Here is a 57,671-nt window from a genome sequence, read left to right as displayed (position 1 = left end):
ACCTAAACTGACAATTAAAACCGTAGCGAATAAAAGGTTGCTCATTATCTTACCTGAGAAAACAAATTTATCTTGAATACCACTTTGTACCAATTAGCAGCTAAATAAATTCATCTGCATGACATAAAAAATAAATAATTAAGACGACCAAAAAACTGACCACGAAAATTTTTAAAAAGTGAGAACCAAGAGCCTAAGTGGTCGAAATCGCAACCCAAGCCGACAGAAAATACCTATCGTTTAGTCCAATAAATTCCTGTAATACATAAGTGGTACATTTATGGTGTTTAACGCCAAAAATCAAAATCTAAATAGGAACAAGTACTGATGAAAGTACCAGTAGTAGGAATGCTGTACCCGATTTTATTAGGATTGGCGATACATTCTGCAAGTGCGCAGTCTTTTGATGAGAGCGCCTATCAAAATAGGCAACTGCAATATATTGAAGAGGGGGTTTCTTCCACCAATGATACCGCTGTAGTCCTGCAGGCATACACTGGCGATGAGCTCAACTGGGAGGCACTGAACAAAAACCTGGATGTCTTGCGCAATGGCGGACAAAAAAATTCAGATTTCACCCTCACCAGGCTGATCCGCATTCTGTTTTTCCGCCCGGAAATTAAAGACGAACTATTTGCCGCCCTGGATGGATACCATTTCTGGTTTAAGGAGGGCGGCACTGGGGATCATGTCTTTGCCTCTGAAAACCACATGATCATGTACACCTCTGCCCAGTACCTTTTGCAGGAAAAGTACGGTGCCTTTGCAGATGACAGAACTTATAAGCGCCTAAAGCGCTACCTGGAAGTCAAAAACCAGTACGGTTTCTACGAGTTTTACTCCCCGGTCTATTACCCCTACACCTTATCGGCGCTACTTAACCTCGTCGATTTCTCTGAAGATGCAGAAATTCGCGAGCTGGCCACAGGAGCTGCGCAACGCTTGCTACAGGACATCTTGCTGGTCACTAACGACCAGGGCATCCTTTTTTCAGCCGCAGGCCGCAGTAACGATGGCTATCGCAGGAACGGTTCCGGCGGTAACATCAACCGCATCATCTACCTGTTAACGGGCCTGGGCAAAGAGTCAGTAAGAACACCAAGCCCCGCAGGTGTAATGCTGGCTACCTCTGGCCTGGAGATCACCGATGAGGTCTTTGAGTATTTCGGTAAAAACCTGAATATGAATTACTCGGTAGGCCACTCTCTCGGCGATGCCAGAAACAGTCTCTATGCCGACTTCCCCCGCGAAGAACGTGTGCCCTTCTACTGGAGCCAGGGAGCCTACTTCCACCCCGACGTAGCCGCTGATACCGCCTGGTTCGCCAGTAGATATCAGCTTGAAGGGTATGAAGGGCTAAAGGCCTTTGACCAATTCCTGGGTCTTTCAGAAGCGGCTGCCCCCGCTGCCGCTAAGGCCGGAGCTGTTTTCAGCCGCAGCTCGGTGCTCTCCGGTGCCAACTTCTCCATGTATAAGGATGGTGGTGTGATGATGCACTCCATTCAGAACTACTGGGGTGGTCGTCAGGGCTACCAGCAGACCCCCTGGATCGCCACCACCGGCACCCAATCAGTCTGGGCGAAGGTTGGCGATGGCAATAGCACCATGCAAAACGACCACCTGCCCAAGATTAAGCAGGTAAACAATGTCGCCGTAATACAATACAACCCCTACCCGGAAATTGAGCTGTTCCACTCCGGCGGCTCCAACGTAGCCCTGCAGTGGCCGGAAGGGTTTGAAGAGGAAAAGCGCAGCGGCAACTGGAAGTTCGGCAAGGAAGACGACGGCTATATCGCTGTGCGTTATCCTTGTGGCAATGGTGACTCCAATACCGTTACCTGCGACTGGAACGAACAAACCTGGGTAGTGATCATGGGTAGCCAGGAGCGCTACGGTAGCTTTGAAGCCTTTAGCCAAAAGGTGATTAATGAAGTCAGCTACGATGCCGACTGGGAATGGCACGGCTCCTTCTGGAAAGGCACATTGAAATATGTGTACGACTCAGACGTAAAGTTTGATGGAACCGATATCAGCTTAACCTGGTAAACGCGATTCCTACTGTTACTGGGGAGGGGTTCCCCCTCCCCTTTATCCGATTTTAAGTTTGCAAATATTACTCCCTAAGGCTCGGGCTTGCTGCGAACTTCACCCCCTAATTTTGCCTTCTACGGAAAATCCTCTCTCGACTCTAACGCGATGCCATTCAGATTAGTTGACACTATCAACCATTTAAAATAAAGTTGACAAAGTCAATCAATCTAATGCGGTATCACTGTGAGCTACCCAGCCAATGAAATCCTGCACCAGCTGATCCACGCCTACAAAAGACAGCTGCGAGCCCGTATTCAGGAGCAAGAAATTGACCTCCCGGTAAATCATATTCGCGTGCTCAAGGGAATAGGCAAATATCCGCAGAGTACCGCGCGGTCAATCGCTCTGCGAATGAATCAGGACAAGGCCCAAATTACACGGGTACTCAATGAGTTGGTTCATTCCGCACTCATCAATAAAACCGATAACCCCGATGATCGCCGTAGTCAATTCCTTACCCCCACAGCAGCAGGAAAAAAAATTCTTGAAAAAGTGAATAACCTGGAAACAGAAGTTATCGCTGCAATGACCCACAACCTGAGCGAAAAAGAACTAAAAACTTTTGCCCATATCGCCAGCGTTATGATCGAGAACCTGACCGAACACTCTACTTCAGATTAAGGAGCCTAAATACTATGGCTGAAAAACGCACACGAGAGCTGGTCGTTTTGCGCTCCACAAAAATCTCAAAACATATGTTACGTATCACTCTGGGCGGCGATGGGTTTGAATCCTTTCCCAGTGACCAGGAAAGTGCCTATGTAAAACTGGTTTTCCCTAAGGGCGAAGGTAAACGCCCGCTAATGAGAAGCTATACCATCAGGCACCAACGGCAGACAGAAATCGATATCGACTTCGCTTTGCATGAAAATCAAGGACCGGCCTCAAATTGGGCGGCCAATGCACAACCTGGAGACTGTATTCAGATAGGAGGACCAGGCCCTAAGAAGCTGGTTAACCTTGAGGCCGACTGGTTTCTGCTTGTCGGAGATATGACCGCCCTACCCGCTATCAGCGTTAACCTGGCCCAATTACCTGATGAGGCCAGTGGATATGCGGTGATAGAGGTCCAAAGCGAATCTGATATTCAGCTACTCAAACACCCAAAAAACCTGCAACTGCACTGGGTGGTAAATCCCCTCCCCACCGGTGAGATGCTCCTACCTAAAATTCAGGCACTGCCTTGGCCCCAAGGTCAAGCCGCCGTCTGGGCCGCTTGCGAATTTAATAGCATGCGTCAGTTACGGAAATTCTTTAAGCAGGAAAAAGAAATCCCCAAAACCCATATTTATATCTCCAGCTATTGGAAACTTGGGGACTCCGATGAAGGCCATAAACTCGCAAAAAAACTGGATAACGAGTAGATCTAAGAGTGAAATTAGTGGGCTTGTTTCTTACTAAAAAAGCAGAGTGAAAAAACAGGAAGCGTTTAAAACATGAATACCGATTACGAGCGCACAGGGATGTATTCACAGCGTGCCCCGGGTCCAACGTTTTCTTTCTCCGATCCACTAGTAACAAATCCATTTTCAGGTAAGAAATGGGGTTAGTGGTTTTTTAAGGCCCCAAGAGCAGCGGGGAGTAACACCCCACTGTTGAAGCCTTATTGGGCACTGGCACCAATTATTTGAGCGCCAAAATAGTTTGGCCGCATTTCACAATGGCTTTGCATTTTTTCCACCTCGGTGGCAGTGGCTCTCAATTTGCATAAGACAAGCCACTCTATCGATGATATCTATTTATCACGGTCTATCCATCCGATACCAGTAATTCGCGATAAAGCCCCGCTTATCTACTTGCAGCGCCTGTCGGGTAATTTCTGGAACGCTATTCTCACAGTGCCATTCATAGATAGTCACCCGCCCAGTTACAACTGCCGGTATAGATTTAGATGCAGGGTTGCTCTTACAGTAAGCAGTAATCGCTTCACTCGGCTCCTTCGAAGTGTTCGCCTTTTCCTTGCAGGGAAGATTGGCACCGATAAAACACGCATAGACTCCGCCATCCATACAACGCCAAAAGGTGCCCCCCGCAACCCAATCCCTCGGGGCGCCCGCAGAAATACCAGCCGCCAGGTAAATACCCGTTAACACCATCTGCGGTTTTGCAGGTCCTATATAGGGTTCTTCCGGGTTATCTGCGTTGACCACAACTCGACAATAAGCCACCGGATCATTAAAGGCCCCAAGATACTTTCCTTTATTTTGCGCTTCATCAGCCAAGCCCACAGCAGTAGCCAATAAAGGAAATACACATGCGGCTAAATACATCACCCATCGAAACATTCAATGACCTCAAATATGACCTGAAAGTAACAATAAAACCGTCAAGTTGCATATCACCAATAAGTATTGTTTGAGATAACTTCTAGTCGCCAAGGGTTACGACCAGTTATCAGTCGCTATTTAGCCAAGGTAGCATAATTACCCTTGACGTCGACCAACGGCTGAATCACCATCACTAAAAACAACTTTCCAAAAAATTGCCCACAAATGAATCAAGTAGTGCCCCGGTGGGAAGGCACGAAAAACAAGCTGGATGCTATGGCGAATTTGATTCTAGGTGATACCCTGCCCCACTCTTTTAACCGATAATATTTTTAACTTTCGTATGGAATCGACCGCCACTTCAGGGAAAGATCAAATGAGTAAAACAGCGTGGGTGACCAGTGCTATCTCCCAAGCGGATACCCTTTGGCAAAATTCGCGGAAATCGATCGAAGGTAAATCCTTTAGCGATGTACAGGATGCCGATGGGCTCCAGTATGTGGATCTGGTAATGGAAGGCGGTGGCATGCTTGGCATTGCCCTGGTGGGCTACACCTATATCCTTGAGAAGGCTGGCATACGCTTTCGCAAGGTTGCGGGCACTTCTGCAGGTGCCATCAATGCGCTGTTTTTAGCCGCTGCCGGCACACCGGGCTCATGTAAGAGTGCAAAGTTACTGGATATTATGACTAAGGCGGACTTTGCCAGCTTTGAAGACGGCGAACGTTTTGCGCGCAAAACAGTACAACGCCTGCTTAAAGGCAAAGGGCTTTTTAGTAGCCTGGCCCTGCATCCGTTCGATTCTCTACGAACCTGCAAGCAACTGTTGCGAGAAAAAGGCCTCAATCCTGGCGATGCTTTTACCCAATGGCTACAAGAGGAACTGCGCCAGCTGGGCATTACCAATACGGCACAACTCAACCAGCGTATCAATCAGTTTCCCACCCTTCACTACCGGGGGGAGCCCGATCCTATAGTAGGCAATGCAGAAGTCGCTTTGGTTGCGGCGGATATTACCACTGAAACACGAGCCGTATTCCCAGCCAAGGCACCGCTCTATTTTAGTAACCCGGATGCGGTGAATCCCGCCGAGTTCGTCCGGGCTTCCATGTCTGTGCCGGGCTTTTTCAAACCTTACACTGTAAAGGATATTCCCCAGCTGGATGAATGCAGTTCAGTGGCCGAGAACTGGCGCAGTATAAAAGGGATTGGCGATCCCCGGCTGTTCTTTAAAAATGGTTTCCCTAAAGAGATTCAGTTTGTTGATGGCGGCCTGGTATCCAACTTCCCCTTTGATATCTTCCACAAGCCAGTCGGTACTCCCAAGCTACCCACTTTTGGTATCAAGCTGGAGGTGGACCACTACCAGCCCAAGTCTGACAAGGTGGGGCGCTTTGCCATGGGGCTAATCAATACCTGCCGTAATATGCTCGACAACCATGTGCGGGCAAGCCTGAATGCGGAGTACCACACACTGGTAAAAGAGATCGCTATAGAACCGATGACCAGCGGTGAGCACCCCCACTGGCTGGACTTCGCGATGCCAGGAAAACACTGTGAGCACTTGTTCTTATCGGGCGTTAGAGCTGCAATTGAGTTCTTAAGCAGCGGTTTCCAATGGGAGGATTATCTGGTTCTGCGCCAACCGGAAGTCTTCTTCTCGGGGGAGCAACTGGCTTAAAAGAAGAAAGCCGGGTAGAACTACCCGGCCAGGGCTGTTATTAAGTGGTCAGAAAGAACGACGGCGGTAACTGCGATAGTCGGCCTGCCAAAAGTTACGCTTGAGAGATTTCTCCAGATGCTCATGGCTCACTTTGGGCGCAACCCCATCGAGCTGTGCCTGGGCAGCCACAGCCCTGGCGATATCAATGCTCACCTCTCGAATATCATCCAAGTGTGGCAATAACGCGCCCTCCCCCTGCTTCACCACTGGCGCCTGCTCTGCCAGGGCATTGGAGGCTGCCATCAACATGCCGTCGGTAACCCGCGTGGCATTCGCGGCAATCACCCCAAGGCCAATACCCGGGAAAATATACACATTATTGCATTGGGCCACCGGGTGGTGATGCCCATCAATTTCCACTGCGGCAAATGGGCTGCCGGTAGCCACCAGCGCCTCTCCCTTGGTCCAGGTATATATTTCTGTAGGGGTCGCTTCAGCGCGGGAGGTGGGGTTTGACAGCGGCATCACCAGCGGGCGCTCATGGCCCTTCTGTAATGCCTCAATCACCTGCTGGCTAAATAAACCACCCTGTCCGGATACGCCAATAAGAATACTCGGCTTTACCTTGCTAATCAGGCTTTGCAGGTCTGATTCGGCTGCCCCATCCAAGATATCCGGAGACTGGGCCAGTGCAGCCTGGAAATCGTGTAGCCCCTTCATATCAGAGGTTACCAACCCATAGCGATCGAACATAAAAATGCGCGAGCGCGCATCTGCATCGCTAAGGCCAGCCTGCACCATGGCGGACACCACCTGCTCGGCAATTCCACAACCGGCGGAACCGGCACCCACAATCAGAACCCGCTGGGCCGTTAATGGCTCCTGCCAGGTTTTGCAGGCGGCCAGAATGGTCCCCAGAGTGACAGCGGCAGTGCCTTGGATATCGTCATTGAAACAGCAGATTTGATCCCTGTAGCGTTGCAACAGTGGCATGGCATTGGTCTGGGCAAAATCCTCAAACTGTACCAGCACCTTGGGCCAGCGACGCTTTACCGCCTCAATAAACTGCTCTAAGAACTCATCATATTCCTCTTGGGAAATGCGCTCATGACGCCAGCCCATATACATGGGGTCGCCGAGGAGGGTGCGATTATTGGTGCCAACATCCAGGGTGACGGGAAGTGTATAAGCCGGGCTGATACCACCACAGGCTGTGTACAGGGATAGTTTTCCGATAGGAATACCCATTCCACCAATACCCTGATCGCCAAGACCGAGGATACGCTCACCATCGGTCACTACGATAACCTTGACGTTTTCCTTGGTAGCGCTTCGCAAAATATCATCAATATATTCACGGTCTGGGTAAGAGACAAACAGACCGCGATGATTGCGGTAAATGTTAGAAAATTCCTCACAGGCTGCCCCTACGGTGGGCGTATAGATGATCGGCAGCATCTCATCAATATGATGCTCAATCAGGTAAAAGAACAGGGTTTCATTATCGTCCTGAATCCCTCGCAGATATATGTGCTTGTCCAGCCCCGTCTTACATTGCTGGTACTGTAGATAAGCGCGCCGAGCCTGCTCCTCAATCGTTTCGACATTATTTGGCAGAAGCCCGGCCAGGTTGAATTCAAGTCTCTCCTCTAAAGTGAAGGCACTACCTTTATTCAACAGTGGCATCTCCAACAGGGAGGGACCGGCGTGGGGGATATAGAGTGGACGCTTTTCGTTGTTGCTCATAAACCTGCTTTAAGTCTGATACGGCAGATGGAGTAAATTGCGCTCAGCTTTTGCAATCTGACTAAATTAACTAATGCGGGTCAGGATTGTGCGCAAACCTGCCAATCCAGTGGGGCATGGAAGACTATCCATTGTTCCGCGATATAACAAGACCCACCCTTCGGCCTACCCGCCCCTAAAAAAACGCCGCTCAACTATGCTAGCTGTATTTTCACCTAAGGAGGCGGTACCGAAATCAATATCGGCGCCACTCATTTTCTGCCCAGGCAATGGAGCGCCCGGCATGCAAATAAAAAAACTGCAAAGTATTCTGATCGCCCTGTCAGTCGCGTCAGGCCTATATAGCTGCGGAAAAAATAATGGTGAGGTTGAGGAGCAACCTAATAAAAAGAACGAACAAGTCTCACAAGAAAAAAATCAGCGTGAGGTGCTTACCGCCATGGCACCGGAGATCAAAGCAGAGATAGAGGCCCAGGAAAGTTCTGACAAACGTATCGCACGCAATGTCTATTTTGGCGATACACATGTCCATACTGGCTGGTCTGTCGACGCGGGGTTGGACGGCGCAATACTCACCCCGGACGATGCTTATCAGTTTGCGCTGGGAAAGGAAGTTACTTCCAACAGCGGACTCAAAGCAAAATTAAACCGACCTTATGATTGGTTTATGATCACCGATCACTCCGACGGCATGGGCGTTATTAGTGAGATAGTCGCTGGCAACCCGGAGATGATGTCCGACCCCACCCTTAAACGCTGGCACGATGCTCTCGCCTCCGGCAGCGAGGAAGCCACCAATGATGCCAAGAGCGAGGTCATTGTTCTCCAGTCCCAAGGCAAACTCCCCAAACAGGTAATGGACCCCAAGTGGATGCGTACCGCTTGGGAGAGAACCGTTGACGCCGCAGAGCGCTATTACAAACCCGGTGAGTTCACAACTTTTATTGCTTTCGAGTGGACGGTCAATGCCGATGGCGGTGATAACCTGCATCGCAACGTCATATTTCGCGATGGAGCCGATCGCACCAAATCACTGATGCTATTGACTACTTTCGACACCCAGAACCCGGTAAAACTCTGGGAATGGATGAAGGCTTATGAGGATAAAACTGGTGGGCGAGTATTAGCGATTCCACACAACGGCAATATGTCCAATGGGCGCATGTTTATCGAGAAGCAGTTTGACGGCTCTCCCCTAACTCCAGAGTGGGCTCGGCTTCGTGCGCGCTATGAGCCACTCTATGAACTTGTTCAGGTAAAAGGGCAGAGTGAGTCTCACCCTGCCCTTTCTCCCGAGGATGAATTCGCTAATTGGGACCTTTGGGACCGCGGTAACCTAATCCTGAAACCCAAACCTCCCGGTGCCTTACAGTACGAGTATTGGCGCGAGGCTCTCAAATCCGGACTGCGCTTGGAGAAAGCCCTGGGCACCAACCCTTTTCAATACGGTGCCAATGCAGGTACAGACACTCACACAGGCCTCTCCACTCCTGATCAGGATAATTTCTACGGTAAGTTCAAAACCCTGGAACCCAGCAATAAACAACGCTGGGCCTTTCCCTTATTGAAAGGGGTTGGTGGCGAGTACTTTGGATGGGAGCAAGCCGCTTCGGGCATCACTGGTGTATGGGCTAGAGAGAATACCCGCGAAGCCATCTGGGATGCAATGAACCGCAAGGAGACCTTCGCCACCACAGGTCCCCGGATTTCCGTGCGCTTCTTTGGCGGTTATGACTATACGGATGCAGATATCAAAGGAGACATAGTGGCGAATGGCTATAAAAAAGGGGTACCGATGGGGCAAAAGCTGCCTCCCGCCACCGAGGAGCAAAAAGCGACCTTTCTTGTAGCTGTATTGAAAGACCCTCAAGGAGCTAACTTAGACCGAGTGCAAATCATTAAAGGTTGGCTGGATGACAACGGGCTCACCAGGGAAAAGATCTTTAATGTAAAGTGGTCCGGTGGGCGCAAAATAGACAGTGCCGGTAAGATTCCACCTGTAGGCAACACCGTTGATCTGGACACAGCCAAATACTCGAACACTATTGGCGAACCCCAGCTGATTGGGCTTTTCAAAGACCCGGAGTTTAACCCCAAGCAAAGCGCTGTCTACTATCTGCGCGCCCTTGAAATACCGACACCTCGCTGGACGCTCTACGATAAGGTGCGTTTTGGCATTGATATGGACGAGAAGGTGCCCCTCATTCAGCAAGGGCGCGCCTTCAGCTCACCAATCTGGTACTCGCCGCAGTAAGCATCGAAAAGATTGCATTACTATTTGATAGAAATAGCAATCTTAACTTCGTTAGGGCTTGCATAGTGCTCAAAATCAGTAGTGTAAGCTCGCTCATGAGGGCAGTCCGGTGCTGAGAAATGACCCCACACTTCCCCCCAGAGATCGATAACTGCCTGGGGCATCTCACCCTGTGCGCCAAATACAAGGTACTTGCCTGGCTCTATATGAACTGTTTTAAAGTCTTCTGACATCTCCGTAGAAAGCATGTCGGAGCAGGCAAAGACATCAAACAAGCCCGTGTGGTCTGACTCATAGTTGGTATACACACCATACACCTTGGGAGTGCCACGCAATTTTGGTGCGGCTTCTGCGCCAAACTTATCCCAAAGGGGGGTAATCTTTGCAGTGCCCGGATCTGCCTCATTGGCATTCTTGGTTCTTGTACTAAGCCCCACAAGATCAAAACCTTCAATCTGCTCAACAACCATAGCCATTCCGGATTATCCTCATTATTAATATCGTTAGCATAACAACCTACCGTGAACCTTAGTAGATCGCAATCTTACTGGCTTCGAACATCTATATGTCGAATGATTCCCCTATCGACAATTACAAACTCTACGCCAGACATTTTGGCAGTTTCACCCTCTTGAGTAGTGCCCTCAAAGTCAAAATCAAAACGAATAATGCCGGGTTTAACCTCCTCCACTTTATTTACAATCCATTCTAACTTGCTATAAGAGCCATGATGGACCCTTTGCATCACCATAATATCTTTCACACCCAGATAGAGTGCGCCATCTCGCGCACAGAATGTGGAAGACTGATCAAATAGATTTTCTATCTCGACAAAATTACTCTGATTTGAAAGGTCAAAGTAATATTTTGCCAATTCTAATGCCTCTGACATAAACTCACCGTCTTACAAGAATGAAAACCAAGCTATAAATTAATCATCAGTAGGTGCATACTGCATTAAAAAATGTACCGCATCTGTGTGCTGGTTTGGAGAAAAGCACTTCATATCAATACCTCGAAACAGCTTATCCTCAACACCTACAACTTTCTTAAGCCACTCTTTATCAGTCAAAATCGCCACGGCGCATATATTTGAGATGCCAACCTCAAATAGGTACTTGAACTTCTCTACAACTGCCGAAAACTCCAGGCCATCGAATGACTCTATTTCTTCGTAAATTGTGATCTTTTCATATTTCTCCCCAAGGGCTTTCATCTGGTCAAATGCCTCAGAAATATCACTTTCAGTAATATCTCCAGATATTTTGAATGCAAGGGCATTAGGTATACCGATATCAATGGTTGTAATCATTTGTTTATTCCTAATTTGAGGTCAGCAATGTCCGAACCCTTAAACCGGGATAGATAGCGGCCAGCCTCTTAAACTTAAAGCTATCTACCACCTTTTCGTTAAAAAATAATTACTGAATAGACTGCCATTGTGCTTTCAGGGCATTGACAAATAGTTTATCCCTACCATCTACGCCAGAAACATAGAGGATGAAGTCACTACCATCCTTCCTAAGGATGGTGACCGTAGTATTATCCTCCAAGCCCCCCCATTCAACCTGGATATCTTCTACTTTGTCATAAGTCGCCACTTCTTTCTGTAATACCCCTTCCTCTTTCCAATAAGAAAATACATGACGTTGAGTGAAGCCGTTCCCATCATCTCTCACAAATAAAAGGGCATCACTATAAAAATATTCAACTTCATCTTTTGGTTTTATTATCCCCTGTCTTTGCATAAACTTAATGTTATCAGCCGAAATTTCGCTGCCATCTATTACCGCTTCGCTCGGAGTCAACCCAACTTCGCCTCCTATTTGAATCACATATAGAGGCAGGCCAAGTAAAATCAATAGAACATGCCTAATACCCCAACGGGAATTATTTATCTCTGCAGATGATTTGGCACCATTAACAAAAATCATATAATTTGCTAGAGGCAATATAGCTAATGCACTTATCAGCAAGGATAGCAAGACGTAATCTGTAATATGTCCTAAAATCGACGAGACTAGAAAGATTATAGCCAATAGGATTGCCAATTTTTTACCAGGCAAGTGAGAAACACCAAAACGGTCTACGCTATCCTCTTTTAGATTGTTCCAAAGGGGGAAATACCAAAATTCGTTAAATATCCCTCTGGCAACCGGCATGATTGCGCTGTTCTCCTGTACCCGAATATACTTAAAATTCCTATAGAACCAATAGACACCAAATAATCCAAAAGTAAAAATCCACATCGCTATCAACTTACCTAGAGAAACTGGGTAATAAATCGCGTCTTGTTTAACTGGATTTTTCCACCTTTCATAACGCCACATAAAAATAAGCAGCACATAGAAAGATGCATATATATAAATAAATGTGGCGACAGACAACTGAGACACCAACCCCCCTTCGCCCTCATTTACTATAGAAGAATTTGTATACCGTTTGTAGACACCATAGCTCAAGTGATTTTCTACCCTTTCAATTGCCTCAATGTAAGACTTGTAATCTTCAGCCTTAACATGATCAATCTTGCTTTGGTATGAATACTCTAACCTCAGTTGTTTAGTGGCTTCCTGATAATCAACGGTATTCTTGAAGTGGAAAAATTTGTTATCTTCCTCAAAAAACTCATTATCAAAGGACCAATCATCCCCTTCAAAGTTGACTTCGATGATCTGCTCGATTAGCTCCGGATACAATAATTCTAGAGGGTGCCGCCTATTCCTATCATCATATTTTGAAATCGCCGAACTGACAATATTTGCATAAAAATCAACTTCATACCGCTCTCTTTCAGGCTTATTCTCCCAGAACTCTTCAATCCTATATTGCTCGGCATAAGAAAATATATTCCTCTCAAGATCATCTTCAAATTCAACTATAGTTTCAACTTCAATACCAGGATAATAGCCTTCAAAAAATTCCAGATATCCATTCTGAATTGAGTCTCGCCCATTACTCGCCAAGCCTCGCCTTTGTCTTTCAGCATTCCATCCATAATTAACAGTCTTTGACTTAAATGCTACAGAGCCTTCAGTAGGAATATTGAACTCATCCTTTACAAACACACCAAATTTTGCAAAAGTCGGGTGCATTTCTGTTAAGTTATCGACGCCAGGTCTTAGTACGAGTGCTTTTCCATAGTCTGGTTGGTGGATTGTATCTAAAGCACCATGCTGATAGCTTCTAGTCGGGTCTACCCAGTACTCTTTACCCTCAAACTCAAAATAGGTAATGACATGATCAAAGGATCTGACACTAGGGATTTTATTCTTTAACTTTGACTCCGTATTAACTAACGCAGGATAACCTATAACTCCTAACTCTTTTAGTAGAGTAAGAAATAGTACGGTTTTATCTTTACAGTCACCATAGCGGTTTCTTAATGTCTCACTCGCCAATCTGGGCTTATGCGAATTTTCCCCCAACTCTATTCCTAAATAACGCACCTCATCCTGAACAAACTTTAGTGCAGCCGATATCTGGGAACCCTTATCTGATGAGTTTGATTTTATATTATCTGCTAGCTTCGAGATATCTTCATTAATATGATATACATCCTCATACAACCCTCTCCCCCAAATACCAACATCTTCCCATGTCTCAGACTCACTAAAGTAAACAGCCCCCCATGGACTAAACCAGGAGGGAGTATCATCATCAGACTTCAAAGGGTCAATTTTACTATCCTGTAAAATAAACTCATTGGCATCACCTAGATTCCGTCGTTTTAATTCTAAATCACTATTTACGATCGAGTACTGGAGAGGATTTGGCTTTTCCCAAAGTATGCGAAGAAAATGACTTTCTAATGGAACAGACCAGTTAAGATTGAAACTATAAGCAAATAGCCCTTGATAGACAGGGTTCATTCCCGAGCGAGTATAGCTATACTCTACAACATCCCCTACCCTAATGTCATCCAGAAGAATATTTAATGTTATTTGGCCACTATAAATCAATTCACTCATTTCTTCTTCACGCTGTATGTAATCCATACGCGCTGTATTGATTTTATTTAACACTTCTCCATTTCGTATAACATTAATAGAGTGCAGAACTACTTTTTGATAGACAGGATCATAGTTAATGCTAATCTGCGAACTCTCATCTACCCCCTCTTGATTAATAATGTTTTCAGCCATCCGGAAGAAATAATCCGGTGCCTTCTCTTCACCCACCTTAACTTGTGTATCTAACAGCAAGTAATGAACTCCATTCTGAATTTTGCCATTTGGAGTCTTACTTACTTCAGGAATAACTACATTTGTTACCCATTCTGGTACAGGTGAGGTTGCAACTTCCTCCTCAGCCCAAATTTTTCCAGCCCCACTCAACAAACAACCAATTAAAACCACTCTTACTAACAAAACAATTCTAATATTCATCTTTCTTTTTAAAGTGTAAAAATACTCATCAACAAAAACAACAAAAAATCTACTACCAACTCAAAGTTATTGTTCTCACTACCAATCAAAAGCAGCCTGAAATACTGCCCCACCTGGAACTGAAATACCAACTACCACCTATTTAAGTTGACATCTTCGATTAAAGTATTATCGATTTCCAATCGAATACGGAAAAAACGATAAACAACATGGTCGACCTCTTATGTTTGCAATAAAACAAATACCACGTAATTTATCATCTCTAAATTAAAAAATATACTTTTTAACTTCTCGAAACCATCCACAACTGTAATAATTATTCAAAAATTGAATATATCCAGATTATATATGCACACAAGCATCTCTATTAATAAGTAGCAACCCTAAACTGAAATGCCCAGACATATTTCTATCGGTAAAAACAGTTCAGCATTCTGAGGTGATGACTTTGAAAGTTGTATTTCTACCCGGCCTGGATGGCACTGACATCTTATTTAACGACCTGATAAAAGCACTTCCCAAGACACTAAATTACGAGGCAACTTACCTCCCAGAATTAGAAGGACAAGACTGCTCAGAACAAGCAGTATCACTAGAAAAAATGACAAAGGAAGAAATCCTTTTTCTGGTTGTGGAGTTCTATTCCGGCAGGTTAGCCTATGAGCTATGAAAATTAACAGAGAATAGAGTAAAAGAGATTGTCTTTATTGTCAGCTTTGTCTCACCACCATCAACCATATCCAGATTTTCTAAATGGCTGTCAGTTTGAATTATGAAACCCAACTTCGTAGGCCGATTGATAGTCAACTTCTCAGGCTTCAATGATTATGACACAGACGAAAAATCTCAGCAGCTTTTTCAGTCATTGAAGCAAACGAATACAGATATACTAAAACAACGATTTATAAATATTACAAAAATAGATACACCAATTCGAAAATTCAGCATAGCTTCGGTTTATATCCGCCCTGTGAATGACTATTTAGTAGTCAAAGAGACTAATTAAAACTTTGAGCTTTCTATTAGAGTCCCTGGAGGTTATTAGTTTGCCAGGCGGACATTTTATCTCGCAATCTAAGTCAGTTGAATGCGCAGGGATTATAGAACTTACTGCTTATTTAGCACTCAATACCAACAATCACTACTTGTCAGGGTGATAATTGGCACGGCTTCAAAAACTACTAATTTCGCCCATCTATTACTCACATGAGAGTGCTCCTAAATTTTATTAGCAATTAGCGCCAAAGCAATTGTATCGATCTGATTACCAATACACTTAGAGCCAACAAGAAAATATATGTACTTTTTGAAAAAAATTTTACAGGTATTTAGGCAGGCAATTCCTGCCTAAATAAAGTAGATAAGATTTAATAGAAAGGCCCCATTAGAAAAATGCTCTTAGGGGCCTTTCTATCCTACACTCCTCGACTCACCAATAAGGTGATACAAAAGAGGTCAACCTTATTAGGGCATGGCGCATTGACGATCTGGATATGGGAAGCTCTCATTCAGTGTTCTGTAAGAAGAGCCTGCATCAAGAATCCAATCAAAACCTATCACAGTAGGATTGGTTACTCCAGCGGTTAACGGTCCCTTAAACAAACCATCAAACAAATCATTTTTTGCACGCCAGTCTTTCCATAGCACAAAACCTGATGATGTAGAGAAGTTATCAAAGAAACGGTATTTGTCCTCACTCCCAATAGATCTTGGTAACGGTGGTGCACACAACATCCATTGATGATTACCGTCGATGCTTTTGAAGGCACCAGCAACAAGATTATCAGCGCTTAATCCATTAAAAATAGACTCGCTCAAACCTTGAGTCCTGGCTAATGCTTTCAGCCCCTCCGTATCCAGCAAGGCTAGTTTCGCCAAAGTAATGGCATTTGCTACTACTGGATACTCACTCACACTGTAGTCGCCATTACCATCCAGGCGCATCTCTGCTGTGACTCGATAAGCCATATCTGGGATTTTAACCAAATGCTGAGTATTGGATTCATTTTTCGAATACCAGGTATTCAGCGCAGTATCGGTCATGGGTGCATCAAGCAGGTCGAGTAACTCCTTGAATTCGGTGGGCAGCACATCTTCCACCTCTTCAATCGCATACTCCTTTACCTCCCCTTTTAACCCATCAATTGCCTTTCGGAGCTCTTCTCTGGCATTGCGTACCGTAAGAGGAATTGGCGCATTATCAAGAACCGTCAAAACATCAGACAGGGAATCGATCATACTATCGACATTTTGCCAAATATCACAAACTTGCGATGGTACCCCAATAAAAGTTGGGCCATAACAATATACCCAATCAGTTAAAGGATCTACACTACTAGCATTCTTATCCATGGTATTTACCATCATGGTAGCGGTAGTGCGTGTATATTCCAACATTGCAACATCAACCCCTGATTTCCACATCTCAAATTTGGACTGGATCGGGCTAACATTACTATTCAGAAGCTGCAAAAGATCGATGGCGGCATCTGCAATGGCATGCAGATTTTTCTGTGCTTTTTGCATTTCCGCATGAGCTTCTCTAGCATCCTCAATATTTTGTTTAGCCAAATCATTGGCTTCTTCTTCTAGATCATGAATAACTTTAAGCGCTGCATATTCGCTGGCGTGAACAGTCTTTGCAAGGCTCTCGCATACATCTACATCATCTGAGATGAGCTTATCAGCCTGCATACTGATGATCATTTTTTCTGATTCCGCCTCACGAACCCAAAAATGATCTACAACATTGTGATCTAAAGATACACGCATCTTCCAATCATATTTTTTGTCATTAATAAGAGGAATAAAAATATTACTTGATGCAATAGGAATAAATGGTGCCTGAGTGTTTTCTCGTGCTAAATTCAAAACATCTGTAACACCATCAATCATATATGTTAGATGTCTAGGGTATCTACTATTAAAGGGGACTTCGCTCTCTATTTTTCTATGCTGCTCATAGAGATATTGGTCTGAGAAAAGTTGATGTGCTGAAATATCAAAATCTCTCGCATACCAGTGCTCATCACCATCACCATCAAATAGACTCCCCGGGTTCAAAGCTAACTTTACCAGGTCCTCAACACCATCAACACCCAACATGTTAGCAATAGGATCAAGGTCAATTGACTTGTCAATCAGACCAGCGGGGTCAATTGTTTTAAGGGCAAACTCACAACCTTTTGCCGTTACTTCTGTGCGCCAGTCCAGCTGGGCCTTCTCTAACTCATGCTTTTTGTTGACTAGCTTGGTATGTGAGCTTTGCACCTTATCTAAGGCATCTGCTACCCCATCAAAGCCACGCCCCTCAAAATCAAGCCTGTACTTTAGTAAGTTATTACTTATTGATTGAGCTTTATCGATACCTATATTGACTTCATCAATAAAATCATTGGCAATGTTATTCAAATCACTAGCCATTGACTCTGGCATCTCATAACCAGTCCAATCTTTAATAAGGTATTGGGTTACCCATACATCAATGGTGTGCCAATAGCCATTTGCATCAATTGCCTGGTTATATAGCTGTTCCCTGAACTTTGAAATTGAAGCCAAGTGAGATGCCAGGGGGTTTTTTCCATACTGTTCTGTTGGAATATCAGCATAAATAAGCTTGTCTCGAAGAAACTCAAACAGCTCATCATCATTGAGATCAATTCTTTGGTGAGGCTCACCGAGGATCTTTCCGAGGTGATCACGCAGAATAGGTACCCTGGAATCAATATAAGATTCAAGAGCTATATGGCGCTTTTCATTTAAACTTTCACCATCAAAAATAGCAAAAATATCACCCGAGTACTGGTTTACATAGGTGTGAGCGAATACATCCGCTGAGGCATGCCCGAGGTATCCATAGATATAAGCTTTTCCTATATTAGAGGTGTCCTTCTGGGTCAGCAAGTACTTTAGCCAATCGTCTGTGTTATAACGCGTGCTATCCTCTTGAACTATCGCATCACCAGCCTCATTTTTATCCAGTGCGCCAGGGTGAACGCTGGTCTGCCCAACTACAAAATCGGGAGAAGCATCGGGCCCAATATTGCCAAGCAGATAAGCGGACTGATTCTTCAGAATCGCTGAAGAAACATCATCTGGAACATCGATATCATAGTAATTATTATTGATTTCAAAAGTCAGCTTGCCATCATCAGCAAGATCATTGATTACTTGTTGACCAACAAATACATGACTCTTTAACTTAAAAGCCCAGCTCTGATTAGTTGCCAACAACCCCAAAAGAAGGCAGGCAAACTGCCCCCCTATCCCCTTTTTTCTAGCAAACATCCGATATACTTCTTAATGATAAAAGAAGGATTGTATCAAGCTTAGGATCTTATATATAGTTAAAGATTAACTGTTCATCCTTTATCCATTGCCTACAAAATTTATAAGGCGAACAAATTTTACACAGACTTATAGGGTAGGTCTGTTTAATTAGACATTCAGCAATAATTTGGTTTAAATTTTCAACATTCTTAATATAATTTAAATACTAATCAAATTCGTGAATTAATTACTTGTTTGGATGATAATTAGCACTACTCCAGACATTATTAATTTCATCCGCCTGCTGTTGAGCATTAAAGTGCTCCCAAGTGATACCATTAACATCCTTTTCTTGGGTAAAAGCGGTTGCAGCCGGATCTTCCCATCCCAAGTGCCTAAGAGTCCCAGATCTGCACTTTGGGTCTTTGCGGACAGATAGGTTCAGTGAGTCGGTGCGCCATAAAGCATATTCACCGGCAACATAAGAGCACGGATCGCAGTTTAGGCGAGTACTATAATCTTGTACTGTTTCCTCAATTCTATCAGTGGACAGTGCTATATGTAGTTTTTTCATACTTTGCTCTTTAGCCAGAGTGTTTTCAGAAAAGTCAGTTACTTCCTGCAGCACCTGCTTCGAGTTGCTTTTGTACTTTATCCAGGTTAAAAGACCCCGGTACTTGACTGGGAGGGTACTCCTTCATCGTTTGTAAGAATTTGGCAGCGAGCTGCTGCATCGGCACCAGCACAAAAGCTCTGTCAATAAACCAATCGTTATAGGTATTGGAGTTATGCTGCGCTTTTTCGAAAGGGTCCTGACGCAGGTTAAATAGAAGAGGAACCCGCAATTCCGTAAAAGGTTCACGCCAGACTTCAAAACCCTTTCCGCGGTTTTCCAGGAAAATGGCCTTCCAGGGTTCATAACGCATGGCTACTATCTGTCCATCGTCGTTCACATAGATAAATTCCTTGCGAGGTGATAGCTTTGCCTTGCCGGTGAAGTAATCCATCATATTGTAACCATCGACATAGTTTCGATATTGCCGACCTTCCAGCTCCACCCCTGACTTTAATTGCTCTTTAATATTGGGATTTCCACCTGCAGCAGCCAGAGTAGGCAACCAGTCTTCATGTGAAACAATACCGGTTAATGTGGTTCCTGCCGGGAATTTACCCGGCCAGCGTACAAAGGCAGGGACCCGATAGGCCCCCTCCCAGTTTGAGTTCTTTTCACTGCGGAAGGGGGTAGTCGCTGCATCAGGCCATGTATTGAAATGAGGACCGTTATCGGTTGAATAGAACACGATGGTATTATCGGCAATTTGCAGGCGATCCAGCAGGCTGAGTAACTTCCCTACCAGGATATCGTGCTCCACCATACCGTCCATATATTCATTACTGTTCGGGCCCGCCAGATTTGTATGCTCCTCCCGTACATGAGTGCGAAAGTGCATTCGGGTGGCATTCCACCACACAAAGAATGGCTTTCCGTCCTGGTGAGCACGCTCGATAAAGTCTATGGCCGCAGCAAGAGTCTCATCATCAATGGTTTCCATCCGTTTCTTGGTCAGTGGGCCGGTATCTTCAATAGTGCCCCCAGCGAAGGACTTTATGACTCCACGGGGACCAAACTTTTTGCGGAACTCTGGATCTTTGGGATAGTCACGATTTTCCGGCTCTTCCTCCGCATTGAGGTGATAGAGATTTCCAAAAAATTCGTCAAAGCCGTGATTAGTCGGCAAGTGCTCATCCAGGTCACCTTGGTGATTCTTGCCAAACTGCCCTGTAACATATCCAAGGCTTTTCATCACCGTAGCGATTGTCACATCACTCTTTTGCCATCCCTCTTTGGCTCCCGGGAGTCCTACTTTGGTCATTCCAGTTCGCACCGGAACGTTGCCTGCCAGGAAAGCTGCACGCCCAGCAGTACAAGATTGCTGGCCGTAGTAATCGGTAAATGACAACCCTTCAACTGCCAACCGATCGATATTTGGGGTCGCGTACCCCATCATGCCGCGACTGTTAAAGCTGATATTCCAGATACCGATATCATCTCCCCAGATCACCAGGATATTTGGTTTTTCTGGCATTTGAGGTTGGGGTTTACCTTGCTGGGACTGAGCTTGAGCAGGGCTCTCCGGTTGTTTTTCAAGTTGCTTTTGTTCTCCGAGTTGAGGCTGAGGCTGAGGCTGAGGCTGAGGCTGAGGCTGAGGCTGAGGCTGAGGCTGAGGCTGAGGCTGAGGCTGAGGCTGAGGCTGAGCATTAACTTGCCACTGAAGACAGCAAAGTAAACCAATAGCCACTGCTACTCGTCGCGACAGCAGGAAAAGTGAATACATGACGGACCTCATCACTCGCTTTGTGGGCTCATATCAAAACAAAAGCACCTTGCCTGATATCCAGAATATGACCCCTGTTATTGGCGCCAGAGTTCAAATCTTGCACTTTCTTTGAGGGGTAATACAGCAAGATTAGACAAGTCTTTACCCATTGGTGCCTGCTATACCAACACTGCTCGATATGCTTCCCTGGCGAAAGATTTGATTAATTTGGCGCATGTACTTTTTCACCGTTTCTGTCCTCTTTTTCGGCGGTTTGTACGACGGGAAATATCACCTTCCAGTCCTTGGCCATATCTACAACCGTCCAGCCATTGGGTTTCGCAGCTTTTAGCGCTTTATCCAAGCGTCCCACCCTGGAATTGCGATCATAAGCCCACTCCCTTTTTGCATCGGTATGATGAATCAACATCCCAAAACGCGGCCCAGGGCCTGATGTTACCCACTCCAACATCTGCAGGTCCCCATCGGAGTTTCCAGCGGCAAAAATCGGACGGCGGCCAATCATCTGGCTAATACCGATAGGTTTGCCTTCTTTATCATTCACAAATTCGATATCATCAGTAGTGATAACACGCGGCTTGCCATCACCATCCTCATAGCGGGCTTTCAGTCGGCTACCAACAACCTGCTCTGGAGGAATACCGTATAGCTGTTCAGAAAACACACGGATAAAATCTGCGCCACCTCCAGAAACTATATAAGTTTTAAATCCTTTCGAGCGCAGGAAATTTAATAGCTCTCGCATTGGCTGGTAATACATAGCAATGTAGTGCTTTCCTGTGAGCGGATTTCTGGCTGTATTAAGCCAGGAAGTAACAACTTTATTAAATTCTTCTCTGGTCATATCCGCATGAGTCGCACCGATCATTTTCTCCAAACCGGTTCTTCCCTGTGCCAACAAGGTGATCATGTCATCGTTGAGAATCGCCGCAAAAGGCTGCTCCGACTTCCATTCAGGGTGTTCCGGTGCCAACCGCTTTACTTCATCCATAGCAAAGAGCAGCTGAAAGTAGGCTGGCTTTTCTGCCCATAAGGTTCCATCGTTATCAAATACGGCTATACGTTGTTCAGGAGGGATGAAATCTGCGCTACCTTCCTGAGTGACCTTATCGATGAATGTTACGATAGCGGACTTTGCAGCAGTACTATTCCATGAAGGAAGTGGCGCACTACCACGTTCGTTAGCAAAGCAGGCATATGCTGACACGAGTAAGCCATATGCAAACAGATACGCTTGAATCCTGACCATACCCACAAACCACCCTAATGGTTAAACGTTACTCTTTGGCGGCGAATGAACTAATCTTGCTTTAGCAATCCCAGAGCCGAACTGGGTTATTCAGGACTACGCAAGAATTATGATAAATATAGTCAGCGGTATTTCCCGACTTGTCGTGCTCTTGAGTCTTCAAGCTCTGATTGCTTGTGGGCCGAATGATCGCAGTATGTCCAAAGTAGATAAGGTTAAAAACCTCGATACCTCCACAACTCATAATCAGCAGATAGGTCAAGCTGCGCATAAAGAAACGACTTATGTAGGGTCTAAATTTTGCGCTCACTGCCATAAGGAAGAGACCAGCGCCTGGCAAAGTTCCCACCATGCTTTTGCAATGCAGGAAGCGAATGAAGGGAGTATCCTCGGCGATTTTAATCAGTCAACTTTTACCTATGAGGGTATTACTTCCACCTTCTATAAAAAGAAAGGGGACTATTACGTCAATACTGATGGGGCCAACGGCGAGCTAAAAGATTTTCCTATTGCCTATACATTTGGCGCAGTACCACTGCAACAATACTTGATTCAGTCTCCCGGCGGACGCCTCCAGGCACTCAGTATTGCGTGGGATAGTCGGTCCAAGGCAGAGGGGGGGCAGCGATGGTTCCACCTATATCCAGATGAGAAGATCTCACATAAGCACTCCCTACACTGGAGCGGCATCAATCAAAATTGGAATTTTATGTGTGCGGACTGCCACTCCACAAAACTACAAAAAAATTACGACCTAAATACCGATAGCTTTAAAACCAGCTGGTCCGAAATCAATGTTGCATGTGAGTCCTGCCACGGGTCAGCATCCAAACATCTAGAGTGGGCTGAGAACAAGCAGTTAAAGATCAAAAATTTTGGATTTCCTGTTGAACTGCATTCGGTCAGGGCGACCAATTGGGAAATGGACCATGAAAGTGGCATTGCCAAAAATAAGGTATCCCAAAAAAATCAAGAACTACAAATCTGTGCCCAGTGTCACTCCAGGCGCACTACTTTCTTTCCCGGCGCAAAAGCTGGCAGCCAATTTCTGGATCACTATAATCCCGCCCTGCTGCTACCGCCGCTCTATCATATAGATGGTCAAATTAACGAGGAAGTCTATGTTTACGGTTCATTCCTGCAGAGTAAAATGTATGCAGCAGGAGTTACCTGTAGCAATTGCCATGAACCACATAGCTTACAGCTGCGCAGTAGTAGCGATGGTGTCTGTTCCCAGTGCCACCTCCCGGAAAAATTTGCGCAAGTCGATCACCACCTTCACCCTGTTAATAGCTCCGGTGCAAGATGCGTCAATTGTCATATGCCATCAAAAAACTATATGCAGGTAGATAGCCGTCGGGATCATAGTTTTCGAATCCCAAGGCCAGACCTTTCTGATAAGTTAAACACACCCAATGCCTGCCTCAGCTGCCACCAGGAACAAACCAACCAATGGGCAACTGATGTACTGCGCAGAAAGTTCGGCGCCCCCGACAAGTCTCATTACGGCGAAGCGCTTCACGCAGGATTTTTCCAAGCAATCGATGGGGAGAAAAAACTAAGCCAGCTAATTACAGATTCCACACAGCCAGCAATTGCGAGGGCGACCGCAGTAACCCTACTCCCCCAGTATTTCACACGTCATTCCGCCCAGCTATTACAGGCAATAGCGCAAGGTAACGAACCGCTTCTCAGTTTGGCTCTAGCCCAATCACTGGATAGAGTACCAGCACAATTTCGCCCGGCACTGGGCATTCCCCTTCTCTTTGAGCGTGAACGCGTAACACGCTCGCTAGCCGCCAATGCACTGGGATCATTGCCCCTAAATAATTACCCAGGCCCCGTTCAGAAGCAGTTTTACACAGCACTTAAGGAGTACACCGCCTCAGAGTTATTTAATAGTGATCGCCCGGAATCCCTGGTCAATCTGGGCGAACTACACAGACAGAGAGGTAATTCCAGCCAGGCAGAAGTTTTTTTTCGGCGAGCAATTAAGAGTGCCCCCTATTATGTCCCTGCCTACGTGAATCTGGCGGACCTGTATCGAGTTGAGGAGCGTGAGGAGGAGGCTGAGAAACTACTGCGGCAAGGCCTGAAACGAGCCGAAAGCAAAGCGGCAGTTCAGCACTCCTTGGGGCTATCTTTGATACGGCAGAGCCGCCACTCAGAGGCAATTTACTTTTTGCAACAAGCTGCAGAAGCCCAGGAAACCAATAGTCGCTATATCTACGTATATGCTATTGCCTTACACTCGGCCAAAGAACCATTGCAGGCACTTTCAGTACTTGAAAAAGGATTGGATCAGTTCCCATCCTCACCAGATATATTGCAGGCAATAATCTCTATTCATCGTGAATCTGGCAATCTCGAAAAAGCAAAAAAATATGAAGTACTACTTACTGGAAACTATTAAATACTTTGGGCTAAATAGACCTGTTAATTCTATATAAGTATCAGAGAACACTTTGCTATTCCAGTTATACATCCTCTAGTATAAAAAAACTAGAAATCGTAATAGAAACTCAATCGCAGTAGATGCTCACTGGGAACCAGGCCAAATTCACAGCTATCACAGCCGGAAAATACTTGAGCCTGGAGCCTTGTACTGAAATGTTCCGTCCAATTCTGGATAAATTCCAGATTGTGGTATTGACTCTGATCATCAATATTGTATTGGATACTTTGACGATATTGGAATTTACGCTCTACACGCGTATTCCCCCACATAAAAAACAGATATTCCCGTCGTACCTGCCCCACAGATAACAAGCCAAAGCTATCAATCAGGAAATTAAAAGCTGTGTGCGCCTCTGTTGATTGTAGGCTTGTCAGGGAAAAGCCTGGCTGAGTGAGATTCAGCTTAGCTACATCTATTTGCTCAATTACCTGATCCCACTCTTCCGCTGTATAACCATGTTCGTTATACAGATATTCTGCCGTAATATCCCAACCATCATTTAAACTTACTTGGGTGCCGAGAACTGCTTTCAAGTAACCGCGATCCTGCAGGTCAGCGTATTGCATATCACCTGCCAGTGCTAGCTCCCGCTGGTGCTCCCAGGCGCCCTCAAACCTTAGAGTGATATTATCGTCAGCTAGTGCACTTAATCCAAGGGCAACATTAATATCCCCACCTTCTAGCTGGTGTAATACCAGACGAGTATCCAGGTCCCCCTCTCGGTTGAAAACCAACGCATACTGATAATCACTATCGCCAAATGGAAGGTCCAGATTTCGGTCCAAGGTATCTTCCACTTCAGCAAAGTAGAAACCCGTATTCCAATCCCCGTAGCGAAAATCCAGATGAACCATATCCCACCCTTGTTGTTGGGTCAGGTCATCGGTATCCAGGTTTGGGCGATCATAAACAGGCTTGAGTAAATTTGCGGGTGACCAGTTGTAGCCATTGCTCCACTGAGGCTTCATGCGCCCAACATTCACTCCAAATCGTCGATTAGAGGAATAGGAGGATAAATAGCCTTCTAATAAGTAGTGGCTGAACTCATCAGAAGCACCTCCTGATTCATCTACTCGATAGTCCCCTACGAGAGCTAAACGTGTATAAGCGGAAAAATAAGAACCGGTAGAAAACTGGCCACTTAAATCCAATGCCAGTTGGGACTCCCTTTCACGAAAAACCAACCCTCCAGGATTAAAGTATTGATTGTCCCTAACGCTATTTTGCTGGTGGTAGGCAATAGCAGAGACATCAAAGTTCCATGAAGCAGAATTTTCCAACATATCACTACCGAGCTCACCCGCCAGATTGGCTTCGGAAGATTCGGTTGAAAACGGATCTTCATACTCCTGTGCAATGACTAAGGGAGGTAGTGAAGCAATACACAAAAAAATAGCCAGCTTTTGCCGGACCAAGCTAGGATTTGCCATGATCTTTACTTCTTTTAATTCAGCCTACCCAGAGAAGCCTTTTGAAAAATAGCCGGATCTAGCGCTTCAAGCTGGTAATTATCAAACTTCATCCAGGTATAGTTATCCTGCATCAGTGCATCAACTAACAAAATCTTGTGTACTTTCAATTCGCCAGAGTACTTTTTATACTCTTTGTAAAATGCTGTTTTCAAGAGGCGGTCGGAGCGGGAATAAAACTCACTTTTTAACGGTTGATGGCCGTCGGCTTTTGCCATCCATACCTTTACTTTGGTATATGCTACGCCGGAAGCAGTCGAAGTTAACTCCAACAACCAATACTCCTGCGCTTCGACTGATTCCTCACCAACAATTTTTGCACGGTAGTCCCTGGAGAAGTTAGTGCCCACTACATCTCCATTACTGGTCTCCCCAATTAAACGCTGCGAAGGCGCTATTCGGATAATACGGCGGGTCCCCGGAATATAGAGCCACATATTGGAGTCTTCTTTCAACATTGTCCGGCCCCGTTCTCGGGCGGGTGACTCGAAACGAATCAGGGATTTATCATTGAAGACTTTAACACTGAGCGTATTTGTTCGGGGCTCTTTATCTTTTTTGTAGCTGATATTAGTGATATCGAATACAAATCCTTGATCCCTATAGCCCCTGACCTCATCCAGTCGATTTACCAGGTATTCCGCTGTCACTTCAGCTTTTGACGATAGACTGAAAGCAAGCAAAAACACAATCCAAAAACCAAAGCGATATTTTTCCATCACAATACTCTTTCTAAGCCTCACGTCACTGGATAGCTCGCATTAACATCAGGTAAACCTCAGAGCATTCACTACGGGTATTCTGGATGCTTTCACGGCAGGATAAATACTGGAAACCAAAGAGATGAAAAATCCCAAGACAAAGGTTTTGATTAAAATTTCAGAAACTACAAATACCCGTATAGGGTAATCTTGGGTACTACCCGGTGGGCGCGGCATCATCCACTCCGCATAGGTGATGCCTTTAGCAGCCAGAACGCCTACAAGTAGACCTAAAAGACTACCGATAATACCCAGGAATACGGATTCCAGAAGAATTAACCCGACCACTTGGGTGGGGGTTCCCCCCATGGCTCGAATAGTACCAATCTCGCGAGTGCGCTCCATCACTGCCATCAGCATGGTGTTGGAGATACTTAAAGCCACAATTACCAATACAATAACTGTAATAAAACCAAAGACACCATTGAATAGCCCGACGACCTGGTGATAATAACCAGCCAGATCCCACCAACTCTTTATTTCCAGTTTTAGACCCTGCTGTTGAAATATCCTTTGCAAATCACCAACGACTTTGTCGGTCATTTTGGTATCGTCCAAAAGGACAACCAGCCTGGTTACATCTGAGGTATAAAGCAACTCCTGGGCAAGAGGTAAATTGACGCGAAGTAGACGATCATCCAGCTCTTTTACACCAGTGCTAATCACTCCAGCAATTTGGATATCCACCGCATTGATCGCCCCATCCTGGGTGCTAGCCAACAAGGTCAAATAGTCCCCTATTTCAGCATCCAGTGAATTAAACAGCCCCTCTCCAAGGTGCGCAGCAGCCGCATCTTCAGGAAACAGGTCCTCTCCTGCAACAATATGAATAGCGGAGGAAAGGAGAACTTCTTTCTCCGCATCGATACCAACCCCCGTTATGGCTATAGACTGTTTTCCATCACTGAGAAGCCCATTAAAATTTAGTCGTGGAGCCACCACCAAAGCCTGGATTTGCTCTTCAATTACATCGCTAATCTCTACTAAGTCAGCAGAGGAGATAAGGTATTTCTCTGGTTCAGCCTTACCATACTGATCGAACCCCTCTGCGTAAACCTGGATATGACCTAACTGCGAACGAATCATACTCTCACGCATACCATCGTACATAGACTGCACAAAGCCACCAAATATAATCAGGCTCGTGCAACCAAATACAACTGCTGCCAGAGTAATCAGACTACGCCGTCCATTTCTCAGGATATTTAACAGTGCTACTTTCCAACCCAGAGTCATGGTTACAACTTCTCCAGCGCCTGGCGAGACTTTTGCGCCCAATTGGTTTCAGAGCCCGCCAGCTTTGCCCAAAGGCTTCGGGCCTTCTCTGCCTGCTTATTACGACTATAGGCCTGCGCCAGGTAGAACTCGACAAATGCCTGGAACTCTTCGCCATATTTCCCACCTATTTGTTGCTGAACCAGTTCTAGATCTTCAACCGCATAGCGGGCTCGACGAAGGAACGCCGGCATATTTGCACAGCTGATGCCGCGCTGTAACCGGGCACCCAAGTCAAAGGGGGCTTGTTTAACAGCTCTATCCATAATGCGATTTCCCCTTCTTGAGAATAAGGAAAGCTTTGCCAGCTGGTCTGTATAAAAACTGGATCGAAACGAGATCGCTGAACCCAGGGCGGCACTTAGTTCTGAATCATTATCCTGTGACTTCAGTAATTGAGTGATCTTCTCTTCCAGCAATTCCACTTGCGCCACTTGTGTATCGGCCGAGGAAGTGAGCAATGCCAGCTCGGCTAAGTAGGCAACTTTTTTTTGTTCCGGGGTGGAATTTTCATTTAATCCAGCTATCAGTAAAGCCCGCTCACTATTCTCAGGGGGAATCTCAGTGGGTGGTATATATTCTTCAGCCCATACTTTTGATAGATGGCTGGCTAAAATAAAAAAGATAACAAAAAATCTCAGAGCATATTGCTGAGTAAATAACTTCATACCTCTACCCCCGATTCATCAAGAACAGTTTCTGAATATTTATTGGCCTGCCTATTTTCAGCAAGACTATCTCCCACTAATTTTCCATCCAGAATAGTAATAACTCTGGAAGCCAGGCTGGTCACATAATTATCGTGTGTGGATATAACGAAGGTGACACCCTGCTCCTTATTCAGTTTCTGTATCAACGCCATAATATTTTCAGAGGTTTTTGAGTCCAGATTTGCAGTAGGCTCGTCAGCCAGCACAATATCGGGCCGTGTAACAATCGCCCGGGCTATGGCTACCCGTTGCATCTGCCCACCAGACAGTTGTGTAGGCCTCTGATTAACCTGCTTTTCTAGACCGACATCTTTCAGTGCCTGTAAAGCCCGCGGCTTTGCATCTTTCACCCCCCTGAGAGTCAGCGGATACATCACATTTTCCAAAGCGGTCAGTACCGGTATCAGGTTAAAGGACTGAAACACGATGCCAATATGCCGGTTGCGGAACCTCGAGCGCTTGTGCTCGCCCAACGCCCCAACATTAACCCCCCCTACCTGAACGGTGCCGGAATCGCACTGATCAAGTGCAGACAAAATATTCAGCAAGGTGCTCTTTCCGCTGCCACTCGGGCCTTTAACAGCTAAAAATTCGCCTTTATCCAGGGAAAGAGTGATTTCTTTGAGCGCATCCACCCAAACATCACCCATCGCATAGCGTTTAGATACATTATTAAGTTCAACCAGCATTAGGCTTTGCCCAGGGTTACAACCATTTGACTTAATTGCTTGCAAGCATCCTGCATTGTCGAGGGACAGTCAGCCAGACTTTCTGCCTTCTGAAAATAGTCAGAGGCTATACTAAACTCGGAACTATCTTCCTGCCCCTTAACCCAATAGGCATTGGCAAGAGCGAGATATACCAGCTGCCTGACCTCAGCAGGTAAAGCCGCAGGGTCTTCATCAATTACCGCATTAAACCAGACTTCATCTTCAAAGACCCGATCAAAGTGACCGCTGATCTCACCAACAAAAGAGAAAGTCAGTAAACGAACCAAGCGTACATTAAAATCAGAGTTCGCCTGTACTGCGGCCGCATCCACTTGGCTCATCGCATTACGCAGCCGATAGAGCTTGTAGATCCCCATAACGGGATCAAACATAGCCCCGGCCAGCTTCCCGTCATTAGAGAAGTAGGCAGCCTTGACCAGCATATTGTCAGGATCTTTCTGGTAAGCAAGGCTCAATAACTCATCTGCTCGATCTATTTCATTGTGATAGCTGTACAGTTGACCAAGCTGCAGCATCAACTCTGTGTCAGATTGATCCTGCTCAAGCTCCGCCTTAAGGAACTGCAACTGCTCAGTTTCTGATTTGCTATAAGCGACCTTTTTAAAATCTATGGGAGCTGCCCCTGAAAACCAGGCAACAATATTTCCGATAAAAAGGCTGCTTATTAGAATTGTTAGCACTTTCTTTAACATGGGCTACCCCCCTATAAGAGATTTACATCTCGACAGAATTCTCAAGTAATTGGTTATCCATTTCTTTAAGAGTGGTGTGTTCATCAAACACCAGATTTTCAGGACTCATAACTCCAGGATAAAGCTGTTCACAAATTAGTATCACTTCAACAATATTGAGTGAATCAACACCAAGCTCAGCGATGGGAGTATCCGCATCGACGGAATCAACATTCAGCATAAGAGCTATCTGCTCACAGAGTTCCTGTACTTTGCTCTCTACGACTGCTGTAGACATACCTAATCTCCAATAACATTACCAACTTTTAAGGGATAGAATCGCAACAAATAATCCAGAGTAAGGGCATATATACATATATGCTGTTCACCGCCGGAATATTTCTGTTGCCGTTTAATAATCTTGGCACTAATCATGGGTGGAATAAAAAACCATACGCGAGAAAGCCACTGGTTACCGTAAAAGAACACCCTTTGAAATGATTCATAGACATTTACTATTGGGGCATCGTCCAAAGAAAATACCGGCGCTACACTGTTTTCCTGATTTGCTGATTCAACAACCCTGATTTCCTTACCAGCTCCAGCAGCTAATGTATTGAGCTGGAACAGAATAAATGGATAGTAAAACTGCTCTGCCAGATAGCAACCTAGGGACTCTTTACTTCCCGAAGCTTCCCAGCTTGACTTGATTAAGTCATTGATCTGATCGGTGTATTCTTGTAGATCAACCCCCTCAACTACGTTGGACTTGTGGGCTCCATTAAAGACATCAGCCCTTTCTTTATTAAGTCCAAAATTTTTCGGCAGACTATCTTTGGATATTTCAAGAACCAAATCTTCATTGTCTTGTAGTTGCTGTGAAATTTCGGCAAAAAATACATGATCGAAAGGAGAAAACAGGTCCGTAGCCACTTTGGGCAGAAGGTTGTAAACTACATCCCCTTTTGCTTGAGGTTTCACCAAAGTCGCATGTAAACCCGGTTGCTCCGGCAAGGTTTCATTCAGCCAAATAAGCTCTTCTGCATTAATCATCACTTCATCGCCAGGAAAAAGCATATGGACATTTTTCAGCAGGCTTTTTCGCTCTGTCGGAAAACCAAAGTATTCCAGTTCGATTAAATAATGAGGATCAACTTTATCGGCACCCACCGCTATAAAAGAAGATAGACATCTTCCTATATATAACTGTTCATTAAAGAGGAAGTGATAAAGGGGCAAACTGAATGATTTGCCAAGCTTAATATGAAAGCTATTGCGATCACTTCGCTGAATCACAGAGTCATGATCTACAAGTGGAATAGCTTCTGACTTTTTGTATTTGGCAGGATATAAATTAAGTAGGGAAAGCTCTGCTCCAACTGCCAGAGTTACGGATTCCACACCCGGAACATCGTAAACCATTTGCTTCACAGGCTTGCCTCCAGCTGACGCTCAACTACCTTATCCAACCAGCTGGAAAGTGGTTTGGCCGATGCCGAAATAGCTGACATATGCGTGGCTTTTGGAATCTCGGTCAGACAAGACTCAACCTGGGGAGATATATACCAGTTCATCACTGTATACAGAATATGAGCGTCGACCACCTCATCATGCTCACCGACTGTGATGTGGCACGGAATATCCAGACTGGCAAACAGATCCGTATATCTTTTGATTGTATAAGCGCTCAGGAGATTAAAGCTACAATCAAGAACTCTACCCTGGTTACCGGCATCCGACCCCACTGGAGGAAAGCTCAGCACAGCCATCCGCCTGAAAACAGGAAAGAGCATTGCCAGCCAATACTTCCACAGATTTATTTTAGGCAAATTTTGTTGCTCAGGACCCGCCATCGGCCGTGCATGTCTTCTCTTGCGGAAGTAACGGATAAAGTACTCAAGGCCTGAGGTAGCAATATCGTACTTCCTGGTTTCCTCTGCCTGGGTTAATGGCGGAGCAATAGCGAAGAAACCCACTATGTCCTGGGTACCATATATCCCAAGGTATCTTAAGCACGCAAGAGAACCTGCACTGTGACCCCCCAAAATAATACGACGTACTCCGCGCTGTTTCAGGTGATTAATTAAATCATGCAGATCGTCTTGTAATTGATCTGGATAGTCCAGGTCACCTGGACGGCCTTCACTTTTGCCATGGCCACGCCAGTCAGGTAGACAAATGGTCATCCCCTGCCTGTGCAACATACGTCCAAACATCAGATACCACTGGCTACTAAAAGTACTACCGTGCATACAAATTAGTGCAGTCTCAGTATCATCCGCTGGTAACCAGCGAAATGCCAGGCTCTTACCATCCCTGGCCTTAAAAAACTCCTGAATCACACCGCCTCCACAACATTAATTTCAGAGACTTCTCGATTCATACCCTGCATTTTCCTCTGGTCTATTACTGAATCCATAATGCTATCAGGCTGGCTACGAGCAAATGCCAGAAATACAGGCACCATACCCGGCATGGCTATATATTCCTGAGTTTGCCCCCAGAGTGCCTTGGCTTTCTTAGAAAGCTTTTCAAGCTCAACTTCAGTGAGATCACCTGAGGGGTCCACAACGTTCACCATATCAGTGTGAAAGGTATCTTCATTAATCTTAGCCTGAACCGGGAACTCGGTTTCTTCGGAGAGCATTTCGGATAATTTGTCTGAGATTTTATTCAGGAGCCAATCTTTGTCCCCAACATTCAGGTTGGGCCTCTCCAAAAGGTCCGGCAATAAAATACTTTGCTGCACAACCATCCTACTGGCAAGCATCGGTAGATCCAATTTAGCTTCGATTACTTTAAGGAACATCTCCACCCAGAGCTTGACCCTTAAATCAATACGCCACCCATCTTTGCCACTGGTACCCATCAAGTAAACAAAATACTTATAATGATCGGCTCCAGATTCGAAAAAGCCTTCATCATTTCGGCGGTAGTAGCGCCCCTCGGACTTCAGTACTTCAGCGGTATCTATCAGCTGCTTTTGCAGTATTAATTCAAGAGCCATATAGCCGCGACGCAGGTAGCTCTTGCGTTGCCAGTATTCCTGGTCAAGGTAATTTCCAGACATATAATCCCAGGCTATTTCCAAGAAATAGGCTGCGGTATTGTAAGCCAGTAGCGGCGAGCACAGTTCGGCGGAGTCAATGACCGGATACACATTAGCCACATGTGCATAAAGTCCCTGGTAAAACTCTTTTACTGTTTGGTTGGCAACCGGTAACTGATGATCCAGTACTTCCTGAGCTTTATCTCTGTCAGATTCACAAAGATCCATAAGAATGTATTTGGAAATATGATCATTGAACAGGGCGATCATATCGCCCCCCCCACTAAATAGCGGGTCCAGGAACATAGAAGCAAAGCCGGAAGTTGCCCAACGATCTGGAAAAATAAATTCGTCCGCACGATAAGCTAGCTGGCCCCAGGCCTCGAAATCCACAAGCTCCGCACCCTCCAACAACTCCGCAATCGCACGATATTCCGCCAGGAAATTCAGGAAGCTATCGCGCTTAGTAGGTGGTTTCTCAAATTTAGCCTTTTCTCCAACGATACCAACACTGGTGTAGCCACCACTCAAAGGGATAAACCATACCCAATAGCCATCCCCCGCAAAGTGATTGGTAGAGAGGAAACGGCCAAACGCCCGTTTTCTCCAAGCCTCATCACCCATGGAATCTATATCCTGGATATTCTTGAAACGCCCCCAAGCAGAGAAGTGTTCAGGCACATTTTCCTGCCGAGTTAGTTTTTTATGCTTTTTGGTGAATCGGTTTCGACCACTACAGTCCACTAACCAATGTGTAGAAATCTCCGAACAGTAATCCCCGGCAGACACCAGCACAGAGTGTCGTTTATCTGCTCGTTCTATATTGAGTGCCTTGGCCTTCACCCCCATGACAACTTCAATACCATCTGCGCGATTCATCTCCACCAGATCTTCTTCCAAGCGGGCCCGATCCAGTTGGAAGGCCGGATGCGGTGGAATGCTGGTAGTCCCATGCTCACTCATTTCTGTGAGCGACAAGCTGTGATCAGGCTTGTCATAAAAGAAACGCAGACCATTTTTAGGTAAGTGATTACGGTATAGGTAGTTCACCAACCCCAGTTGCTTCATAAAATAGTGGCCTGTCATTTCGACAGTGGCTTCACCAACTTTCCCCCGAAACTCCTCGCTGGCCTCTACAACAAGGATTGAGATTTCCTTACTGCCTCGCCTTATCTGGCGCGCAAGGGTCAAGCCGGCCCAACCGCCACCAATAATGACAACGTCGTATTCTTTTTCTAATTGTTCGACTGCTTTCATTACAGTTACTCCACATCACTGAGCAGTGAGGCCCAAACCGGCGAGTCGACCCCACAGAAAGAGTCAGGGTCTTGAATTACCTCCAGCGTAAACCTGCTTCTGGGCAACTCATTGCGAATAAAGAACTTGGCACTAAGTATCTTTGACTCGTAAAAAGCTTTATCTGAATCTTCTTTACTCAATTTGCTGGAGGCTGCACAGGCGGCTTCGAGTAATAACCAGGCCAGGGAGATATCCCCCATCATGTGCAGGATACGTGTACTGTACGCTGGGATTTTAAACATCTCTTTGGTCCGGACCCAGACATGAACAGCCTTCAGGGCTGCCTCCAAGTGTTCAAAGGACTGCTTCAGATGATCAAACTCCCCCTTGAATTGTGGGAAGTCTGCCGCCCTGCCAATAAATGCGTCGATTTCAGTCTTATATACCTGAAAGAGCTTGCTGGAATTGCCCAGGCCGAGCTTGTCTCGAATAAGGTCCTGGCTCTGGATATAGTTGGTGCCCTCCCAGATGGCCAGTACTTTGATATCTCGGGCATACTGCTCAATACCCAAACCTTTCAAGTAACCCTGACCACCACAGGTTTGAATCGCCAGCTCGCAGATTCTCCAGGCCTGATCACTGATATAGGCCTTAACAACTGGAGTAAGTAGATTTACCAGACCCTGATGGTGGGCTATCTCCGCTTTTCTGTCGGCATCACCGGCAAAAGTTTTCAGGAGACTTTCCGAAAGGGTCAACTTGGCAATCAGCGCACGACAGCCTTCCACCTTGGATTTCATCTCCAGCAACATACGCTGAACATCCACATGCTCAACAATATTTACACGGCTGGCTGTTGAGCTGAAACTCTCATGGAACCGCTTGCCTTGAAGACGCTTACTGGCATAGGCCAGCGCATTGTAATAAGCAGAGGAAGCCATCCCCAGTGCATAAACACCGGTACTTATCCTGGCCTGGTTCATCAGGGTGAGAAACTGTAGTAGGCCGACATTCTCTCTGTCGCCCAACAAATAAGCCCGACATTGGCCTTTTTTGCCAAAAGTCAGATGGGTATTGGCGCAGCCTTTAAAACCCATTTTATCAGCCAGGGATATACACTCCACGTGATTGAAAGCTCCCAGGCTGCCATCCTCTTCTACCCAATATTTGGGCACTATAAAGCAAGATAACCCATAGGTACCTGATCCGCTTTTCTCTCCTCTGCCCATTACAAAATAAATGGTATTACCTGTCAGGTCATGCATACCGGCGCTGATCAGATATTTTTCACCACTTAGTAAGTAAGTGCCATCTTCCTGGCGAGTAGCTTTGGTTTCCACCAGGGAAACGTCACTGCCTGCCTGAGGTTCAGTCAAGCAAAGACAGGAAGTCCACTCGGAGGTTGCCAGCTTGTCCTTGAAGAGCGCCTTTTGGATATCACTGCCGTACTTTTCTACCAAAGTGGCGGATGGCAGGCAGAAACCTCCATATGTCATAAAACTGGGGTTGGCGCCCATAAACATTTCCAGGAGCATCTGCATAACGAAAGGCGGCAGACCGGTATCCTGTGCCCCATCCACAGCAGCCATATTCCCCCACTCCTCCTTGAAACGTTTCCACATTTCAGGAAAGGCACTGGGGAGTTGAACCTTGCCATCTACAAGGTGGCAACTTTGTTCATCAGCTTCCTGATAACCTGGCCCTAAGACTTGATAGGAAAACTGCTTTCCACGCAACAAAATATCATCCAATATTTCTGGCGTACAATTTTTATATAGCGGGTGCTCAAACAGGGTTCGGGCTTGGTGAAACTGGTCTTCAATCAGGAATTTGAATTCCCTTAAATCAGCCTTGTAGATATTTCTACCCATGTTTGGCTCCTTGATTCTCTAAAAGGGATCGCCAGCTGCCAGAATTTAGCACCCAGTGAAATATTTGATTGTGCCTTCCCCGATACTTTCTTTTGGGGTAACTCAAGGCTTCACGTACATGTGGAAGGTAATCCTGCCCTAACGTATCTCCGATATGCTGCGCCGTACTAAAATCGGAAAAGGCATCCTCCAAAGACAGCGTCTCGGTATGGACTAATCTGGAAAGCAATCTAGCTCGGTCGATTGCGGGACTCACTACCTTTATACACCCTGCTCTACCACCACCACCGAGTGTTATCAGCCAAAGATTCTCAAGTTTTTTCTCAAGAAAGTACTTTCTAATCTCAGCTAGCGGTTTGATACTCAAATAATGCAGGCCATCCTTTTCAATACTTGGCAGCCAGGTTGACCTTTCTGCGCCAGAGAATCCTTTCAATAATCCTTTGGCCCACTTGGATTCAATATCAAAGGAAACTACCTGACTCGCATCATCGAAATTGACGGACATGATTCGCTTTAGACTCTTTACCAGCTCGTGTGCGCCAGTCAATGACGGGGACTGCGATAAAATGTCACAACTTGAAATCTGACAGATGCTCTGCTCGTGATACTTTCTGGTAATCCAGGTGACTGCTACACCGGTAATTACACTGAGGCCATCTTGTCCTGCTTTCACGCCTATGCCCAGGGAGTCCAGGCATTCCTGCTGACGTTCCTTACCCACCTCCAGGTTGATAATCAACGCATCTGCTTCAGCTCGCCGTGAATAACTGAGGATCGCAGCATGAAAGCTGGTACAAGCACTACCTACGAAAAGAATATTGTGGGCGGACTCTTCCAGCTCCGTAATAAACTGCATTACGCGCTGCTCGAGCAGCACATTCGCCTCCCCGGCAGACACGATATAGATAAGCTCAGGAAGTTCAGCAAAACCATCCAGATACTGATTCAGCGATTGTACTAGCTGCTCCGTCTCCCCTTTATTGTCCAACCACAGGCTTTTGATATACATGTCTACGCGGTCCTGTCCTTGACTGTCGTTTCTACAGCATCAAATCCAACGGCTTTTAATTTGGTTGAAATACCTTCCACTAAATTCCAATGTAAATCGGAAGGGTCCTGCTCGCAGGCAATTCGAATTTGGATTTTATTATTCCCCGCCTCTAATGGATGCCGAGGGAGTGTGTCTTCAATAGCAATATATGGTTTTCCTTCACGTTGAAGGAATGCCTCTTCAGCGCGTACATCCTGTAACATCAAGACCTTCTCATCGAGAAACTCTTTAGGCATGCGCCCACCTGCAGGCATTTGTATCCTAAGCAGGCACGTATCAATCCTGGCTTCAAAACTCTTAATACAACCGAGCAACTCGACGATCAAAAGATAGTGCTCGGCAAAGTTCAGCATCATCGGGTTACTATTCACCGGAAGAATAGATATCGCTTCGAAATCCTCTTCCCTATGTAAAGGCAAAGTCCTGGCTGCACAGAGCTTAGGTAGATCTGGGTATGGATTACGAACCAGCGTAGCAGTAATTTCTATCAATTTACTCATACTGCCTCCGACAGATAAAAGGTGCTCTGCTGGTCAACACACACCTCTGCCGTACAGTAGTAGCCATTTAATGCAATAGAACAGGCCAGTATTTTTTTTGGCTGATGAAAATCACCATTGACACCGTGACAGATAATATTCAACCAGGGATCACTACCAAAACAGTGACCCCACCTGTCATGTAAATCGGGCAGTTGCTTGAAACCATTGAGCAATTTGGTAAAAATTTGACGAATATTTTCTGGGAAGAATGGCAATGATAATGTGAGGTCGTCCCTACCAGCTGCCATTTTTCGGATAATCGTTGCAAACTCGGGGGTTGTATTATAGGTAACAGCACAGCTTGCAGTGATATCATGTTTTTCAAATGATTCCACTTCCAACAGCAAAGTACAAAGACCAAATCCGCTATTTCCCCAGTTTTCATTACTCTGCCAAAAACTTAAGTCCAGTACATTGGCATCCAGAATACTGACCATGACATAACGGGCATCAGGGTTCTGTTTTAAATAATAACGAAGGCTATAGCCCCACGAGGCGCATTCATAAGTATTCACAAAGCTGGTCACAGGGACATGCTGCTCTTTTCCCACAACATTCAAATCACTCTCCGCAATAGCGCCTGTTGTAAAGGGCAATTCGATCATTGTTGAGCAAAGAAAGTGGCGGCCGATCTCTTTCCTTATATCCGGGGAAATTGCTTCAAGTACACGAGTACTCTGCTCAAAGAGAATTTCACTGACGTGAGCAAAAGCACTACGGAGACTTCCGCTCGATGAAAAAGTAATACTTTCGATAGGAGTGAAAGCGGCAGACTTCAAATACAAACTCATACCCGGTGCCCTTTCGCCTTGCTATAGATCTCGAAAAAGCAGCGGTAGGAGCTTCCTTCCATTTTGGTAAATGCCAACAAGTCACGCTGGCGAGCCTTATTTTTTACCTTGCCAGAAGCCACTATATCGAGAAGCAGTTCATTACTGGCAAACTTTGTCGCTAATACCCTGTTTACACTGTGCATTGAAAAGATCGTTGCCGAAGTCTGCTCGTTGCACAGGTAAATGAGGTATTCAATATGTCCCTGATCTGTAACTGAGAGCTCTACCTCTCCCTGATCTTTTAACCACAGCACAAAGTGCATCAAGGACTTTACAAAACGGGGACGAACCAAAGTAAGGAAACGGTTAACGCTACCCAACCCCCCCTTACTGAGTAACATATCTTTAGAGACTTGCACACTGCCTTGACAATTACCAAGCTGCAGCCTGCCATCCAGGAAAGGCTTTCCAACAGGTAGCTGTTTTAATTCAGCACAAAGATCAGGGGGCAACATCACCGTGATTGGAAATGGACGCGCAGCCTGTTTCGCTACAACCATGGCAAACCCAAGTTTCTGGGCTTCAATACCATGCATCTTATTAACATTGAGTACCAAGCCCTCGTCACTATCCTTAAGCTCAGTCTTCCAACTTTGCAGGCTGGGCCCGCCGGGGTCCGTCATTAAGAAGTGGCCAAAAATCCCCTCCTCTACCCAATGGTTCACCTGCGCTAATTGCTCATCTGTGGCAGTCAGGCTCATCATAATGGAGCCAAAAAGCCCGATCATTTCATGGAAATGCCCCGAAAGCCCTTCATCCCGCACCCTATCAATAATCTGATCGATTACGTAGGTCTGCTCAAACTGCTCTAAAGGCTGCTTTACTGAGGGCTCCCTAAGCGGAGCCAAGTCAGTCAGCGGGTCTTCAATAATCATCGAGGCATCAAATAAGCGAATGCAGGCCCGCTCCAGCAGGCTCTGAAAGGTCGCAGGAACAGGCGAAATCGATGCGAGCTGGTCAGCGACAAAGCCGCCAGCAATGGATTGCAATTCCATGAACTACTCCATCAGGTAGGATTTTGCGGACGGCAGGCTTAGGAAAGGAGCGACGGTATAGCTCGCGTTATAAGCACCACAATGACTAAAAATAGCCAGGTCTCCAGGCTTTACCTCAAGCTCTTTAACCTCACCGATCACATCCTCTTTGTTACAGGATGTACCGACCAAAAAGCAGCTACCGGCCTCTTCCTCAGGTTTAACTACAGTGCCTTCGCGTAAGACCAGGGGTTGCGAGAATCGCTTGAAAGCACTTTCCGTTTTGGCCAATAGAAAATTCTGGGCCATCCCCCCGTTACAAACACCGTAACGGCGCCCTTCTATCGACTTCACATAGCGCACTTCAGTAACAAAGTAGCCAGCAGACTCCATAATGGCCCGCCCGCTTTCATGGATAATACTGATATGGGAAGGAAATTCTGAAAGAAGACTTCGATATTGGTCAAAATCAAAATTCTCATCCTCCCAGTTCGAATTGAAGCCACCTCCAAGGTTCACAAGCGAGAGCGGGTAGCCTAGAGAATCCTCAAATGTCTCTACAATTTTTAGTGCAGCTTGCGCAGTAGAGTTAGCAAGCTTGGCAAAACTATATGATCCGCGGAAAACATGGAAGCCAGCAACATCCAGACCATACTCCTTACAGGTTTCAAGGGCTCGAATTGCATCTTCCCAACTCAAACCAAAATGATCTTTCCGGATTCCAACTGGAGGCTCTACAAACTGATCGAGTGTGCTTGGATTCAGGCGCAATATCAGGGGTTTGATCGGCCTCTTGCCCTGAAACTCTCTGATAATTTCCAACTGGAAAAGGTTATCTACTACCAGAGTACACTTACTGGCTATGGCGGACCGAATAAAGCTTTTGTCCGCTGAAGGGTTATTGATGTAACGGGGACTCTCACCTCTCGGTAGAAGATTCAATTCCCCCACAGAGGCGATCTCGATACCGTCCTCAAAAATATGCCCACAGCGTACAATGAGATCGAGGCAACTGTTTGCCTTCAACGAGTAAATCAGGGATGTACCCAATTGTTCCTTTAGCTTGCGATAATTATTAGCAACATCTTCAATCGAGTATACGTAACAAGGCGTTGAAAATTGTTGTCTATTTTGGTCAAGCTGGGCAACAAGCTTTTCCAAGGAAGCGTTCATGGTATCCCCTAAAGAAATTCAATGTCATTCTTATAATGCGCTTATGTTTCAATCGTATTGATGACTAATAAGTCTCAGCGCTTTTTATTTTTGTATCATTGCAAATAGCCAGAATTAGAAACTCTAACTCAGGCCTGAAACTCTTGCTGCAGTAATTTTCTATCCACTTTACTATTGGCCGTCAACTGAATGCTCTCAGCAAATTTTATTTCCCGAGGTGTGTAATCAACATCCAGATTTTCTTTTAACCACACTTTAAACTGCTGCTGGTTTTCCGGCGTATTTTCATGCAGTTCAACAACACAAACGGCAATTTCACTTTGAGATTTATCTTTTGAACCCATCACCACATTGAGGTGTACCTGCGGGCAAGCATCAATAAGGTTTTCCAGGTCTTTAGGGAAAAGGCAGAATCCTGCCTGCTTGATCAGGTCTTTGGAACGTCCCTTGAAATAATAAAACCCTTCACTATCCCTGCTGAACAAATCGCCTGTCGCAAGCCAGTTATCATCTCGATACAGGCCATGCACAATTGTCGCACCGCCCTGGGCATTCGGATCGTAATAAGCCTGCATTACCGCTGAGCCACGTACATACAACTCACCGACTTCGTTTTCTGCTACTTCGCGATAGCTATCTGCGTCACTGTCATATTGAAAAATTCGCGCATCCAGACCGGGAACCGGTTTCCCAACCGACCCCATTTTCTCCTCCCAAAGCTCAGGCTCCAGGTACATGGCCCTTTTACACTCAGTAAGTCCATACATTGAAAAAACGTTGAGTTGCGGGCAGTACTCTTTCCAGGCCCGAATCACATATTCAGATAAGTGACCGCCGGTATTGGTGATACTTTTCAGCAGTGAAAGATCCGGCTTCACCAGAGAAACCAGCTTTACTAATGCTGCCCCCATGGCAGGAACGATCGGTAATATCGTGATTTTATTCTCAGAAAGTGCCTTTAACGCATGAATTGGATTAAAGGGCTTATCATAGAGGACCGTCGTGCACTCTTTGTAGAGGGCAAATAGCACCTGGTAAAGACCGTAGTCAAAAGATAGAGGTGAGAGACAGAGAATCCTGTCCTGCTCAGTTAAGCGCAGGTACTCTGTGATTGACTCCAGTGAGGTCAGCACATTCTGGTGGGTGAGCATTATTCCTTTGGGCCTGCCCGTGCTACCAGATGTATAAATAATCAGTGCCAAATCAACCCCGGTTACCTCTGGGGGCGCACAAAACTCGAAACGTCTCTGCTCTGAGCGATAAGTCTCTAGGGAAACAACATCACCATCTTTGAAAATTACCTTCGCATTACAGTCTGAAGCTACAGATTGCACCGCAGCTTCGCTCGCATCACCTTTAACTGGCACTACGGCCAGTCCAAGTCGCCAAGCGGCCAGCATAACGGCTACAGTAAAAATATCGCTGTGTGCCCTGACAACAATCCTATCCCCGTTGATGAGACCTAGACTCTCCTGTTTCAACAGGGCCAGGGCCTCCTCACAATGTGAGAGGGTCAATTTTTCGCCGGTCAGGCTTTCCAAGCTTCCATGCCAAGAGTTAGCGACAACCTTATCGAACAGGTCGGCAAGCGAGAACATTCTTAGTCCAATTAATTATTCTAAATTTTTTAACTACGGTTTCCCCAGTTGCTCTTCAAAAACTTTCGGGGTCACCTACATGGGACGATCATTTTATAAAGTTAGCTCTCCATAATGACAAGTACTATCTTGAAATCCTGTGATGAAGTTTTTATTCAGCTACTTGAAATTAAGAAAAGTCAAAAATTGTTAGACATTTTTTGTTTTGTCTATCCGCGACAAACAGACAAAACGAACTCCAAGAATAAAGTTCCCAACCATTAACATGAGCTGAAATTAAATCTTTTTCGTCCACAAAAAATGACAACAAATCTTCCAGTAAGAAAAAAAATCCGAATATTCATGCAATTATTTCAATTAAAAAATGGCTGCCCACTCTACCTTTAGCAAGCCGATTAACTGCCCGCGATTGACAAAAAAAACATATACTAATGACATTTTCATTCAAAAAATTTTTCTTTCCTGAACAACCTTTAATCCATTTTTAATCAGGAAGTGATCAACCATTATAAAGACCACTTAACATATTCGCTCAAAGCTCTTGATGAAATTAATATTATGAGAGTGTTATTCCCAGGTTTTTACAACTTGTCCCTGCATGAATTTCTACGTAATACGCCATCTGTCAAAACATGTTATAAATTTGCGCCACTTCTGAAACTGACAAAGAGTCCATCAGCAGAAGCGACTAATATGTAGTTGCCAAATTCTCTTTTATACGCGCCAGTAAATGACACCTTTTTACTTCTAAAGGCTTCCCTGCGCGGAAAATAACTTACAGCTGAAGCATTGGAAGCTATTGCCTTTCCTGTCATTAATCTACTCAAAGGCAACCTCACCAATGGAGGAACAGAATTTGAACCACCGGTCATGGCTGCCTCTCCAGCAAGTACGTCCTTGCATCCACGGAGGGTTTTTGATGGCCCTCTTTTTATTTACCTTTTACTTACCCGCTACATTTGCTAGCACAGACGTCGGCCCGGAAACCATAGAGTCCATCAGCACCCCGGATAAAGTCGAGAGTAGTATCGGTTTATTAAAGTTTCGCGACGGCGCGCCTTACCCTGAGACAGCTGAAAAGCTATATGACTATCTGGACCATATGCGCGCGGTAGATAGCTTCCTGAAAGGTATTCAGGGAGCATCAGTACATGCACTCATGAAAGGTGGGTACGAACTCGGCGCCAAGTCGGCCCATGAAGTGCTGATCTTCGATCGACTAATGAATTCCGAATCACTGTTCCTTACCGGCAATACATCCACCATCTACACCCTGGCCTTCCTGGACCTGAAGAGAGATGGCCCTACAGTTCTACACGCACCACCGAATGTGATGGGCGCATTCAATGATGCCTGGTTTCGCTATGCGGAAGACATAGGTAACTCCGGCCCCGATAAGGGTCGGGGAGGAAAATATCTAGTCCTGCCACCCGACTATAAAGGCAACCTTCCCTTCGGTTACTTCCCTGTATATCCTCGCTCTTACCGGGTATGGGTCTTTATGCGCTCTCCCAGCAACCAGGACTTGGATGAAGCTGTACAGAGCGTTAAAGACAAACTGAGGATCTACCCCCTCTCCAAGAAGAATCACCCTCCGCGCATGGTGTTTATTAGCGCCTCTGGCAAGGCCTTCAACACCATCCACCCCAACAACTACAAGTTCTACAAGCACTTAAATGAGATCATCCAATACGAATGGATAGGAATGCTAAATCCGGAAACTCGCGGCTTGTTTGCCTCTATCGGCATTGAGAAAGGTAAGGCTTTTAGCCCCGATGAACGCATGATCAAGATACTGACCGATGCAGTTGGCATCGGTAATGGCATCGCCCGATCTATTGTCTGGTACCCACGCACAGACAAATCATTATCCGATGTGAAAATCTATCCGGGCACCGACAGCGCCTGGGTGATGGCCTTCCCGGGTAAAAATATTTTCTTCAATGGGCCCGATGGTAAAACGATTAACAGTGATGCCCGTGTTAGCTACTTCTACCCTTACACCGGTGTCAGCCCAGCGATGACAGCCATCGAGCCAGGTAAAGGTTCTGACTATGCCATTGCCTTTGTCGACGAAAACAAAGAGCCCTTTGATGGCGCCAGGAAATACAAACTGCACCTGCCACCCGATGTACCTGTCAATGCATTTTGGGCGGTTAACATTTATGACAGCCAAACCCGCTCCCAGCTAAAGACAAGCCAGGAGTTTCCCTCGGTAAGCAGCCAGAGCAAAGGTATCAAGAAAAACACTGATGGTTCTTACGATATTTTTTTCGGTCCCGTAGCGCCGAAAGGATTTGAAAACAACTGGCTGGAGACAGTGCCGGGTAAAGGCTTCTTTGTTATTTTGCGCCTATATGGCCCATTAGGCCCCTGGCTGGAAAAGACTTGGCGCCCCGGAGAGGTTGAGCTAACAGACTACTGATCTGCAGTAGCCAAACCTTTACGCTCTAAAGCTTGCGCACGAGTAAGGCGACGCCGATGGTTGCGTGGCGTATCGGAAAACCAACGCCTACAGGAGCGCTGGAAAGTACTCTGCTCGGCATATCCTAATAAACCCGTTATCTGCCCCAATGCAAGACTGGCATCTGAGAGATACTCTGCCGCCAGCTCCCTACGCACCAGATCCAGTAAGCTATCAAAACGCAGACTTTCATCTGCCAAGCGCCTTTGTAGAGTGCGGGGGTGCAAGCTCAGGTGATCAGCAACCACCGCCACCTGATATTTTCCCGTTGGCAACAACTGCCGTAATAGTTCCCGCACTCTGGTACCCAGAGACGCTGCTGATGAGGAAAATTGCTGCTCCAGATAGCAGGTAGCCAAACGCTTGGTCACGGGATCGGCAGAGGGCAATTGACCATCCAACTGGTCAGAGGGAAACTCCATAGCACAGTAGCCCGACTGGAATTCCACTAGACAGGAAAAGTACTCGTGATAACGTTGCCTGTTGGAGATCGGACTGTGCGGCAACAAAACCCGTTGTGGTGCAGCATCCGCCCCCATCAGCATACGTAACATTGCCAATGCATTACCCAATGTCTGCTCATGGATTTGGGTAAATCGTGACAAAGCTGGGTCAAGTAAGTTAAATACCAAGCGCTCACAATGCCCGTCGCCTACAGGCTCCAGACGCAATTGGGTTGCCGGGCTATGCAGAGGCATAAATCTACCTACCGCTTCCACCGCCTCCCTTGGCGTTGTAGAGTTGCAGGCAATCACAGCGATTCCCCCCAGCCTGTCTACTCCCTGATGAAAGGCAAGGCGCAGCGCAAAGTCCTCACACTGTAATCGCTGTGCGGAGACTTCCAACAAACTCGCAACATCGGCATGGGACAAGAGACGAGTGTCGGACACCACAATATCCTGCGGTATATTGAATTCAGTGAGATAGCTAGCGGTATTACCACCCAAAGCCTCCACTAATTCGCCATATCCCGTGAGCACACTGGCTCGTATTACGCTTCCCACTGCCCCTCCAAAACGCCTCTGGCGCCTCAAGATAATTTTTTGTCGCAATGTAGCAATAAATCAGCATTGGTTCTACGCAGTCTATAAACACCTACCAATCAGCCAGGTAATTGATTTTGGAACCGCTTCATTTTGACGTACTAATTATCGGTGCTGGCCTCTCCGGTATTGGCGCAGCCTGCCACCTCAGTCGCGAGTGCCCTACAAAACGTTTTGCCATTCTGGACCGCCGCGAACAAGTCGGTGGAACCTGGGATTTATTTCACTATCCAGGAATTCGCTCCGATTCAGATATGTTCAGTTTTGGTTTTGATTTTCACCCCTGGCCTGGCCTCAAAGTGCTGGCCGATGGCCCCTCTATCCAACAATACATCAGCGATACTGCCGAAGAATATTCCATTAAGGAGCATATTCATTTCGGCATTGAACTTTCCAAAGCCAATTGGGATAGCGAAAAAAAAATCTGGGTTATCGACGGAATTAACTTAAAAACCGGTGAACGGTGCAGCTATAGCTGTCGTTTCCTGATTTCCTGTACAGGGTATTATGATCATCATCAGGGATACCTGCCTGAGTTTCCTGGAGCAGAACAGTTTCAGGGTGACTATATCCATCCGCAACATTGGCCGGAAAAACTGGACTACTGTAATAAAACGATCGTTGTCATCGGCAGTGGAGCAACAGCGGTTACTCTAGTTCCCGCACTTGCGGAAAAAGCCAAGCATGTAACCATGCTGCAGCGCTCACCCACCTATATCATTTCTGTTCCCGCGTTCGACAAACTCTCTAAAAAACTCTTAAAAATTCTACCCAGCTCCTGGGTATTTAAATTTGCTCGCTGGCGAAACATCAAAATACAGCGCTGGCTTTTTAAAACCTCCAAGCGCTGGCCCAACTTTATGCGAAAGCTTTTTTTACGCGGTGTACGCAAAAGCTTGCCCCAAAATTTCGACATGCGTCATTTTACCCCAAGCTACCAACCTTGGGATCAGCGGGTTTGCGCGGTACCTGATGATAACCTTTTTAAGGCAATGCGCTCCGGTAAAACTTCGGTAATGACCGATGAAATTGAATCTATTGGAGAAACAGGCATTCAACTGAAATCTGGAGAGCGCATTACTGCCGATATTATAATTACGGCAACCGGCCTCAAATTACAGGTGCTTGGAGGAATGCAACTCTATGTTGATGGAAATGAAGTAAATATCAAGGAAAAATTAACCTATAAAGCCGTTCTCTTAGAAGGGGTGCCCAATATGTCATGGGTATTCGGGTATACCAATGCTCCCTGGACTTTGAAAGCAGATATCTCTGCAAAGTACATCTGCCGCTTACTCAACTATATGGACCAAGGTAACTTTGACACCTGCATTGCCAAAGATACAGAAGGATGTAGTGAAAACAGCTCTGTGATGAGCAGCCTAAATTCCGGCTATGTGGAAAGAGGAAACAACGTATTACCTCGCCAGGGTAACAAGTATCCTTGGCGCCTCTTAAATAATTATGAGGAAGACTCAAGAATTCTACTTAAACAACCTATCGAAGATGGTATTCTCACCTTTACGCTCCGACAAGCTCCTGAAGTGACGCCGAGCATTAAAGCTTCAGCTCATAAAACTGAAGAAACTATGACTTCCTGAATATTAAAGCCACATTAACAACCACCACATTTGATATAGGGATTACTAAATAGCAGAACATAAGTTATGAAATGAAAGTATAGTTTTGAGGGACGTTAAATAGCCTCGGCATTGGCCTTCCAGACAGTCTGGGTAAAAAAGGGCATTAGGGGCCACAATTCTGGCCTCTGCAATTGCCTGCTCCCGATCAAATCTTTTAATTAGCCGGTAAACTCTCTCAGGAACCTTTTGGGCAATCCGTAGTTTGGCCCCCATACCACAACTTAACTATATAGCTCGATCGGATTCCAAAAAACAAACTCTTGTATCGCCATAAATTACGCCCTGAAAAAGAGGTCGCTGCTACCCCAAGACATTTGAACCAAAAGAACGGTCACTATTCATTACCCAATAGAATTCCCTACAAAGCCATGGGAGGCATATTCTCTATTGGGAGCTTAAGCGTGTATGAATAGTTACTGTTGAAGTCAGTGTCTGGTGTACCGGGCAGCGATTAGCAATCTTCAGCAGGCGCTGCCTCTGTTCACCGGTCAGTTCCCCCTCCAGGGTAATATCCCGCACAATTTCATCAATTTTTTGCGAGCTTTTTTCACAATCCTTCCCGTCCTCTAGGTGGACCTTACGATGGGAGAGGATGACCTGTATTCGCTCCAACGGAATATTTTTCATATTTGCATACATACGCACGGTAATATTGGTACATGCTCCTAGCCCCATGAGTAAATATTCGTAAGGGCCTGGTCCACGATTTTGCCCGCCTAAATCCTCCGGCTCATCAGCAATTAACCGATGGGGACCCGAGTGCAGTATCTGCGTATATTTATCCGCACCAGCCTCTTCTACGGTAACAACAGTTGGCAATGGACCACTCATCAGAAGTCTCCTGAAGACATTTTTTCCATAGGCTCTGGGGTTACCAGGTTCCACCAGAAGTCAAATCGATCCATAAGGGAGAGAAGAGTTTTCAACTGGCCAACATCCCCAACTATTTTTATCGAACCATCCTCCATCTTCTCCTGAATTGTGGCGGTACCAAGGATAATATCATTCAAGTCTTCACGCTTTATTGTGACACTGGAATGAGGGTCATTAACTGGAGGGCCATAGTTCAACACTGCATTTTCCAGCACCAGTGAGTAGCGTTCTTTTATATCTGGAAGATTAATATTGATCGATATTTTTTTGCCTGTCGCTCTTGGCCCATTCAAGCGAATCCCCAGATAATCAAAAATCAGCTCGGTGGGCATACTACGAATAGTATCTGCGCTGGCAGTTAGCGGCACCGGTAGGCGCTCGATGCCATCCCGCAGCTCTTTAGCGCCGCTGAGGAAGAAGTTTCTCCAGGTTCCGTTTTCCTGTTGGTAACCCATTTGCTCCAGGGCATCAGCCAGTAAATCTCTTGCAGCACGGTTGTTCGGCTCGGCTGAGACCAGTCTATCCAGCACTTCCGCCACCCAGCGGTACTCGCCAGCATCATAATCTCTCTTGGCTTGCTTGATGATATTGGCCGCCCCTCCCATATATTGCACATACTTCTTGCCGGCAGCAGTGGGCGGCATTGGATAAAGACGCGCGGGGTTGCCGTCAAAAAAACCGAGGTAATAATTCCACACTGCGCGAGTATCGTGATTAACGCTACCGTAGTAACCTCGGTTGGCCCAATACTGAGACAACTCTGGGGGAAGCTCCATCATCTCAGCAGTCTGCACCATGTTATAGCCATGGTTGGCCAAGCGTAGGGTCTGGTCATTCAGGTATTTATAAAGATCTCGCTGTTTCTTTAGGTGATTAACAACATTTTCCTGCCCCCAGGTCGGCCAGTGATGCGGTGCAAACAATACTTCTGCCTTGTCTCCCCAGCGCTGAATGGTCTCATTTAAATAACGCGACCAATCCCTTGCATTGCGCACCTTGGCCCCGCGAAGCGTGTAAAGATTATGCAAGGTATGGGTAGCATTTTCGGCAGCGGTTACTGCCTTTAGCTCGGGAATATAGAAATGCATTTCAGCCGGTGCTTCAGAACCCGGTGCCATCAAAAATTCAAAAGTCAGACCATCAATGGTTTGAGTCTCTCCTGTTTTTGTAATAGTGTCGGTGGGTTCAATTAAAGTGACGGTACCCGTAGAGGTTTCCAGGCCTAATCCAGCCCCCAACGTACCTTTAGGGTCTTTTGAGATCAAATTACCGTACATAAAGCTGGCTCGGCGCGCCATATGGTTACCGGCAAAGACATTTTCACTGACCGCTTCAATCAGGAAGTCTTTTGGAGCAAAGATTTTAACTTTTCCAGACTTTACCTCTTCCTCATTTACCACCCCACGTACGCCACCGTAATGATCCACATGACTGTGGGTATAAATCACCGCGACCACTGGCTTGTTACCTCGATGCTGCCGGTACAATTTCAAGGCTGCTTTCGCAGTTTCTTCCGAGATCAGGGGATCCATTACGATCACCCCAGTCTCTCCCTCAATAAACGTAATATTTGAGAGATCGGCGCTACGCACCTGGTAAATTCGCGGAGTTACCTCATAAAGCCCACCCTCGGAGATCAACTGTAATTGTCGCCATAAACTTGGGTTGGCACTGTCTGGTGCAGATTTATCCCGTGCAAATTGAAAGGCTTCAAGATTCCAGACAGGCTGTCCTTTTTCGGTCTTAATTACGCCATTATCAGGTAATGGCGCGATAAAACCGCGTTTTACATTTTCAAAATCCTGCCGATTATCAAATGGCAACTCTTTTAAAACTGTCTGATTGGCCTTTTGGGTGACAGCACTCGCCGGATTAGGTGGATCGGCATAAGTGAAAACAGAAAACTGAAGAGATATAATAAATGCCAGGCGAGCTAAAAAAGTCGCGGAGATTCCCTGGTCAGCAAGCATCATTCTCACCCGCTATCGGATACTCTTAATGGCCGCAAGTACTGTTTAGCGGACAAGCTCTGAAAAATATTTTCCCGGAAAACAGGAAAAGAATTTCCCAGTAGAGAATAGGTAGGATCTGTCAGTAAGGATGGGATATTCGGTAGCAAAGGGAAGATTGCTGACAATTTTAAGCATGGAGCCCACTGGCCGACTCCTCCATTTGGGTAGAGCCAGCCTCTGGGTCTTATATCACTAAATCAACGCACATCAAGCAGGTGACGCGCAATGATCAGGCGCTGGATCTCACTGGTGCCCTCATAAATGGTGGTGATACGCACATCGCGGCTCATGCGCTCCAATGGGTACTCGCGGGTATATCCGACCCCACCATGGATCTGCAGGGCTAAGTAACAAGCTTCATTGGCTTTTTCACTGGCAAACAGTTTGCCCATGGACGCCGCGGGGCCAAAAGCCATGCCCGCATCTTTCTGCCAAGCTGCCTGTAACAGCAACAGGCGCGCACCTTCAAGCTCAGTGTACTTATCTGCCAGCTGCCACTGTAATCCCTGGAACTGCGCCAGTTTTTTACCAAACTGCTCGCGCTCGTGCATATAAGCGCGGGCGCAATCCATCGCCTCCAACCCAATTCCCAGTGCCAGGGAACCGATACCAATACGACCACCAGCAAGTTCACCCGCGGCGATTCGGAAGCCGCGGTTTTCCTCACCCAGCATGTTACTTGCGGGAATGCGGCAATTATCAAAGGAAACTTCATTGGTGACAGAAGCTTTCTGCCCCATCTTCTCTTCAGCCTTGCCGATAATCAGCCCCGGTGTGCCCGCTTCAACCAGGAAGCAGGAAATCCCTTTACCTTTCGCGGCATCAGGGTCGGTAACCGCCCACACAACAAAAATGCCAGCAAATTCAGCACTACTGATAAATAATTTGCTGCCATTCAGCACATACTCATCGCCGTCTTTTACTGCACGGGTACGCATAGCTGCAGCATCAGAACCTGAGCCGGGCTCAGTCAGGCAGAAAGAACCCGCAGCGTATTCCCCGCTACAGATTTTTGGCAGGTACTTCTGGCGCTGGTCCTCATTGCCTACAGCCTGGATAACTTCAGCCACCATATTGGTAACCGAGGTGGTAGTTGCAGTGGATGCACAGCCTCGTGCCAGTTCGGTAATCGCCAAACTAAAAGCCACCGTGCCTGCACCTGTACCACCGTAATTGGGATCGATATTGATACCCATAAAACCCAGTTCGGCCAATTCCTTGAGCTTCTCCAGTATCAGAGGGCGGTTACCTGTATTGTCGAGTTCCGCAGCTATAGGCTTCAATTCGCTCTCGGCAAACTGACGTGCTGCGTCCTGGATCATCTGCTGCTCTTCGCTCAGTGAGAAATCCATACATTACCTACTTTATCGTTATCGCATTCTGATTCGGCGGCGGGGACACCGCTCACAAGTTATGTCGAGGATAATAAAATACCGACCGACAATGGTTGCCAATTCACCCTATTCCACCATGAATTCCGCAATCAATAGCAAAGATAGCGGTGGGGAAAAGCAATTGGGTTTTACCTCAACACGGAGCACATGCCGGGTACGGAGTTTTTTGGCGAGTCATTTTCCCGAGCTCTGGCAACCTTACCTGATGATTATCTGCCCGGTGGCCGACTCCCCATAGGTTCCAGATAGGTTCCAGGCCACCACGCGCCTAAAGCGCGCTTCCGGCTCAGCGCCGGGCTGATTTGGTCTTAGGCTCAGGGTCCGGCACCGCTACGGCAGTATCGGTTTTCACCTCCTCCATCACCACATAGGTATGGGTTTCGCGTACTCCCGGCACTGAAGCCAGCTTCTCTCCGAGAAAACGGCGGTATCCAAGCATATCCTTAATGCGAATCTTTACGAGGTAATCAAAACCACCGGCCACCATATGGCACTCCTGCACTTCCTCCAAACCAGCCACATGCTGGTTAAAGGCTTCCAGTGCCTCAGTGGCTGTATTAGCCAGAGTCACCTGGATGTAAACAACCAGGCCGGCATGAACCTTGAGCGGGTCCAGCAACGCTACATAGTCGCGGATAAATCCCTCTCGCTCGAGGCGCTTGACCCTCTCCAGGCAGGGAGTGGGACTGAGATTAACCCGGCGTGCCAACTCTACGTTTGGCAGTCGTCCATGGCGTTGCAGGATACGCAGTATTTGGCGATCGATACGATCAAGATCTTCCAACTGTCGAGACATTACAAAATACCCTACTGGCAATCACGCAATTAGGCGTGATATTTAACCACAACTGGCGCCAAAATGGCGATTAATTCTAAGCACTTTCGCACATAATCCGGTTTTTTATTCTGACCCTAGATATAGAGCTTGGGAGACGATATGTCGACAAACTTCGCCGGAGACCTACACAGTGCCCGAGAACAGGCACGCGAGTATTTGCATGCCGACGAAAACCAATGTGTAAGTGAGCTCCTGGCCGCACCGCGCCCCAGTGAAGCCCTGCGCAAGAAAATTCTGAATACCTCGCGCGAGCTGGTACGGCACTCACGCCAGCAGCGCAGTAAGCGTGGCACCCTGGACGCCTTCCTGCAGCAGTTCGGCTTGTCGAACAAAGAAGGGGTGGCCCTCATGTGCCTGGCGGAGTCTCTACTTCGGGTTCCCGATGCTGATACTGCCGATAAACTGATTGCTGAGAAAGTGCATTCCGGCAACTGGTCCAGCCATCGTGGCCAGTCAGATTCACTATTTGTGAATGCCTCTACCTGGGGGCTTATGCTTACCGGCAGCGTGGTTGAGCTGGACCCCGATATCACCGAGCGTCCTTCCCATTGGATGAAACGCCTGATCAGCCGTATCGGCGAACCCATGGTGCGCACCTCCATGATGCAGGCCATGAAGATCATGGGGGGACAGTACGTACTTGGTCGTACTATCGACGAGGCACTTAAGCGCGGCCCCAAGGAAAACCTGCCCGGCACTCGCTTTTCCTTCGATATGCTCGGAGAGGGTGCGCGCACCATGGCCGATGCCCAGCGCTATTACGATGCATACATGATGGCTATCGAAGCCATCGGTAACGACAACACCAAACGTGACGTTGTCGAAGCTAACGGAATCTCTATCAAACTGTCTGCCCTTCATCCTCGCTATAGCGTACTGCAACGCGATCGTGTCATGGATGAACTGCTGCCCCAGGTAAAGCGCCTGTGCGTTGCTGCCGCCAAATATGATATGGGTTTAAATATCGACGCCGAGGAAGCAGAACGCCTGGATATCTCCCTGGATATTTTCGAAGCACTTGCCCGCGACCCTGAACTGAAGGACTGGCAGGGCCTCGGCTTTGTTTTGCAGGCTTACCAAAAAAGGGCTCCCCATGTTGCAGACTGGCTGATCGCCCTTGGTCGAGACACCGGCCGCAAATTAATGGTTCGCTTGGTGAAAGGCGCTTACTGGGATAGCGAAATCAAGCACGCTCAGCAGATGGGCCTGACCGATTACCCGGTATATACCCGCAAGTGTCACACTGACCTTTCTTACCAAGTGTGTGCCAAGAGGCTGCTGGATGCCGGTGATGCTATCTATCCCCAGTTTGCTACTCACAACGCTTACACCGTAGGCCTGATCCTGGAGATGGCTGGTGAACGCACTGACTATGAATTCCAGCGCCTGCATGGCATGGGCCACCTGCTCTACGCGCAAATTGAAGCTGTACACGGCAAACGCGTACCAGTGAGAGTTTATGCTCCGGTAGGCGCCCACCGCGACTTGCTTCCCTACCTGGTTCGCCGACTCCTCGAAAACGGCGCAAACAGCTCATTTGTAAACCGCTTTATGGATGAGGAGACCCCAATTGAGGCATTGGTACAGGACACTCTCGACCTCAGTGAGGCCTGTAACCCATACCGCCACCCACAAATTCCTGTACCGGAGAATATTTATATGGGCGCAGAAGCCCTGCCACGAAAAAATTCACACGGCATCGAGCTGACCGATCCCAATTCTGTAGAGCCGCTGTTGGAAGAGTTGGACAAACAGCGCGGCAAGCATTTCCTCGGGGGCCCAATCATCAACGGTGTTATGGGTAAAGCCGAAGAGCCAGTTTACAATCCGGCTTCCGGCGAGGTCATTGGCCACACCGCTAATACCGACAAGCACCTGATTGAGCAAGCCTACGCCTCTGCGACTGAAGCACAGATCGGCTGGGATCGTATGGGCGGCAATGAGCGCGCCGCGATTCTCGATCGCATCGCCGATTTCTATGAGAAAAAGACGAATGAACTTGCCGCAATTATTTGCCTGGAAGCAGGCCGCACTCTCAATGATGGTATCAGCGAAGTACGTGAAGCAGTCGATTTCTGCCGCTACTATGCCAATGCAGCGCGCCAGCATTTCAGTGAACCAACGGAGCTGCCCGGCCCCACTGGTGAAAAAAACCAACTATACCTAGGCGGCCGTGGCGTATTCGTCGCTATCAGCCCCTGGAATTTTCCCTTGGCTATTTTTACCGGCCAAGTAGTTGCCGCACTGGCGGCTGGTAATGCAGTACTGGCCAAGCCCGCTGAACAGACGCCAATAATCGCCGCCCACGCCGTTCGCCTGATGCTCGATGCTGGCGTACCAGCAAAAGTGCTACACCTGATTACCGGCACCGGTGCAGCCGTAGGTAAGTTATTGATCGAAGACCCCCGCTTGGGCGGCGTAGCCTTTACCGGCTCCACCGAGACCGCTCGCCTGATCAACCAACAACTGGCAGCGAAAGAGGGCCCGATCGTTCCATTGATTGCCGAAACTGGTGGGCAGAATGTAATGATTGTGGATTCCACTGCCCTGCCCGAGCAGGTAGTAGATGACGTAATTCAATCCGCCTTCCTAAGTGCCGGCCAGCGCTGCTCCGCCCTGCGCATTCTGTGTGTACAGGACGTAATCGCCGATAACTTGCTCAATATGCTCAAAGGCGCCTGTGAAGAACTCTCCCTTGGCGATCCCGGCAAGCTGGATACCGACATCGGCCCAGTAATCGACGACAAAGCACTGGGCTTGTTGGAAGCCCATCGGGAGCGTTTGAGCACAGAGTCCAAAACGCTGTTTGCCTTCGATGAAGATAAAAAGCCCGGTACAGGCACTTTCTTCGGCCCTCAAGTTGTAGAAATTGAAGACTTCTCTGTACTAAAGCGCGAAGTCTTCGGCCCCTTCCTGCACGTGGTACGCTTTAAAGCCGAAGAACTGGAGGACGTGATCCGCCGCATCAACGCCACCGGCTACGGACTCACCTTCGGCCTGCACTCCCGCATCGAAGGCCGCGCCGACGCGGTATTCAAACGGGTTAATGTAGGGAATTGCTACGTAAACCGGGATATGGTCGGTGCAGTAGTCGGCGTGAATCCATTCGGCGGCCAAGGCCTCTCCGGCACCGGTTTCAAAGCCGGCGGCCCCCACTATTTATTCCGCTTTGCTACCGAGAAAACCAAAACCATCAATACCGTTGCCACTGGTGGCAATACACAGCTGTTTACTTTGGGACAGTAATCTTCAAAAATGAGAGAGCGGGCTTAGCCCGCTTTTTCTACACCATATAAGTAATTACTTTTAAGTCTTTTTTGCTCCCGGCTGTCTCACCCTCTTCCGCCAAACCAGTAAAATTTAATTTTTTAATCGTAGCAGTTGAAAACGCTTAGATTTCTGCACCCCTGCTTAATATAATAAAGACTTTCAGCAATGCCATATTTCCACTGAAATAATCGACCTCTAATTGACCATCAATACACCACTAATAAGTTCACAGGCAGGATACAACAAGATATTTAGAGCCCCACCCATGAAACCAATACTGTATTTTTCAATATTAAAAATAACAAAATTTCTTATTTTTTAATTTTTTATCGGGCTGCACCGTTATAAAATTGATTCAGAAAATCAGACATCTTTTTTCACTCTTCATAAGTCCTGGAAAAAACACAAAGCTCACTAAACCCACCTGCCAGTAAAAGGTCCATTAGAAAAGACTACTGGCCTTCTGGCTTAATGAATAGAGCAGCAGACACATTCCGTACGATCGTACAAAAAAATCTGCCAATCGCTTTTTGTATTCAAGTACCAACTTACGCCATGCTCAATGAAGGTTAGTTTACGTAAACCAATTTATCTAAGGCAAAGAAATATAGAAAATCAGCTGCACTATTGGGATGTGCCTGCGAGTAATAGGTTTATCAGGGAAGTATGGTAATGTAGAAGCTGATTATCGGGCCTTGGCTATTCCCATGAGAAACCACGTTAGCCTTTAAACCGTCTTAAGGCTAAGACATATAGGAGTCAAATTATGGTACTACTCCTATGCTGCTCATCATAACTGGCCTTCCAGAACATCATATATAACTGAGTGCCGACTTCCACTTTAAATTCTCCACCTGACAAAGGGACTAATCATGGGTGCAGACGTTTTCACTAATACCAAAATAGAAGAGATGGTTGAATTTTGCTCCAAAGGCTATGACGCCTGGACCAAAATTATTAATAAGGATGTCGCCAATAACTATAAATCTGGTCGAGAGCGATCTGCGGATGGACAAGTTTATTGGAACGACCTTAACAGTGAAGCGAGCTGCATCCTGGCCATCCACTCCTTTCTCAGGGAATACCTGACTTCGAGAGTACCTGCCAGCCAAATTGCACAACTTGATAACTTACGAGACCGCTTTAGGATCGCTGCAGTGGATTATCAGCGGTTATGTTCTACGGCGTTCCTCACGAAAGAAATAGATAAAGAAATCGATAAAAACAATGCTCTTAAAAAAGATAGGCGTATTAATTTTGCAATTTCAGCCTCTTCGTTAGCGTCATCCGTCAATGATATTTCATCAAAGATCAATGGAGTTGTGGCAACAATTATCGCACTTAAAGGCTTGAGAAGTAATCTGGCCTCACAGAACACATCCTGGAGGGAATACTATAAAATGATCCGGCGAGATTTTTTGGCGATCGCCTCTAACGTGGTGGGGCTTTTTGCACCAACA

At 46.5% G+C, this 57,671-nt stretch carries 45 protein-coding genes (1 of these 45 running past the window's edge); 12 read left to right on the top strand and 33 right to left on the bottom strand.

What is annotated here, in order from left to right; genetic code table 11:
- The first annotated feature begins 327 nt into the window (after nt 1-327).
- The 3 genes from G367_RS0120550 (at nt 328) to G367_RS0120540 (ending at nt 3,455) form a co-directional block, all read left to right on the top strand.
- Entirely contained in the window at nt 328-2,046 is a 1,719-nt protein-coding gene (locus G367_RS0120550) for a hypothetical protein (RefSeq protein WP_020415050.1), read from the top strand.
- A 228-nt stretch (nt 2,047-2,274) separates the two neighbouring features.
- The gene (locus G367_RS0120545; protein ID WP_020415049.1) at nt 2,275-2,712 is read left to right on the top strand and encodes a MarR family winged helix-turn-helix transcriptional regulator; all 438 of its coding nucleotides are present in this window, start codon (nt 2,275-2,277) and stop codon (nt 2,710-2,712) included.
- A 14-nt stretch (nt 2,713-2,726) separates the two neighbouring features.
- Nucleotides 2,727-3,455: a siderophore-interacting protein gene (locus tag G367_RS0120540; RefSeq protein WP_020415048.1), complete on the top strand. Its 729-nt coding sequence runs from the start codon at nt 2,727-2,729 to the stop codon at nt 3,453-3,455.
- 378 nt (nt 3,456-3,833) lie between these two features.
- Here G367_RS0120540 and G367_RS0120535 read toward each other — a convergent pair whose 3' ends face one another.
- On the bottom strand, nt 3,834-4,376 hold the full coding sequence (locus G367_RS0120535) for a hypothetical protein (protein WP_020415047.1): 543 nt from the start codon (nt 4,374-4,376) through the stop codon (nt 3,834-3,836).
- Nucleotides 4,377-4,734: 358 nt separating this feature from the next.
- On the opposite strand from G367_RS0120535, the gene G367_RS24520 reads away from it, so the two are divergent.
- On the top strand, nt 4,735-6,039 hold the full coding sequence (locus G367_RS24520; RefSeq protein ID WP_020415046.1) for a patatin-like phospholipase family protein: 1,305 nt from the start codon (nt 4,735-4,737) through the stop codon (nt 6,037-6,039).
- Between the two features lie 48 nt (nt 6,040-6,087).
- Here the strand turns inward: G367_RS24520 and G367_RS0120525 are convergent, their stop codons facing one another.
- Complete coding sequence (locus tag G367_RS0120525) at nt 6,088-7,767, bottom strand: NAD-dependent malic enzyme (protein WP_020415045.1); 1,680 nt, start codon at nt 7,765-7,767, stop codon at nt 6,088-6,090.
- 283 nt (nt 7,768-8,050) lie between these two features.
- On the opposite strand from G367_RS0120525, the gene G367_RS0120515 reads away from it, so the two are divergent.
- Nucleotides 8,051-10,021 (top strand): DUF3604 domain-containing protein, encoded by a 1,971-nt coding sequence (locus G367_RS0120515; protein WP_020415043.1) that lies wholly within the window; start codon nt 8,051-8,053, stop codon nt 10,019-10,021.
- A gap of 20 nt (nt 10,022-10,041) precedes the next feature.
- Here G367_RS0120515 and G367_RS0120510 read toward each other — a convergent pair whose 3' ends face one another.
- The 4 genes from G367_RS0120510 to G367_RS0120495 all read right to left on the bottom strand — a co-directional run bounded on the left by G367_RS0120510 (nt 10,042) and on the right by G367_RS0120495 (nt 14,409).
- The gene (locus G367_RS0120510; protein WP_020415042.1) at nt 10,042-10,497 is read right to left on the bottom strand and encodes a GyrI-like domain-containing protein; all 456 of its coding nucleotides are present in this window, start codon (nt 10,495-10,497) and stop codon (nt 10,042-10,044) included.
- Between the two features lie 68 nt (nt 10,498-10,565).
- Nucleotides 10,566-10,913, bottom strand: a complete 348-nt coding sequence (locus G367_RS0120505; RefSeq protein WP_020415041.1) for a hypothetical protein — start codon at nt 10,911-10,913, stop codon at nt 10,566-10,568.
- A 39-nt stretch (nt 10,914-10,952) separates the two neighbouring features.
- Nucleotides 10,953-11,333, bottom strand: coding sequence for a SpoIIAA family protein (locus G367_RS0120500; protein WP_020415040.1), 381 nt, complete (start codon nt 11,331-11,333; stop codon nt 10,953-10,955).
- A gap of 109 nt (nt 11,334-11,442) precedes the next feature.
- Nucleotides 11,443-14,409 (bottom strand): DUF3857 domain-containing transglutaminase family protein, encoded by a 2,967-nt coding sequence (locus tag G367_RS0120495; protein WP_020415039.1) that lies wholly within the window; start codon nt 14,407-14,409, stop codon nt 11,443-11,445.
- Nucleotides 14,410-14,857: 448 nt separating this feature from the next.
- Between G367_RS0120495 and G367_RS0120490 the strand changes: the two genes are divergently transcribed.
- Entirely contained in the window at nt 14,858-15,079 is a 222-nt protein-coding gene (locus tag G367_RS0120490; RefSeq protein WP_020415037.1) for a hypothetical protein, read from the top strand.
- Nucleotides 15,080-15,873: 794 nt separating this feature from the next.
- Here G367_RS0120490 and G367_RS0120485 read toward each other — a convergent pair.
- From G367_RS0120485 to G367_RS0120475, 3 genes are all read right to left on the bottom strand, one after another.
- Complete coding sequence (locus G367_RS0120485) at nt 15,874-18,696, bottom strand: zinc dependent phospholipase C family protein (RefSeq protein ID WP_020415036.1); 2,823 nt, start codon at nt 18,694-18,696, stop codon at nt 15,874-15,876.
- Between the two features lie 229 nt (nt 18,697-18,925).
- The gene (locus G367_RS0120480; protein WP_026305290.1) at nt 18,926-19,252 is read right to left on the bottom strand and encodes a hypothetical protein; all 327 of its coding nucleotides are present in this window, start codon (nt 19,250-19,252) and stop codon (nt 18,926-18,928) included.
- 34 nt (nt 19,253-19,286) lie between these two features.
- A complete protein-coding gene (locus G367_RS0120475; RefSeq protein ID WP_026305289.1) occupies nt 19,287-20,765 on the bottom strand; it encodes an arylsulfatase in 1,479 nt (492 codons plus the stop codon).
- On the opposite strand from G367_RS0120475, the gene G367_RS0120470 reads away from it, so the two are divergent.
- Nucleotides 20,750-20,941, top strand: coding sequence for a hypothetical protein (locus G367_RS0120470; RefSeq protein WP_020415033.1), 192 nt, complete (start codon nt 20,750-20,752; stop codon nt 20,939-20,941). The genes G367_RS0120475 and G367_RS0120470 overlap by 16 nt on opposite strands.
- Nucleotides 20,942-21,219: 278 nt before the next feature.
- Here the strand turns inward: G367_RS0120470 and G367_RS24515 are convergent, their stop codons facing one another.
- The gene (locus tag G367_RS24515; RefSeq protein WP_020415031.1) at nt 21,220-22,266 is read right to left on the bottom strand and encodes an HAD family hydrolase; all 1,047 of its coding nucleotides are present in this window, start codon (nt 22,264-22,266) and stop codon (nt 21,220-21,222) included.
- 109 nt (nt 22,267-22,375) lie between these two features.
- Between G367_RS24515 and G367_RS0120455 the strand changes: the two genes are divergently transcribed.
- Nucleotides 22,376-24,679 (top strand): multiheme c-type cytochrome, encoded by a 2,304-nt coding sequence (locus G367_RS0120455; RefSeq protein ID WP_020415030.1) that lies wholly within the window; start codon nt 22,376-22,378, stop codon nt 24,677-24,679.
- Nucleotides 24,680-24,768: 89 nt separating this feature from the next.
- On the opposite strand, the gene G367_RS0120450 is transcribed toward G367_RS0120455, so the two are convergent.
- The 18 genes from G367_RS0120450 to G367_RS26265 all read right to left on the bottom strand — a co-directional run bounded on the left by G367_RS0120450 (nt 24,769) and on the right by G367_RS26265 (nt 43,546).
- Nucleotides 24,769-26,154 (bottom strand): hypothetical protein, encoded by a 1,386-nt coding sequence (locus tag G367_RS0120450; protein WP_020415029.1) that lies wholly within the window; start codon nt 26,152-26,154, stop codon nt 24,769-24,771.
- A gap of 14 nt (nt 26,155-26,168) precedes the next feature.
- Nucleotides 26,169-26,912: an outer membrane lipoprotein-sorting protein gene (locus G367_RS0120445; RefSeq protein WP_020415028.1), complete on the bottom strand. Its 744-nt coding sequence runs from the start codon at nt 26,910-26,912 to the stop codon at nt 26,169-26,171.
- A gap of 48 nt (nt 26,913-26,960) precedes the next feature.
- Nucleotides 26,961-28,190 (bottom strand): ABC transporter permease, encoded by a 1,230-nt coding sequence (locus G367_RS0120440; RefSeq protein ID WP_020415027.1) that lies wholly within the window; start codon nt 28,188-28,190, stop codon nt 26,961-26,963.
- 2 nt (nt 28,191-28,192) lie between these two features.
- Nucleotides 28,193-28,897, bottom strand: a complete 705-nt coding sequence (locus tag G367_RS0120435; RefSeq protein ID WP_020415026.1) for a hypothetical protein — start codon at nt 28,895-28,897, stop codon at nt 28,193-28,195.
- Nucleotides 28,894-29,628: an ABC transporter ATP-binding protein gene (locus tag G367_RS24510; RefSeq protein ID WP_020415025.1), complete on the bottom strand. Its 735-nt coding sequence runs from the start codon at nt 29,626-29,628 to the stop codon at nt 28,894-28,896. Before G367_RS24510 ends, G367_RS0120435 begins: the two co-directional genes overlap by 4 nt.
- Entirely contained in the window at nt 29,628-30,362 is a 735-nt protein-coding gene (locus G367_RS0120425; RefSeq protein ID WP_020415024.1) for a tetratricopeptide repeat protein, read from the bottom strand. The genes G367_RS24510 and G367_RS0120425 overlap by 1 nt, the downstream gene beginning before the upstream one ends.
- A gap of 22 nt (nt 30,363-30,384) precedes the next feature.
- A complete protein-coding gene (locus G367_RS0120420; protein WP_020415023.1) occupies nt 30,385-30,639 on the bottom strand; it encodes an acyl carrier protein in 255 nt (84 codons plus the stop codon).
- Between the two features lie 2 nt (nt 30,640-30,641).
- On the bottom strand, nt 30,642-31,772 hold the full coding sequence (locus G367_RS0120415) for a hypothetical protein (RefSeq protein WP_020415022.1): 1,131 nt from the start codon (nt 31,770-31,772) through the stop codon (nt 30,642-30,644).
- Nucleotides 31,769-32,683 carry an alpha/beta fold hydrolase gene (locus G367_RS25375; protein ID WP_020415021.1) on the bottom strand — a complete coding sequence of 305 codons (915 nt, stop codon included), beginning with the start codon at nt 32,681-32,683 and terminating at the stop codon, nt 31,769-31,771. Before G367_RS25375 ends, G367_RS0120415 begins: the two co-directional genes overlap by 4 nt.
- Complete coding sequence (locus tag G367_RS0120405) at nt 32,680-34,647, bottom strand: NAD(P)/FAD-dependent oxidoreductase (protein ID WP_020415020.1); 1,968 nt, start codon at nt 34,645-34,647, stop codon at nt 32,680-32,682. Before G367_RS0120405 ends, G367_RS25375 begins: the two co-directional genes overlap by 4 nt.
- A gap of 5 nt (nt 34,648-34,652) precedes the next feature.
- On the bottom strand, nt 34,653-36,500 hold the full coding sequence (locus G367_RS24500) for an acyl-CoA dehydrogenase family protein (RefSeq protein WP_020415019.1): 1,848 nt from the start codon (nt 36,498-36,500) through the stop codon (nt 34,653-34,655).
- The gene (locus G367_RS0120395) at nt 36,493-37,512 is read right to left on the bottom strand and encodes a hypothetical protein (protein ID WP_020415018.1); all 1,020 of its coding nucleotides are present in this window, start codon (nt 37,510-37,512) and stop codon (nt 36,493-36,495) included. The genes G367_RS24500 and G367_RS0120395 overlap by 8 nt, the downstream gene beginning before the upstream one ends.
- Before the next feature lie 2 nt (nt 37,513-37,514).
- Complete coding sequence (locus G367_RS0120390) at nt 37,515-38,054, bottom strand: hypothetical protein (RefSeq protein ID WP_020415017.1); 540 nt, start codon at nt 38,052-38,054, stop codon at nt 37,515-37,517.
- The gene (locus tag G367_RS0120385; RefSeq protein WP_020415016.1) at nt 38,051-38,887 is read right to left on the bottom strand and encodes a hypothetical protein; all 837 of its coding nucleotides are present in this window, start codon (nt 38,885-38,887) and stop codon (nt 38,051-38,053) included. The genes G367_RS0120390 and G367_RS0120385 overlap by 4 nt, the downstream gene beginning before the upstream one ends.
- Entirely contained in the window at nt 38,884-39,924 is a 1,041-nt protein-coding gene (locus G367_RS0120380) for a hypothetical protein (protein ID WP_020415015.1), read from the bottom strand. The genes G367_RS0120385 and G367_RS0120380 overlap by 4 nt, the downstream gene beginning before the upstream one ends.
- Nucleotides 39,925-39,927: 3 nt before the next feature.
- Nucleotides 39,928-41,076, bottom strand: coding sequence for a type III PLP-dependent enzyme domain-containing protein (locus tag G367_RS0120375; protein WP_020415014.1), 1,149 nt, complete (start codon nt 41,074-41,076; stop codon nt 39,928-39,930).
- A 128-nt stretch (nt 41,077-41,204) separates the two neighbouring features.
- Nucleotides 41,205-42,674 (bottom strand): class I adenylate-forming enzyme family protein, encoded by a 1,470-nt coding sequence (locus G367_RS25370; RefSeq protein ID WP_020415013.1) that lies wholly within the window; start codon nt 42,672-42,674, stop codon nt 41,205-41,207.
- Nucleotides 42,675-43,309: 635 nt separating this feature from the next.
- On the bottom strand, nt 43,310-43,546 hold the full coding sequence (locus G367_RS26265; protein WP_157533694.1) for a hypothetical protein: 237 nt from the start codon (nt 43,544-43,546) through the stop codon (nt 43,310-43,312).
- Between the two features lie 47 nt (nt 43,547-43,593).
- On the opposite strand from G367_RS26265, the gene G367_RS0120365 reads away from it, so the two are divergent.
- The gene (locus tag G367_RS0120365; protein ID WP_020415012.1) at nt 43,594-45,099 is read left to right on the top strand and encodes a DUF1254 domain-containing protein; all 1,506 of its coding nucleotides are present in this window, start codon (nt 43,594-43,596) and stop codon (nt 45,097-45,099) included.
- On the opposite strand, the gene G367_RS24490 is transcribed toward G367_RS0120365, so the two are convergent.
- Nucleotides 45,093-46,142: an AraC family transcriptional regulator ligand-binding domain-containing protein gene (locus tag G367_RS24490; protein WP_020415011.1), complete on the bottom strand. Its 1,050-nt coding sequence runs from the start codon at nt 46,140-46,142 to the stop codon at nt 45,093-45,095. The genes G367_RS0120365 and G367_RS24490 overlap by 7 nt on opposite strands.
- A gap of 116 nt (nt 46,143-46,258) precedes the next feature.
- Between G367_RS24490 and G367_RS0120355 the strand changes: the two genes are divergently transcribed.
- The gene (locus tag G367_RS0120355; protein ID WP_020415010.1) at nt 46,259-47,782 is read left to right on the top strand and encodes a flavin-containing monooxygenase; all 1,524 of its coding nucleotides are present in this window, start codon (nt 46,259-46,261) and stop codon (nt 47,780-47,782) included.
- Nucleotides 47,783-48,208: 426 nt separating this feature from the next.
- Here the strand turns inward: G367_RS0120355 and G367_RS0120350 are convergent, their stop codons facing one another.
- From G367_RS0120350 to G367_RS0120335, 4 genes are all read right to left on the bottom strand, one after another.
- A complete protein-coding gene (locus tag G367_RS0120350; RefSeq protein ID WP_020415009.1) occupies nt 48,209-48,655 on the bottom strand; it encodes an OsmC family protein in 447 nt (148 codons plus the stop codon).
- Nucleotides 48,655-50,670 carry an alkyl/aryl-sulfatase gene (locus G367_RS24485; RefSeq protein WP_020415008.1) on the bottom strand — a complete coding sequence of 672 codons (2,016 nt, stop codon included), beginning with the start codon at nt 50,668-50,670 and terminating at the stop codon, nt 48,655-48,657. Before G367_RS24485 ends, G367_RS0120350 begins: the two co-directional genes overlap by 1 nt.
- 236 nt (nt 50,671-50,906) lie before the next feature.
- The gene (locus G367_RS0120340) at nt 50,907-52,061 is read right to left on the bottom strand and encodes an acyl-CoA dehydrogenase family protein (RefSeq protein WP_020415007.1); all 1,155 of its coding nucleotides are present in this window, start codon (nt 52,059-52,061) and stop codon (nt 50,907-50,909) included.
- A gap of 328 nt (nt 52,062-52,389) precedes the next feature.
- On the bottom strand, nt 52,390-52,899 hold the full coding sequence (locus G367_RS0120335; RefSeq protein WP_020415006.1) for an Lrp/AsnC ligand binding domain-containing protein: 510 nt from the start codon (nt 52,897-52,899) through the stop codon (nt 52,390-52,392).
- 141 nt (nt 52,900-53,040) lie between these two features.
- Here G367_RS0120335 and putA point away from each other — a divergent pair, with 141 nt between their 5' ends.
- A complete protein-coding gene (gene putA / locus G367_RS0120330; protein WP_020415005.1) occupies nt 53,041-56,187 on the top strand; it encodes a bifunctional proline dehydrogenase/L-glutamate gamma-semialdehyde dehydrogenase PutA in 3,147 nt (1,048 codons plus the stop codon).
- An 896-nt stretch (nt 56,188-57,083) separates the two neighbouring features.
- Nucleotides 57,084-57,671, top strand: the 5' portion of a protein-coding gene (locus G367_RS0120325; RefSeq protein ID WP_020415004.1) for a hypothetical protein. 282 nt of this gene lie beyond the right edge of the window; 588 of the gene's 870 nt are visible here — the first part of the coding sequence; the start codon lies at nt 57,084-57,086; the stop codon falls past the right edge of the window.

The sequence above is a fragment of the Microbulbifer variabilis ATCC 700307 genome (assembly GCF_000380565.1).
Lineage (GTDB): Bacteria > Pseudomonadota > Gammaproteobacteria > Pseudomonadales > Cellvibrionaceae > Microbulbifer > Microbulbifer variabilis.
This window is presented reverse-complemented; position numbering and strand designations above follow the sequence as displayed.

Excerpts from the sequence above, each read along its gene's own strand:
- G367_RS0120550 (WP_020415050.1), top strand. The coding sequence starts at position 328 with ATGAAAGTACCAGTAGTAGGAATGCTGTACCCGATTTTATTAGGATTG.
- G367_RS0120540 (WP_020415048.1), top strand. The coding sequence starts at position 2,727 with ATGGCTGAAAAACGCACACGAGAGCTGGTCGTTTTGCGCTCCACAAAA.
- G367_RS0120535 (WP_020415047.1), bottom strand. The coding sequence starts at position 4,376 with ATGTTTCGATGGGTGATGTATTTAGCCGCATGTGTATTTCCTTTATTG.
- G367_RS24520 (WP_020415046.1), top strand. The coding sequence starts at position 4,735 with ATGAGTAAAACAGCGTGGGTGACCAGTGCTATCTCCCAAGCGGATACC.
- G367_RS0120525 (WP_020415045.1), bottom strand. The coding sequence starts at position 7,767 with ATGAGCAACAACGAAAAGCGTCCACTCTATATCCCCCACGCCGGTCCC.
- G367_RS0120515 (WP_020415043.1), top strand. The coding sequence starts at position 8,051 with ATGCAAATAAAAAAACTGCAAAGTATTCTGATCGCCCTGTCAGTCGCG.
- G367_RS0120510 (WP_020415042.1), bottom strand. The coding sequence starts at position 10,497 with ATGGCTATGGTTGTTGAGCAGATTGAAGGTTTTGATCTTGTGGGGCTT.
- G367_RS0120505 (WP_020415041.1), bottom strand. The coding sequence starts at position 10,913 with ATGTCAGAGGCATTAGAATTGGCAAAATATTACTTTGACCTTTCAAAT.
- G367_RS0120500 (WP_020415040.1), bottom strand. The coding sequence starts at position 11,333 with ATGATTACAACCATTGATATCGGTATACCTAATGCCCTTGCATTCAAA.
- G367_RS0120495 (WP_020415039.1), bottom strand. The coding sequence starts at position 14,409 with ATGAATATTAGAATTGTTTTGTTAGTAAGAGTGGTTTTAATTGGTTGT.
- G367_RS0120485 (WP_020415036.1), bottom strand. The coding sequence starts at position 18,696 with ATGTTTGCTAGAAAAAAGGGGATAGGGGGGCAGTTTGCCTGCCTTCTT.
- G367_RS0120480 (WP_026305290.1), bottom strand. The coding sequence starts at position 19,252 with ATGAAAAAACTACATATAGCACTGTCCACTGATAGAATTGAGGAAACA.
- G367_RS0120475 (WP_026305289.1), bottom strand. The coding sequence starts at position 20,765 with ATGCCAGAAAAACCAAATATCCTGGTGATCTGGGGAGATGATATCGGT.
- G367_RS24515 (WP_020415031.1), bottom strand. The coding sequence starts at position 22,266 with ATGGTCAGGATTCAAGCGTATCTGTTTGCATATGGCTTACTCGTGTCA.
- G367_RS0120455 (WP_020415030.1), top strand. The coding sequence starts at position 22,376 with ATGATAAATATAGTCAGCGGTATTTCCCGACTTGTCGTGCTCTTGAGT.
- G367_RS0120450 (WP_020415029.1), bottom strand. The coding sequence starts at position 26,154 with ATGGCAAATCCTAGCTTGGTCCGGCAAAAGCTGGCTATTTTTTTGTGT.
- G367_RS0120445 (WP_020415028.1), bottom strand. The coding sequence starts at position 26,912 with ATGGAAAAATATCGCTTTGGTTTTTGGATTGTGTTTTTGCTTGCTTTC.
- G367_RS0120440 (WP_020415027.1), bottom strand. The coding sequence starts at position 28,190 with ATGACTCTGGGTTGGAAAGTAGCACTGTTAAATATCCTGAGAAATGGA.
- G367_RS0120435 (WP_020415026.1), bottom strand. The coding sequence starts at position 28,897 with ATGAAGTTATTTACTCAGCAATATGCTCTGAGATTTTTTGTTATCTTT.
- G367_RS24510 (WP_020415025.1), bottom strand. The coding sequence starts at position 29,628 with ATGCTGGTTGAACTTAATAATGTATCTAAACGCTATGCGATGGGTGAT.
- G367_RS0120425 (WP_020415024.1), bottom strand. The coding sequence starts at position 30,362 with ATGTTAAAGAAAGTGCTAACAATTCTAATAAGCAGCCTTTTTATCGGA.
- G367_RS0120420 (WP_020415023.1), bottom strand. The coding sequence starts at position 30,639 with ATGTCTACAGCAGTCGTAGAGAGCAAAGTACAGGAACTCTGTGAGCAG.
- G367_RS0120405 (WP_020415020.1), bottom strand. The coding sequence starts at position 34,647 with ATGAAAGCAGTCGAACAATTAGAAAAAGAATACGACGTTGTCATTATT.
- G367_RS24500 (WP_020415019.1), bottom strand. The coding sequence starts at position 36,500 with ATGGGTAGAAATATCTACAAGGCTGATTTAAGGGAATTCAAATTCCTG.
- G367_RS0120395 (WP_020415018.1), bottom strand. The coding sequence starts at position 37,512 with ATGTATATCAAAAGCCTGTGGTTGGACAATAAAGGGGAGACGGAGCAG.
- G367_RS0120390 (WP_020415017.1), bottom strand. The coding sequence starts at position 38,054 with ATGAGTAAATTGATAGAAATTACTGCTACGCTGGTTCGTAATCCATAC.
- G367_RS0120385 (WP_020415016.1), bottom strand. The coding sequence starts at position 38,887 with ATGAGTTTGTATTTGAAGTCTGCCGCTTTCACTCCTATCGAAAGTATT.
- G367_RS0120380 (WP_020415015.1), bottom strand. The coding sequence starts at position 39,924 with ATGGAATTGCAATCCATTGCTGGCGGCTTTGTCGCTGACCAGCTCGCA.
- G367_RS0120375 (WP_020415014.1), bottom strand. The coding sequence starts at position 41,076 with ATGAACGCTTCCTTGGAAAAGCTTGTTGCCCAGCTTGACCAAAATAGA.
- G367_RS25370 (WP_020415013.1), bottom strand. The coding sequence starts at position 42,674 with ATGTTCTCGCTTGCCGACCTGTTCGATAAGGTTGTCGCTAACTCTTGG.
- G367_RS26265 (WP_157533694.1), bottom strand. The coding sequence starts at position 43,546 with ATGACCGGTGGTTCAAATTCTGTTCCTCCATTGGTGAGGTTGCCTTTG.
- G367_RS0120365 (WP_020415012.1), top strand. The coding sequence starts at position 43,594 with ATGGCCCTCTTTTTATTTACCTTTTACTTACCCGCTACATTTGCTAGC.
- G367_RS0120350 (WP_020415009.1), bottom strand. The coding sequence starts at position 48,655 with ATGAGTGGTCCATTGCCAACTGTTGTTACCGTAGAAGAGGCTGGTGCG.
- G367_RS24485 (WP_020415008.1), bottom strand. The coding sequence starts at position 50,670 with ATGATGCTTGCTGACCAGGGAATCTCCGCGACTTTTTTAGCTCGCCTG.
- G367_RS0120340 (WP_020415007.1), bottom strand. The coding sequence starts at position 52,061 with ATGGATTTCTCACTGAGCGAAGAGCAGCAGATGATCCAGGACGCAGCA.
- G367_RS0120335 (WP_020415006.1), bottom strand. The coding sequence starts at position 52,899 with ATGTCTCGACAGTTGGAAGATCTTGATCGTATCGATCGCCAAATACTG.
- putA (WP_020415005.1), top strand. The coding sequence starts at position 53,041 with ATGTCGACAAACTTCGCCGGAGACCTACACAGTGCCCGAGAACAGGCA.